Origin of the sequence: Parapedobacter composti, from assembly GCF_900112315.1 — a bacterium.
GTDB lineage: Bacteria > Bacteroidota > Bacteroidia > Sphingobacteriales > Sphingobacteriaceae > Parapedobacter > Parapedobacter composti.
In genome coordinates this window covers 1-55,669 of record NZ_FOLL01000020.1, presented here as the reverse complement: position 1 = coordinate 55,669, position 55,669 = coordinate 1, and the positions used below count along the sequence as shown (strand labels likewise).

The window sequence follows — 55,669 nt, the reverse complement described above, 5'->3', positions numbered from 1 at the left end:
ATTGAATGGAACAACGCTGGATGAACTCAGTGAGGATGAGCGGGCCTATGTGCGCAACCAATCTGTTGGCTTTGTATTCCAGAATTTCCAGTTGCTGCCCACATTGACGGCGCTGGAGAACGTGATGGTGCCTTTGGAGCTCCGCGGCGACCGCAACAGCCGAACCATCGCGATGACGCTCTTGGATAAAGTTGGGCTGGCTGATCGCGGCCATCATTATCCGGTTCAGCTGTCTGGCGGTGAACAACAACGGGTGTCGATTGCCCGTGCGTTTTCCAATTCGCCTAAGATATTGTTTGCGGATGAGCCGACGGGTAACCTGGACGCCGAAACGGGTGAAACCATTGAGAATCTTTTGTTTGAACTTAATAGAGATGCGGGGACTACGCTGGTGTTGGTGACCCATGACTTGGAACTGGCATCGAAAACCCAGCGCATCATTCGGATGAAGGGCGGACGAATTATAGCACCATGAGATCTGCGAACCTGCAAAAAGTCGATTTCCGGTGGATTTTCCGGATGGCCTGGCGCGACAGCCGGCAAAACCGGTCGCGGCTACTGCTGTTTATTTCGTCGGTCATTATCGGGATAGCCGCTTTGGTGGCCATTTATGCCTTCGGGGACAACTTAGCGCGCGACATCGATCAGCAAGCGGCCACATTGGTGGGGGCCGACCTGGAATTGCATGCCAACCGGGAGCTGCCTGATGAAGGTCAACATGTGGTGGATTCGATACGGCGGTTAAGTGTGGCATCTTCGGCGGAGCAGCGCTTTGCGTCTATGGTTGTATTTCCGGACGGGGGTACCCGCTTGGTACAGGTGCGGGCACTGGAAGGCGATTATCCGTATTATGGCAAGCTGGAGACGGTTCCGGAGGCAGCAGCGCGCACGTTCAGGGCGCATCGTGGTGCATTGGTGGATAAGACCTTGATGCTGCAGTTTGGCGCCAAGGTGGGTGATTCGCTTAAAGTAGGGGAGCTCATGTTCGAAATTGCCGGGCGCCTGGAACAAGCACCGGGGCAGAGCGGTATATCCGCTACGGTGGCGCCCGCGGTTTTTATTCCGCTGGAATACCTGTCAGCAACAGGACTTAACCAGAAGGGCAGCCGGATCAATTATCATTATTATTTCCGCTTGGAAGAGCGAGTGGACGCCGACGCGCTTGTAAGCCAACTGGATTCGCTCCTGGAAGTGCACCGAATCGGCTACGATACCGTTGCCTCAAGGAAGCAGGAAACGGGAAGGGTGTTTTCAGACCTGAGCAAGTTCTTGTCGCTCGTTGGATTCGTTGCATTGTTGCTGGGATGCATCGGTGTGTCCAGTGCCATACACATACATATCAAAGAAAAGCTGAACAGCATTGCCATATTGCGCTGTCTTGGGGTCAGCTCGCATCAGGCGTTTCTGATTTATTTAGTGCAGGTATTGGGGCTCGGGATGATCGGCTCCGTCATCGGGGCTGCGGCGGGCACGGTGATTCAGCAGGTGCTGCCGGCAGTGTTCAGTGACTTTGTGCCCGTGACCATCAGCCGCGGGGTATCCTGGGCGGCAATTGCACAGGGAATCGGCCTGGGGGTGTGGATATCCCTGTTGTTTGCACTGTTGCCGTTACTTGGCATCCGCAGGATCGCACCGTTGAACACCTTGCGGCTGTCATTTGATGCGCATCACCCTGCCCGCGACAAGTGGAGCTGGGTGGTATATGGGTTAATCGCACTGTTTGTGGTGGGCTATGCTTCGTTGCAGCTGGACGGGTGGACGCAAACGGTTGTGTTTTCCGTGGGAATTGCCTTGGCATTTGCGGTATTGTATGCCGTGGCCAGTCTCTTGGTGTGGCTGGTACGGCGCTTTTTTCCCGCTTCATGGAACTACTTATGGCGGCAGGGGCTTTCCAACTTATTCCGGCCCAATAACCAGACCATTATCCTTGTCATTGCTATCGGTTTGGGTACATCTTTTATCGCTACCTTACTGTTGGTGCAACATATGCTTATTGAACGCGTGTCGTTATCCGCGAGTGAGCACCAGCCAAACATGGTGCTTTTTGACATCCAATCATCTCAGAAAGACGCGGTGGCGGGGCTGGTAAAGCAGCAGGGGCTGCCCGTGCTGGACGAGGTGCCGATTGTGACGGTACAGCTGGAAGCGATTAACGGCATTACCGCTGATGATGCCCGCAAGGACAGCACCATTGTAGTGGCACGCCGGGCGTTGGGACGTGAATTCCGGGTGACCTACCGATCGGAGTTGAGTGATTCCGAGAAGATTGTTGCCGGAACATGGACAGGGACGACCGCTCCGGGTGACACTGCGCGGATTTCGCTGGAAGAGGATTACGCGCGGCGTATCCGTGTGAAACTGGGGGATAAACTGCTTTTCAATGTGCAGGGGGTGCGTATTCCGGCGGTGGTGGGCAGTTTCCGGGAGGTCGACTGGAACCGGGTGCAGACCAATTTCCGGTTGGTGTTTCCGGCCGGTGTGATTGACGAGGCTCCGCAGTTTCATGTGCTGATGACCCGTGTGCCGGACGAAACGGTGTCGGCGGGGTTACAGCAGGCCGTGGTGAATCGGTTTCCCAATATATCGATTATCGATTTGGGGCTGATTCTGTCGGTTTTGGACGACATATTGAATAAAATCGGTTTTGTTATCCGGTTTATGGGGAGTTTCAGCATCCTTACTGGGTTTGTCGTGCTTGTGTCGTCTGTGATGATCAGCAAATACCAGCGCATCCGCGAGAGCGTATTGCTGCGTACGTTGGGGGCGTCGCGGAAGCAGATTTTGGCCATCACGGCATTGGAATACATGTTTCTGGGGGCAATCGCTGCATTCACGGGGGTAATCTTGGCCTTGGGAAGCAGTTGGGCCTTGGCCGTGTTTAGCTTTGAGGTGCCCTTTGTTCCGGACATGGTTTTAATGCTTATCTTGATATTGGGCGTTACGGCACTTACCGTATTGATAGGGCTGGCAAACAGCCGTGGTATCACTCGCCGTCCGCCACTTGAAGTCTTGAGAAAAGACGCGTAGCGATGTCAGCCGAAACAGGTCATGGCAGATGGGAAAGGATGCGCCCGAGGATTGCCTTACCCACCGTGTCGACAGGTTCAGCAGTATTGGAGAGCACGACTATGGCGATCTTCCGGTCAGGTGTAAACGCGATGTAGCTGCTGCTGCCAAAGGTTCCGCCGTTATGCCAATATACCAGTTCATCGCCAATAAGGTTCATGTGCCAGGCTAAGCCGATGTCGGTATCGGGTGGGTTGAAATAGGTGAACTGACGGGTAAGCGCCAGGGCATGCTCCAAGTCCGTTTCAGGCATTTTGAAATGGGCTTTGGCATAGGCGACGAGGTCCGAAACGGTCGATTTGAGCGAGCCATGTGCAGCGAAGGCGTCAAACGTCCACATCGGCGTTTCGTTGCCTTTATCATTGTATACCTTGGCTACGTATTGCGTTTTTGCGTCAGGCTGTTCGGTAGTATTGCGGAGCCCCAAGGGTTTGCAAATGATCTCTTGAACCATTTCGTTATAGGGTTTGCCGTATAAGGTTGACAGGATATCGCCCAACAGGCCAAAGCCCAGGTTGCTGTATTGATAGATGGAATCTGGGGGTACGGTGGCCTGATAGGACTTCAGGAACGCGTAAAGATGCGAGCGGGTGTATCCCTTATAGGGGTTATCAGGATGCCCGGCAGCGATGGCGTCGATATTATCTGGCAGACGCGGTAAGCCCGAGGTGTGGTTGGCTAATTGCTGTAAGGTAATGCCTTGCAGGTCTGGATTTGCCGCCACGGAATCGGGCAAGTATTTCGTGATGGAATCGTCAAGGTTCAGCCGCTGCGTCTGGGCAAGATACGCTAATAAAGTGGCTGTAAATGTTTTGGTGATGGAGCCGATTTCAAACAGCGTGTTTTCATCGGGCAATTGTTTGTTCCCTTTTTCAGTTTCACCGTAATAGTAACTGTTGGTCTTCCCTTGATGTACAATGCCGATGGCCAGGGCATGGGTGTTTCCTTTGCGGCTATAGGTTAACGCTACGGAGTCTACATAGCGGTCAAGGTTGGCCGCAGCATTGCCCCGGCTTGCGGGGTCGGCCTGCTTCGGGGCCGGATCACCCGCGAAAGGCTGAAAAAGTAACGTTTCTATCCGGTGAAGGCTGTCAAGCCCTAATACCACCTGCAGGGGAGTGCTGAGAAAATTTAATTTATAAATACCCATCCCCTGCTCATAGCGTGTCATTTCTGCCGATTGTATCTGCCCCAATGGATACAGTTGCTGGGACATCACTTCTCCGAATGCTTGCTGTGAGAGCGATTGCTTGAATTTCGGACCGGCAAGGGCATAGATAGAATCAGTTTCCTGAAGGTTAAAATGATATTCGATTTTATTGAATACCGCTTGGTTAATCCGTTGTTGGCTATCCGTTTCCTGGGCTAAGGCTGAAGAGGTGGGTAGCAGCAGTACTAACAAGATACAGCGTATTCTGTTCATGGTTGCAAACATTTCACAAAATTACAGGAAACCTATCTACATTCCTAATAATTGTTTCAGGCGCGTATAGCCGTTCTTGCTTACGCTGGCTGTTTGTCCGTTGGACAAGACCGCGGTATAGCTGTCTTTTTCATGAGGTTCCAGGCGGGCGATGTGGTCAAGCTTAACGATGAATGATCGGTGTATCCGGACGAAGTGACGGGGATCCAGCAGTTGCTCGAAAGACGCCATGGTCTTGTTCTTAAGGAACGTGCCCTCATCGGTGTGTATTTTCACGTAATCATCGTCTGCTTCGATGTAGATAACGCTGGTAACCGGAATGATTTTAATCTTGGTGCCGGTCTTTACTACAATTCGCTCCAGCTTTCCCGGCGCGTCGTTGATATGGTCGATAAGCCGGCGGGTGTTTTCTTTGCCGGCATCGGCCTGACGCATATCAAGGAATTTGCCCATAGCGCGGTCAAACCGGGCCCTTGTGATGGGTTTTAATAAGTAATCTACGGCATGCTGCTCAAATGCACGGATGGCATATTCATCAAAAGCTGTCGTAAAAATGACCGAGGGTGGGTGATCGATAATTTCAAGCATCTCAAACCCGTTGATTTTTGGCATCTGTATATCCAGGAACACAATGTCCGGCTGGTGCTGCATGATCGCTTTGACGCCTTCGAATCCATCGTTACATTCGGCCACGATAGTCACCTGTGGGTAGTTTTCAAGGTATTCGGCCACTATGCTGCGTGCCAGAGGTTCATCATCTATCAATACCGCCTTAATCATAGCTGGGGAATCCGGATTATGCTGGTAAAGATATGGGTTGTTACTTTGGTTTCCAATAGATCTGTACGGCCAAACAGTAAAAACAAGCGGCGTTGCACGCCCCGAAGACCGAAACCCGTACCCCGGCGGGGCTTGTTACTTTGGCTGTCGTATGGGTTTTGAATCTGGATATTAAGCAGGTGGTCTTCGGATGAACAGGCAATGCTGATGGTGACGTCGCCGGTGGTGTCATACAGCCCGTATTTGATGGCATTTTCTACCAAGGGTTGCATAATCATGGCGGGCAGCGTCATGCGGAGGCAGGCATCATCATAATCTATCCGGGTCTGAAGCCGGTGGCCGAAGCGGACTTTCTCTATCTCCAGGTAGAGCTGAAGGTGCTCCAGTTCGTCTTTCAGGGCGATGAGCTGCTGATCGTCTTTCCGTAGCGTACCGCGGAGGAAATCCGATAGCTGGAACGTCATATTCCGGGCTTCGTCCGGTTTACGGCCGATGAGGGCAATAATGGAATTGAGGCTGTTGAACAAAAAATGGGGTTGCAGTTGCTGGCGTAGATTGTACAGTTCGGCCTCTCGCGCCAGACGCTCGGCATCAGCCTTGCGCTGTTCATTTTCCTTGTATTCTTGCTGGATGTTCCAAAGGATATTGATGATGGCCATCCACGCTATCAAGAGTGCATTGATAAAAAAACGCAAGGGGAGCGATAAATCGACACGATCAAGATAACTTTTATCTGCGATGACATACTGCAGGAACCACCTGCTCGCGGAGATGCTGATGGCTGCCAGAACCACCCCCCAGATAACAATATAGAAATATTTTTCCCTTCGGGGCAGGTAGTGGTTCAACGCGTTGGCAATGACATAGCAGCATAGCGTAATGATGGTAGCGCTCACCAGGCTGTCGTTCAGCGCCAGGGCGAAATTGACGTCGAACCACCAAAGCAACGCCGTCTGGATGAGTGCATAGGCTATCCAGATAATAAAACAACTGATGTTGACTAATCGTTGCCTTGAAGATATGTAGCGTGCATCGTTCACAGGTTATCGGTATTTGCCGGGCGCCGTTTGGTGCTTGCGGTTAACTATAGGTTTTTGATGGTAACCCCCCCGAATATCGACGTGCCTTTGATGTGGACGATTTTCTGGTCGTCTTGCGGTATCCCGTGCGTAAAACGCCTGTCGTCCACTTCTCCGAAAACAGACACCATATCTGATTGTATTTTCCAATGAGGTGGAACGATGATTTTCATGCCGGCAAACAGCTGAAACACAGTGATAACCACCGGGTGCTGGATGTCAGCCTGAATAAGGTTGATGTTGGTGCCTCCGAAAATATTGACGATCTCGCCTCCCTGGAACCGCTTGGAAATGACCGTCTTTTTTACTTCACTGAACAGGGCTGTGGTCTTCACGTAGTCTTCACTGTTTACGTTATTCTCGTAGGCACTTTGACCCGCTGTTCCTTCAAAAGCCGTATCCCCGTCCGGCGCAGGGTTACCGGTTTCATCAGCCACGCGCTTATCCCATTCGAAATGATGCGGTTGTTGCTGTCCGTGGAGCCCACTCGATGCGCGGGAACCGGATGGTCTTGGCGGGCAGGACGTATCTCTCCCTTTACCAAGCAGAAGCCATAGCCCGATGCCGATGATGATGGCCGGCCCGATAAAAGGACCGATGTTAAAACCGAAGATATGTTTGAGCAGGAAAAAGCCACCGAAACATATCAGGAACACCGCAACGGGGTTCCTGAAGTTGGAATTGCCGCCGACGATCAGTCCGACAACAATCAATATCGTGGGCCAAAAATTATTCCAGTTGAATATCCAGCGGGGGAAAAGCCAATCAACGCCCAATTTTCCGGCAAGTAATATGACGCCAATACCCAAAATCATGATTCCTGCCCACATCCTGCCATTATTGGCATTGTTGCTTGTTGGGGGATGCTGTTTATTCATAGCTGCTCAATTAAACACTTTTGACATCCAAAGGTAGCTGGAATGTACGCTTTCTGCAACAGTGATTAGGTAACAGCTGTTCTTTTCTCGGTGAACGGCCTTTTTTTTCCGGTGAATAGTTGCGCCATATGGGGTGTTAGATGCAATAGAGCCCGATTAAAAATATTTTGTACAAAAAATGGCAAACATTTGTATTAATCAACTAAATTCTTTTATATTTATCCCGATTCTGAGAGTAAAAAATTAAAAGCTTAACCATGGGAGATTTTGACAACAAAGAGCGTGAAGAGGTTTTTTCAAAAAAGGTAAGGGCTGGTAAACGCACTTATTTTTTCGATGTAAAGGCGACGCGATCCAACGACTACTACATCACCATCACTGAAAGTAAGAAACGATTCGAAGACGGAGCATTCATCAAGCATAAGATATTCTTATATAAAGAGGATTTCGAGAAATTTGCGGAGGGGTTGAATGAGGTTGTTGATTATATCAAAGCGCATCAGGAAGTTGTGGAAAAACGTTATGAGCCCGGTTTTGAAAGCAACGGGGTAGGCGTAGCGGAGGATTTGGATGCGAAGGACGGATTCGCATACTAACCGTGTCTCCGAAAGATAGATGCTGAGCCTTACTTGTTGTGAGGCTTTTTTTATTGCACCAATAAGTTACACCCACGGATATCGCTCTGGTCAAAGCGGCCGAGCACCTCAAAGCGGCCATCGGCGTGGATTTTTCCGAGGTCTTGCGTAGCGATGAAGGCGCAGGAATGGACATTGGCCAAATCGATGATGTTTATCGCTCCTGTGCGGCCCGTGGGCAACAGTGTAAACGGGTCATTGGTGTCGCGGATGTGGATGCGCATCCACGGCGGGCAGCGGAACAGTCCGCCCCCGTGTGAATAGGCTTGAGATAGCAGCTCCGTCATCCCATATTCCGAGTGGATGGCCGACACGTTAAATCCCGTACATAACCGCTCATGCACCTCTTCGCGGATCATTTCTTTCCGGCGGCCTTTCATGCCGCCGGTTTCCATCACCGTCAACGCCGGAAAATCAACCGGATGATTTTCTACGAAATCCAGTAACGCAAAGGTAACGCCGATGAGCAGGGTCGTTGTTGCGCTTGTTCGGGTTGATTCGAGCGCCTGTTTCAGTTCGCCGTGGTTGTACAGGAAATATCCACTGAGCGGATGTCTGCTGCGCTTGATGAGGTCGTCTACCATGTAGATGAGCGACGATCCTTCCCGTTCGGCATAGGCGGGGAGAAGGGCCAAGATCGCCATATCGTCCGGGCGGCCATAAAACCGTTCGAAAGCGGTACGGAAACTCCGTTGGTAGACGGTTAAATCGGTCACGTAGTGCCGGCTTTGTAAGCTGCCCGTGGTGCCGGAGCTGCTGAAAACAACCTGGGGCAACTCATTGCCGGATATCACTTGGTGACTTTTGAAAAATTCGATGGGCAGAAACGGGATGTCTTCACTTCGGTGGATTGTTTCAGGAACGATGCCAAGCAGCGACAGGTATTCGCGGTAGATGGCGCAATGACGCGCCTGATAATGGAACACCGCCATGCACACCGCTTCAAACGCTTGAGGGCTTTGTACGTCAAACAACCGGTGAAGTGGGGGGATGTGCTTGCTCATCTTGCTGTCTGCTATGGCCGCGGTGCGGCTTCATCCGCCACCGTTTAAAGCATTCCGCCGCAGACGGAAATGACCTGCCCGGTGATGTACGAGGAAAGGTCTGACGCGAGAAACAGGCAAGCATTGGCCACGTCTTCCGTCTCTCCGGCACGTTTTAAGGGAATGTCCTGTTCCCACCCTTCCACCACTTTGGGGTCCAGCACGTCAGTCATTTCCGTGCGGATGAAGCCGGGGGCGATGACGTTGGTTCGGATATTACGTGAGCCGAGCTCTTTGGCTACCGACTTTGAAAAACCGACGATACCTGCTTTGGAAGCCGCGTAGTTGGCTTGCCCCGCATTGCCCTGCACACCTACCACCGAACTCATGTTGATGAATACGCCTTTGCGGTTTTTCATCATGATTTTGGAGGCGGCTTTAGTGACATTGAACACGGACTTTAGATTGATAGCCAGCACATCATCCCATTGTTCCTCGGTCATGCGGAGCAGCAGGCCATCTTTAGTAATCCCCGCGTTATTGACCACGATGTCTATCGTGCCGAATTCGGTGACGATATCACCGATAAGCTTCTCCGCTTCATCAAACTTGGAAGCATCCGAACGGTAGCCCTTTACTTTTGTTCCATGCATTTGTAGTTCACTTTCGAGCGCCTGCCCTTTTTCTACAGATGAAAGGTAAGTAAACGCCACGTTGGCCCCATGCTGGGCAAATGTTTCGGCTATTTTCCGGCCAATCCCTTTCGACGCACCGGTGACCAGCGCGGTTTTTCCTTCAAGTAACTTCATGTTTCTATGTTTAAATGCACTACGTTTAAATGCACTATGGTTCCGGCCGCAAACTTAATTAAATTGCATGGTATCTGGAACGGGTGTCGTTCAAATTTCTAAGCCCGCTGGCCGCAAGCTGGGGTCCGCCGCACTTTTGGGCGTGTCTCAGCAACGTTCTGCTTCGCTGCAGGCGAAGCTCCGGCGGGCATCATCGCCGAGGGAAAACGAGCCGTTGGTATCAGTTGCAGTTATCCAGCACGGCTTGAACCTCTTCTTGCGGAAAGATGCCCATCTTGTTGCCGAAAGAATTGCCTATATACGTGAGTACGTAAGCGATTTCCACCGGGGCTAGCTGGGGATTGGGGGGCATTTCCGTGTTGAATACCCGCCCGTCTACCTCCATGGGCCCGGAGATGCCGTTTTTTACCATGCAGGCCAACTGTTGCCGGTGGCTGAGCAGGAACGCGGTGTCTGTAAGCGGGGGGTAGAGATTGCCCAACCCTTCGCCTCTGGCCCCATGGCAATTCTGGCAATGCATGGAATAGATTTTCTGCCCGTTCGTAATGTATTGGGCCGTGCGGATGGCTTCGCCGCTTTGGCAGGATTGGCCGGTAACGTATAATCCCAGAAGCGCAGCACCAATGGCAATGCAGGTGTTTCTCATGGGGTGTATTCATTCAGGAGAATTTCCAAATCATCGAACAGCAGTTGCAACTGGTCGTCGTTTGTTCCGTCATACGCTCCGCGGATGCGCCGCTCGGGGTCTACCAGCAGGAAGTATCCTGAATGATCGTATCCTCCCGGCACGGCACTGTCTTCTTTGGTGTATACCATGTAGTGGTCCGCAAGGCCGTAAATGTCGGCTTTACTGCCTGTTACAAACTGCCAATGCTGATTGGTAACCCCTAATTTTTCGGCGTACGCTTTAAGTACGGAGGGCGAATCGTGGCGGAAATCGATGCTGTGCGAAAGAAAGCGTAGCCGGTCGTCATGCTTATATTTTTCGTATACTTTCAGCAGATTGCGCTGCATGGTGGGACAGATACTGGGGCAGTGCGTAAAAAAGAAGTTGGCGATATATACGCGGCCGTCAAACAGGCTGTTTGTAATCAGTACGCTATCCTGGTTGAGTAATTCGAAATCCGGGATACGTTTGTAGACGGTGTCTATTACCGTCTTGCCATCCACCAAGGTCGATACCGTATCTCGTTCGCCCAGTATGGGAAGCGTTTTGGTAGTGCCCCCGTGGTTGCATCCTGTGGCAAGCAGTACTGTGCCAATCAACAAAAGGGAAATACGCATGATGGTTAAAATGGGGCTAATTTTTCTGCACTTTCTTTGGATACTTCCTCGAATAACTGCTTCATCCGCTTAACTTTCTCTACTTCACCTTCGTAATAAGCTTTGGTTTCATCTGCCGATTTTTCCTGCGGATCCACTTCAAATGCCATCATCCATTCCATCATGGCGTCGGTAGCCTCTTCCAGGCGCCCCTTCAGGGCCGTTAATTCAATGCGCGTCTGCGCGGTGTCCAGGTCGGGATTGGCCGCTTTTAATTCCGGCAGGTTGGCCAATAGCGAATCAATTTTAACGGTATTCCGGTCAAAGCTACTGACCTGCGGCATGATTTCGTCGTGTATGGCGATGGCTTCTTCGCGCAGTTGGTCAGCACTGGCGCCACTTCCGCCATTGCATGCGGAAAGAATCGCGGGAAATGCAGCGATTGCAAAAAGCAATTTTCTCATGGTATGTACTGTATTGGTGTCGTGCAAAGATAGGGAACAATTAGGTATCTATGGTGCTTTCTCGGTATAATATTCTTCGCCGTCGCCGCTGTGCACATCGATGATACCGGCTACGATGAGGTTAACGAGCATGCGTTGGGTCTTCCGTTTTGAAAGGCGAAGGTGTTTGCAGAGATCGGCCAGTTCAGATTTCGGATGGCTGTGGATATAGGCGAGCAGTTCCTTTTCCTTGTCCGTATAGTTGATGAGTACGCCCGTGGACTGGTTGCCGCGGTGCAATACATCCACCACCACCTTTCCGGCCAGGATGCTTTTGTCTTGAACCCGCACATAGACCCACCATTTGTGATCTTCGCCGAGGGCGTAATGTGGCTTGGTGTCGCTTTCGGCAATTTCGGCCAGCAGCACAAGTTTTTCGTCGATATAGACTTCATCAAATCGTAATTCGATTGCGGGCCGGCAGTATAGGTGGCCGGCGCGTTGCAACATATATCGCTCTTCATCCTCATTTTTCACGCCTTTGATGCGGCCATCGTCGGCAACACCTACCAGCAGCTTGCCCCCTTTGCTATTGGCAAAAGCAACGAGCGTCTTGGCGATTTTTTCGCAGCTGCTGATCCGATTCTTAAAATCAAGCTGCTGGCCTTCTCCTTGCGATATCAGTGTTTTGAGGGTCACGTCTCTATGATTACCTATCGGTGGGTGCCGGGATGTGACTAAGATAGGCAGAAATTTTTATATACGGCGCCGCTGGAATGTGAAATTTCCAAATCGGTGGTCTGCGATTCAATTAAAGTTTTAATTTAGCGCCATAATTTCTGGAATATAATGACCAAAGACATAAGCCTGACTGCATCCCAGAAGAAAAATGCGTGGATGTTGGTAACCGTTGCCGCACTGGGCTATTTTGTTGACATTTATGATCTGGTTATCTTCTCGATTGTGCGTGTGCAGAGTTTCCGGGATATCGGGATACCGGAGGCTGCTATGCGCGTGGATGGGGAATATGTATTGAACATGCAGATGGGCGGCCTGTTGCTCGGTGGTTTGCTGTGGGGAATACTGGGCGACAAGTATGGGCGCATTAAAGTGTTGTTTGGCTCGATTTTGCTGTATTCATTGGCCAATATCGCCAATGGGTTTGTTCACGATATCCATACGTATGCCATTATCCGCTTTATCGCCGGAATTGGTTTGGCAGGCGAGTTGGGCGCAGGTATCACGTTGGTGAGCGAGAGTATGCACAAGAACAAGCGGGGATACGGCACCATGATTGTAGCCTCGGTAGGCGTGCTGGGAGCGGTGGCCGCTTATTATGTATCGGAACTGTTTGATTGGCGCAACGCTTATTTTGTTGGCGGAGGCATGGGATTGCTCTTGTTGGTACTTCGGGTAGGCACGTTTGAATCGGGCATGTTCAAGGGAGTTGCCGCTAAACCAATAGAGAAAGGGAAACTGAGCATGCTGTTTACGAATGGTGACCGGCTGAGACGTTATTGTTATTGCCTGTTGATAGGGTTGCCCATATGGTTTGTCGTGGGTATTTTGGTAACCCAGGCCCCCGAGTTCGGCAAAGCGCTGCACGCCCCGGTTACCTTGAGTGCAGGCAAGGGTATTTTATTTACTTACCTTGGGTTGTCGATTGGAGACATCGTTGCCGGTCTTTTTGCCCAGGTCACGAAATCCCGTCGGCTGGCGGTGTTTTTATTCCAAATATTGATTATCGTATCGTCGGTTTGGTACCTCAGCAGCGAAGGGTTAACCGAACGGCAGTTTCATTGGATAGCCTTCTTTATGGGAATTTCCATTGGCTACTGGGCGACGTTTGTGACCATCGCTTCGGAACAGTTCGGCACGAACCTCCGGGCCACGGTTACCACCACGGCACCGAACTTTGTACGGGGTGCGCTGATTCCGTCTACGTTGTTGTTTGAATTTTTTGTAAAGCATACGGGGATCATCACTGCCGCGTATATCATGGTATTCTTACTCACTGGTATTGCAGCATTGGCCCTCAGTCAGCTAAAGGAAAGTTTTAACCGGGACTTGGACTTCGTAGAAGATTAAATCAACGCTTAGGGCATTTTTTGCAGCGTTTACCACGCTTGTACTTTTTACAGCATTTTTTGAAATCACAGCAGCCGCCTTCACTATAGGGGTTCAAGCCTTTGTAATGTTGCGGGTCTGTGGCCCAGCATCGGATTGAATCCGCTAATTCCGTAAACGCCAAAAAGTTTTCCTGTTCTTCACGCATCACCATGCAAAGGTACAGTTTTTATTTAGAAAAATTCTAATTTGACGGCTTCGATTTTTTGAGTTTTTTGGCGGTTTATTTTGCTGATTTTTTTAACTTGTCAGCAGCCGGGATCCAATGGATGTGACCAATGATAATGCGCCATGATAACTAAAGTAGTCAAGAACGCCAGCGAAGCAATTTCTGGCATTACCGATGGCATGACCCTGATGCTTGGTGGTTTCGGGTTATGTGGGATACCTGAAAATTGTATCAAAGAACTGGTAAATCAGGGAATAAGCGGGCTTACCTGTATTTCGAACAACGCGGGGGTTGACGATTTTGGCATCGGGTTGATGTTGAAAAAAAGACAGGTAAAAAAAATGATTGCCTCTTATGTGGGGGAGAATGCGGAATTTGAACGCCAACTGCTAAGTGGTGAGCTGGAAGTGGAACTGATACCCCAGGGGACTTTGGCCACGCGTTGCTTAGCGGCGGGTTATGGCATGCCAGCCATATTCACGCCGGCGGGTGTCGGTACGGAAATAGCGGAGGGTAAGGAGATCCGTAATTTCGGAGGGAAAGATTATCTGATGGAAATGGCTTTTGAGGCTGATTTTGCCCTCGTAAAGGCCTGGAAGGGCGACACGGCGGGCAACCTGATTTACCGGCGGACGGCACGCAATTTCAATCCGATTATGGCCATGGCGGGGAAGATTACCGTTGCTGAAGTGGAGGTATTGGTAGCGGCCGGCGAACTGGATCCGGACCATATCCACACCCCGGGCATTTATGTACACCGTATTTTTCAGGGCACTGATTATGAAAAGCGGATTGAACAACGGACCGTGCGCAATGCGGTTTAACAACATCCAAAAATCAGAAAGCGATGCTTGACAAGAATGGAATAGCAAAACGGATTGCTCAGGAAATCAGGGACGGATATTACGTGAACCTCGGAATAGGTATACCCACGCTTGTAGCCAATTATATTCCTGAATATATTGAGGTAGTGCTTCAATCGGAAAACGGGTTGCTTGGCATGGGGCCGTTCCCCTTGGAGGGTATGGAAGATCCGGACCTCATCAATGCCGGCAAGCAGACCATCACCATGCTGCCCGGTTCGGCTGTGTTTGACTCGGCGATGAGCTTTGGAATGATACGGGCACAAAAAGTTGACCTGACCATACTGGGCGCGATGGAGATTTCGGAATATGGCGATATCGCCAATTGGAAGATTCCGGGCAAGTTGGTCAAAGGGATGGGCGGGGCGATGGATTTGGTTGCGTCTGCCAAGAATATCATCGTGGCGATGCAGCAGGTCAACAAGGCGGGGGAGAGTAAACTGCTTCCACGTTGTACGTTACCACTTACCGGTGTGCGGTGTATCAGGAAGGTGGTTACCGAACTGGCTGTTTTTGAAATTGACATCGATCATGGCGGGTTCCATCTTTTGGAGCGTGCGCCAGGCGTTAGCATAACGCAGATACGAAATGCCACCGCGGGCCGGCTTTTCGTTCCGGACCATGTGCCGGAAATGCAGCTATAGCGTTTTAAGAGCTTTGCTCCGCAGATCGGCTGATATTTCGTCTACGATTGCCTGAATCGGTACGGGGTCGTCCGTGTTGTTGATAATGATTCGGTCACATTGCTCCCTGAAAGGGAGCAGGTATTTGCGGTAGGCAGGCATGACGTGATGCTCCCATTTATACCGCACATCGTCTTCATCGTATCCGCGTTCTATCAAGTCTCTTTTAAGACGTCGCTGCAGGGCAATGTCCTCCTCGGCATGGAGGAAAATCCGGTGGTTGAGCAGGGTGTTGACTTCAGCATAGTAGAAAATGAACAACCCTTCTACAATCAGGATAGGAGCCGGTTTTGTTTCCAATGTTTTTGGAGTCAACGCCGGATTGTTGAACGTGTATTCTTGGCGATAAATGGTGCGGCCGTTGAAAAGCGATTGGATGTCGTGATAAAATGCAGCCCTGTCAATGGCCGTTGGCAGGTCAAAGTTGTATAATTTGTTCTCTTCGCGCGTTTTTGTATGGGCGGGAATGTAGTAATCGTCTTGCGAAATGAGCGCAATCTCTGCGGGGGCAAAGTGGTCCAGGAAGCAGTTCAGGAAAAACGTCTTTCCGGAACCGCTGCTCCCGGCGATACCGATTACATAAGGAGGGTTAGTTCGCTTCATTCGGTGCACCGTATGCAATTTCGACCTGGAAACGCCGGTCCAGTACGCCGATGAGTGCTGCGGCCGACTTGGATATGACGATGATGGCGTTCTTTGTTTCGGCCGTATCAGCGAATTTGCCGACCACTTTGGCAAAGGTAGTAAGCTGCGTCATCGGATTGGTGATTTTGACAACTGTGCCTATCGGTGCTGTTTTATGTAATGCCAGCATGCTTCCCCCTTCCTGGGCCAGGTCATCGATCCATACACCTACGCCTCTTTCGGTCAGTTCCCGGATGCCGTAACGGTTGGCCGGTATTTCCGGAATGTCTTCTGTCTCGGTCTCATCGGTTACCAGGATTTCATTTACCGGCGTTGGTGGGGGAGGGAGTTCCTTATTGGGAACCTTCAGTATAGCGTCAACCTGTATCGAATCGCTTGTCAGTCCGTTCGCCCGCTTGATACTTTCCACGGAAATGCCGAATCGCTTGGAAACTGTATACAATGTTTCGCGCTTGCCCACTTTGTATTGCGTAAACTCGCCGGGTTGAAGCTCGGGAAGGGTTGGCTGTTGTTGCGGGGTAGCGGTCGGGGTAGCGGAACTGGTCGCGGCCTGGGGAGATCCAATGGGAATCCGGACCGTATCGCCTACTTTCAGTGCTTTGTTTTTATTGGCGGCGATAATCAGGTTCACAGGCACGTGGTATTGCCGGCTTAGACCGAAATACGTTTCCTTGGGGGCCAATTGATGGATAATGATTTTTTGGCCGTTTTCATACGTTACGCCTATGGAGTCAACAGGCATGGCGGCGGCGCCCAAAGAGAGGGAGCAGGATGCCGTCAGCAAGGCTGCAAAAAAGGCTGTGCGGTAATATCGGTTCAACAGGTGTGTAATGCTCATCTTGAAATTCCGTTGCAATTATACTAAATACGATATAATTTCCCGTTTATTATTGCCAATTATGAATAGCTGGTTGGCAATCATAAAGAATAACTCGGGCAGCATTTTGGGGAGTCCTTCAAGTATAACCTTATCGGCCAGTATTGTTAAGTCGTTGGATACGACCAGTCTGATACGGTATTGCTGGCCCGTTTGTTCATGAAAAGCCCAAACATTTGCTTGTCCGACGACGCAGTGATATAAATCGCCGAAAATCTTATATTCCGTTAATAACAAGGGGGTCCCATTCTTATATCGTTCAGGTAAGACGATAGGATGGCCTGTTGGTTTATTTGGTATAATTTTTTTTTGTGTTGGCTGGCCATGTAGCGCGTCTATCCGTTGTTCGCCGCCACTGGCAAAGTTACGGTGCCGTACTATTAAATCTCCATCGTCCAACGCAAGCAATTGGTAGTTGAATTGTTCCCATCGTACCTGGCCGTTTACCGCGTCGATGCAGGCGATGCCCGGGGCTGCGGGACTATCGTGGCCGAAGGCTTTTAAAATCAGCATTCCGTTGACGGCGCCGGCCAATGTCCAATGCCGATCACGGTAATGGATTTCATGGATAATGGATTCACCGGTTGCATATCGGATCACGGAAAACGCGGGAACACCGGTATCCTGCCTACGGGTTTCGATGGCCAGCCATCCACGGGAGGTGTCCGCTTCCATGCGCCATACAACCCCCAAAAAACTTTTTTGGAATACGTTTTTTAGTGTATATTTATCCATTCTCAAAATTATGACGATTGGCGCAATATGCATAAAAAAATAACATCGGCGAGAACATTCGCTTACTGGCCGCTAACGGTGTGGATGCTATTGGTTGCTTTTGGAAGCCAGGCACAGCACGTTTACCGATTCGATTTAAAAGAAGATATCGGCCCTAATGCCTGGCGTTTAGTGAAAAATGCATACGAGGCGGCGGAAGCTAAACAGGTTGATTTGGTATTGATTGAGCTGAATACATTTGGCGGCATGGTTAATTTTGCCGATTCCATCCGTACCCGTATACTGGACTCGCCACTGGAAACGGCGGTATTCATCAACCATAATGCTGCTTCCGCAGGTGCGTTGATTTCATTGGCCACTGATCGCATCTACATGAGCAAGGGATCAAGCATTGGTGCGGCAAGCGTGGTTGACCGGTCAGGGCAGGTGCTGCCGGAGAAACACCAGTCGTATATGCGGGGGCTGATGCGTGCAACGGCGGAGGCTAAGGGGCGTGATCCGAAAGTTGCGGAAGCTTTTGTGGATCCTGATGTAGAACTGCCCAATATTAAACCGGCGGGTAAGATCCTGACGTTAACCTCTTCTGAAGCAGTCAATATCAAGCTTGCCGAGGCAGAACTGTCATCTGCAACCGAAGTGCTTGCGGCGGAGGGAATGGCAGGCGCGCAGGTGACGGTGCACCGAATAACTGCTATTGACAAGATTATTGCATTCTTGATTAATCCGGCGGTAAGCGGGGTATTGATGCTGCTTATTATCGGCGGTATTTATTTCGAGCTGCAAACGCCCGGAGTAGGTTTTGCATTGGTAGTGGCTATTATTGCGGCGGTATTGTTTTTTGCTCCGCTGTACATCCAAGGGCTGGCAGATAACTGGGAAATAGCGCTGTTTGTGGTAGGGATTGTTTTGGTATTGATGGAGTTGTTTGTAATTCCTGGATTCGGCGTGGCCGGTATACTGGGAATTTTGTGCTTGGTGTGTGGTTTGGCATTCAGCTTGGTTGCGAACGATTATTTTGATTTTTCCATCGGGAAGCCGGGCATGCTGCTCAATGCGTTTCTGTTGGTCATCGCTTCCATGGTAGCGGCAACGGTGTTGATGGTGATTTTCGGGAAAAGTCTGCTCAATACGCGCGCGTTCAGGCGGCTGGTATTGCAGGGAGAGCAGCGTTCCGCTGAAGGGTACACATCGGCCGTGAAGAACCTGGAACTGGTCGGTAAGGAAGGCATAGCCAAAACGGTTCTCCGTCCCTCAGGCAAAGTGGAAATCGATGAGCGGTGGTATGATGCCGTAGCCCTTGACGGCTTCATCGATGCCGGAGAAGCTGTTTATGTGGAGAAGCATGAAAACTATAACCTCTTTGTCAGGAAGAAGCGCGGGTGATACCGTGAAATAAACTTTTTGTAGCTTTCACTGTTTTATTTACAAAATACTTTTAAATCAAAACATCATGAACCCAAAAGCAATCAGTTTAGAGGAGAAAAAATTGAAACCCGTGGTTGATCATTTGAACGACCTCTTGGCGAACTACCATATCCATTACCAGAAGCTGCGGGGATGCCATTGGAATGTGCGCGGCAACCATTTTTTTACCTTGCATGCGAAGTTCGAGGAACTGTATACCAACGCGCTGACCACTATAGACGAATTGGCCGAACGCATACTGACACTGGGCAAGGCCCCTTACAGCACGTTTCAGGATTATGTGGCCAATGCAGAAATCAAAGAGGTGAATACCATAGGGATGAAGGATGTGGACATGGTAAGGACCATCATTGACGATTTGGAAGCGCTGATTGCCATGCAGCGAGACCTGCTGGAAATCACGTCCGAAGCAGAAGATGAAGGCACTAACGATATGATCAATGCCTTTATGCAATTCAACGAAAAACAGAATTGGATGCTGCGGGCGTTTGTGAATAAGGCTTAGTGGGGATAGGCGATATGCATACGGTTATATAAAACAGGCTGCTCAGCAACTGAGCAGCCTGTTTTATTTTGTATATGTTATGCCCGTCTGTACGGCTTAAAATTTAAAGCCTAACGTCAGGAATACGCTGCTTCGGCTGTTCTTTACGGAAGCAGCCGGTGTGGGTACATCAGCCCCCCACCAGTCGCTGACGGTATAAGGATTGTTTTCGTACGACTGGGAAAAATGTTGATAGGTTGCATCGATGTACATGTTATTGTGCCGGTAACCTAAACCTCCCGATACGGTTTGGCTGGTAAGCTTCTGGTCTTTATAGGGCGATCCGTTATGGCCATAACCCGCCCTGGCCAGCAGATTATCCGCCAACAGGTATTCTCCGCCTATCCGGAAATTAACGGCACCCGTATAAGTGTTTGCAATCCCATCGGCCATATCGTTGTCAACCCGTGTTTTTTCGCTTAACGGCAAGGCGTCGCTGGCAGAAAAATGCATGCTGCTATAGTCTACGTATTCGATGTCTGCACTGATAAGCCCCTGGCTGAGTACCGCAGAAAGGCCGCCGGTAAGGCGGTATGGGGTCCGTAGCCGGTACTCGAGGTAATACAGGCCGTCATCTTCGCTGGAATAGTACTCATGGAAGGGTTCCGTTGCCTGGGCATTATCGTAATAAAGCACATCCAAAAGCTCCTGTGTGTCATCCGTTACGTTATACCACGTGGGCGAAGCCGCGGTGAAGCCGATGTTCAAATAGGGGAGTGGTTTGTAAATGAAGCCGATTTTGGCATTGATGCCGCGCCCCCGGGCAATCTGATCGAAATCGTATGCCAAATCGTATTCTGCGTCGAGAATCATATTCGCATCTGACGCCGGGTCGAGGAATTCGGAATTAGGGTTATCCGGATGGATGTCGCTCACGGTTTTGGTATATCCCAGCTCCTTGAACAGCTGCCTTGATGTGTAGTTGAATGCTGCAAAGCCGACGGAGGCGCCGATGTAAAAGCGGTTGCTGTAATTTGCGCCGAACGAAAAGTTGGTTTCAGACTGTGTGCCGGTCTGTGTATAGATGTTTTCCTGGAAGTTGTTGCCTTCCAGTGCAATGGGGTAATGGTAGGTGTCATTCGGGTTCATGCCGTTGAAATCGACAAGGTAGCTGGCATAGCCGAATTCGCCCAGCATGGAGCCATTGTAGTCAATTTCGTCGGCCAGGAAATGAGCGAATGTGGAAGAAGGATTTTCCCCGCTGTAACCGATTTTGGTATTGAAGTTATTGGTCTTCGCATAGCCGATACCCAGATTGAAATTCAGCCATCCGGAAGTGAGACTATTGCCCCTCGGCCTGCGTGTTGGGATATGGAAGACGGCGCCGACTTGGCTGATCCCCAGTCTATCCACCGCGTTTTGGGACGAAGTACCGAAATAACCAGCCTTATTTACATCGTTGAGGTAATCAAACGAGATACTGATGTCTGATTGGCCAAAGAATCCGAGTCCGGCGGGATTGCCTGAAATGGAGCTTAAATCGCCGCCGAGTGCCGTTTGGGCGTTCCCCAGGCCCCTGAACCTTGCGGTAGCGCCTTGTTCGGGTTGGGAGTAACGTAATACGTCCTGCAAATACTGCGCCTCGGCAACGATAGCTGAAGCAGATAATAATAGTGTTATCGGAATTATTCGCTTGATATGCATATAGCTATTGGTTTTCCTAAGTTTTACAAAAACGGCCAACTAAATTCAGTTTCCGATTTAGTTGGCCGGTTTGCGATTGTTGAACGATTATCCTCTTCCCCTGCCGCTGCTACCCCGTGTTCCGCCCGAAGATGAAGATCCCGAAGAACGGGACGGTGGAGACACCGACGAGCCGCGTGAACTGCTTCCTCCGGAGCGCGGTGTTACGCTGCTCGGACGGGAGGCGGGGCGTGCAGGTGCCGCGCTGGGCCGTGAAGGCTGACGTGCGGGCCTTGCACTGCCGCCCGATGGCCTGCTTGTGGTTGGAGCTGGCCGTGCGCTTTGGCCTGACGGCCGGCGCGTCGTCGTGCCACTCCTTACGGCCCCTCCACGTGTATTTGGCGTATTGCCCGGACGGACGGCTTCCCTGGACGTATTAGCTCCGCGTGTTACGGATGTCCGTGTTGAACCGGCCGTTCCCCTGGTGGCTACCGGGCGGGTCGAAATCCGCCCATTGGCATCCCGGCTGATGGCGGTACGCGTAGCCGAAGTACGGGTATTCGAGGCAGCGGTACGGGTATTCATCCTGTCGCGCGAGGAAGAGCGTACAGCCATTCTCCGGTTATCAATGATAACGGCTCCGGGGTAATAGCCGCCCCAGCCCCATCGGCTGTAGGCATAGGGTCCCCAGAAACCGCGTCCGTAATAGGGGGAACCCCATCCCCAGAAACCGCCATAGTAGGGATTATGCCAGCCGCTGCCCCAACCAAGGTTCCAGCCGCCGCCCCAACCCCAGCCGAATCCGAGGCCCCAGCCACCGTACCATCCGGGAGTATGCCAGGAGTTGAATCCGAACCAAGGGTCAAACCAGGGGTCGTAATAGGTCATTCCTGGTGTATTATAGTAAAAGCGGTTTATCCGGTTGGCATATTCGCTGTCGCTGTATTCATCAGCGTAATAGTCGCTGTACGACTCGTCCGCATACTCATCAGCATAATACCCATCCTCCGCATACCTGCTGTCTTCCAGCGGTTCTTCCCCGTCATAGTAGTAATCGGGGCTTTGGTAGCTTTTCTCCACAGCTGTAGTGTTGCTGTTATAAACATCATCACGGAAAGCCACTTGCCGGGAGGCACTGCACCCGCCCAGAAACAAGAGGCCCGCCAGAGCTGCTACGCCGACTATAAATCTGTTATCTTTCATGTTTTGACTATCCTTTCGTTTGGTTAACGCCCGTGCTTTTATCATTATAGACGAAATATAGCTCCATTGGTTTAACCGCCCGGTTATTTTTTTGTTCGGTAATTTGCCAAAAGCACTACCTTTGTTGGCATGGTTCTGAATAAACTGCCAAGCTACAAATGTTATAATTATTTTATAGAAAGTCAACTATGAGCAAAGGAATTACAAGCCGAGGAACGGATTATTCCCAATGGTACAATGAACTTGTCGTAAAGGCCGATCTTGCAGAGCACTCCGCCGTGCGGGGCTGTATGGTTATCAAGCCTTATGGCTACGCCATCTGGGAAAAGATGCAGGCCGCATTAGATAAAATGTTCAAAGACACAGGCCATAGCAACGCGTACTTTCCCTTGTTCATTCCGAAGTCTTTTTTTTCGAAGGAAGCGTCGCACGTGGAAGGGTTCGCCACGGAATGCGCCGTGGTGACGCACTACCGACTGAAAAATGACGGAAGCGGGCAAATAGTGGTGGACGAAGAGGCCAAACTGGAGGAAGAGCTGATTGTAAGGCCGACATCGGAAACAATCATCTGGAATACGTATAAAGGATGGATAGAATCTTACCGGGATCTGCCAATTCTGGTAAACCAGTGGGCCAATGTAGTCCGGTGGGAAATGCGCACGCGGTTATTCCTCCGTACGGCCGAATTTCTGTGGCAGGAGGGGCACACTGCTCACGCCACCCGGGAGGAAGCCATTGAGGAAACCGAACGGATGCTGGGCGTGTATGCCGATTTTGCGGAAAACTGGATGGCACTGCCCGTGATCCGCGGGCGTAAAACGGAGAATGAACGGTTTGCCGGTGCGTTGGACACGTTGTGCATTGAAGCATTGATGCAAGATGGTAAGGCACTGCAGGCGGGAACGTCGCATTTTCTCGGCCAGAATTTCGCCAAGGCGTTCGATGTGAAATTCACCGCCAGGGATGGAAAGCTGGATTATGTATGGGCGACATCGTGGGGTGTCTCTACCCGCTTGATGGGCGCGCTGATTATGGCGCATTCTGATGACCAGGGACTGGTACTGCCGCCGAAACTGGCACCCATCCAGGTGGTTATTGTGCCTATCTATAAAACTGATGAAGAACGCCAGCGCATCGGGGAATTGGCCGACAACCTGTTGGCCGATCTGAAGGCCATGGGGATCACCGTAAAATATGACGACCGGGATACACACCGGCCGGGTTTTAAGTTTGCCGAATGGGAGCTCAAAGGTGTGCCCGTGCGCATAGCGGTAGGCACGCGCGATATGCAGCAGGGAACCGTGGAGATTGCCCGGCGCGATACGCAGGCTAAAGAAACCGTGCCCCAACAGGGATTGGCACTCCGCGTAGCGGAATTGCTGGAAGATATCCAGCGGAGTATTTATGATAAGGCGCGGGACTTTCGCGAAGCTCACACCACAACCGTTGATTCTTATGAGGAATTTAAACGCGTGCTCGAAGAAAAAGGCGGCTTTGTGGCTGCCCATTGGGACGGCACCGTGGAAACTGAGCAGCTTATCAAGGAGGAGACCAAAGCCACCATCCGCTGCATCCCCTTGGATAATAAGGAAGAACACGGGGTGTGCGTACGTACCGGAAAACCCTCGAAACAGCGGGTGTTGTTCGCGAAGGCCTATTGAGGCTGCCGACGGGCAATAGCCGTCGATAAATTTAACACGATTGCTATGAAGTTTGCAACAAAAGCTATTCACGCGGGGCAGCACGCCGACCCCACCACGGGTGCGGTGATGACACCCATCTATCAGACATCTACGTACCGGCAGGCAGCACCGGGCGACCATAAAGGGTACGAGTATTCTCGGGGGACCAATCCGACGAGGAAGGCGTTGGAGGATTGCTTAGCCGCACTGGAAAACGGACAGTATGGATTGGCCTTTTCAAGTGGTATGGCGGCTACTGAGACGGTGCTTAAGCTGCTTAAGCCGGGAGACGAGGTTATTACAGGAGACGACCTTTATGGCGGATCGTATCGGATCTTTACACGTGTATACCAACATTATGGTATTAAGTTCCATTTCGTTGATACCACTGATCCGCAACGGATTGCCGAACAGATCAATGAACGTACCCGCTTGATATGGATTGAAACCCCAACAAATCCAACCTTGAAATTGGCGGATATCGGGGCCATCAGCCAAGCAGCCAAGGCCGCTGGAGTGCTCCTTGCCGTGGACAATACGTTTGCGTCCCCGTATCTACAGAATCCGTTGGATTTGGGCGCTGACCTGGTGATGCATTCGGTCACCAAATATATCGGCGGGCATTCAGACGTAGTCATGGGGGCGTTGGTGGTAAACGACAAGACATTGTATGACGAGCTTTTTTTTTATTACAATGCATGTGGGGGAACACCTGGACCTCAGGATAGTTTCCTGGTACTGCGTGGCATTAAAACGTTGCACCTGCGCATGCAAGCGCACTGTGAAAACGGGCGCAGGATAGCCCGATACCTGAAAGACCATCCCAAGGTGGAAAAAATTTACTGGCCGGGTTTTGCCGATCATCCCGGCCATGCCATCGCCAAGAAACAGATGCGTGATTTCGGGGGAATGATGTCCATCGTTTTGAAAGGCGCTTCGTTGGCTGAGACGTTCAAGGTGGCCTCGTCATTCAGGTTGTTTACGCTGGCGGAATCGCTCGGCGGTGTTGAATCGTTAATTAATCACCCGGCTACGATGACCCATGGTTCCATTCCCAAGGAGGTGCGCGAACGAGTAGGGGTGGTGGATAACCTCATCCGCATCAGTGTAGGAATTGAGGATAGTGATGATTTACTGGCTGATCTGGAGCAGGCGTTGGGATGATACCGTTCAACATCAAGGTTTTTCTTGACGGTAAGGTGGACGAATATAACCGTCCCGAGTTTATCGAGGGCGATCCAATATGCATCCCCCACCGGTTCAAGCAAAAGCAGGATGTCGAGATAATGGGATTTTTCGCCGCTGTACTTGCTTGGGGGCAACGGAAAACGATTATCAATAAATGCACCGAGCTCGCTGCCCGCATGGACAATGCACCTTTTTCTTTTGTAAAGGAGCATGGGACGGACGATCTCAAACGGCTGCTTGGATTCAAGCACCGCACGTTCAATGATACGGATCTGCTGTATTTCATTTCTTTTTTCCGCATGCATTACGAGCGGTTTGATTCGTTGGAAGACGCGTTTTTCCCACGGGTAAACAGCGCGGAGTTCCGTCCCGAATATCAGGTGCTTGAACCCATGCCCCGGAGTGGTGATGAAGCGTCCTATTCGTCGCCGGCCTGTTTTATACAGAAACTGGGCGCGCAGGCACCTAGCGTGGAGGAAGGCCTGAATCATTTCCGCACTTATTTTTTCAGTTTGCCGGATTATTCATGGCGGACGAGGAAGCATATCAGTTCGCCATTGCAGCATTCGGCCTGCAAACGGTTGAACATGTTTTTGCGCTGGATGGTACGGCGCGATGGCCGCGGTGTGGATTTCGGATTATGGAATCGCGTAAGCCCCGCGCAGTTGGTCTGTCCCTGCGATGTGCATGTAGAACGCGTGGCGCGTAAGCTGGGGTTAATCCAACGGAAGCAGTCGGATTGGAAGACAGCCATGGAGTTGACGGAAAACCTGCGGATGCTTGACGAGAGCGATCCGGTGAAATATGATTTCGCGCTATTCGGTCTGGGGGTGGAAGGAGAAATGTAAGTCATGATGAAGAAAAAAATAAATACTTCTGCAATCATCAATTTGTTATTGGTGGTTATCGTAGGCGTCTTGGCATTCGTGCCAGACACCAGGGCCTGGGTTGGACGCGGATTAATGAAAATTGGCTTGTTCAAGCCAGATTTGGAACACGGAGTAGTGAAAGAAGAGGAATCTCGTCCCACCCATACGGATATGCGAGCGCCGGTACTTTTTGCCGATGGTAACGGAAACCGCATTGATGCAGCCAACCAAACGGGCAAGGTCGTGTTTGTTAATTTCTGGGCCACGTGGTGCCCGCCTTGCATCGCGGAAATGCCTTCTATTGATAAATTATACCAACGGTTCAAAGATAACCCGCAGGTGGTGTTCATTATGGCCGATGTAGATGGCGATTACGAGAAATCCAAACGGTTTATGGCCGGCAGGAAACTGGGGCTTCCCGTGCATGTGCCGGCAGGCAAAATACCTGATCACTGGCTGGGCGGAGCGGTACCGACAACGGTAATATTGGATAAGCAGGGGCGCATAGCGGCCCGGCATGAGGGCATGGCCGATTACAGCCGCCCGGAGGTGACGGCGTTCATCCAGCAATTGCTTAGCCAGTGATATCCAAAAGTCATCACGGTTTTTTATTAGCCAACACCAATTTTTTGTTTTAGGTTTGCATCATGAACCGTACAGAACTCATCCGCCAGATAAAGGCTAAACGCTCGTTCCTTTGCGTAGGGCTTGATACCGATATCACAAAAATTCCGGCTCATCTGCATGCTTATGAAGATCCGGTTTTTGAATTTAATCGGCAGATCATCGAAGCTACGGCAGATTTGTGTGTAGCTTATAAACCCAATGTCGCCTTTTATGAAGGCGCTGGGGCGGCCGGGTGGAAAAGCCTGCAGAAAACCTGGGAAGCGCTGCCGAAAGACTGCCTTAGCATTGCGGACGCCAAACGCGGCGATATCGGGAACACCTCCAAGATGTATGCCAGGGCATTTTTCGATCAGCGGCATTCTGGGCTCGGGTTTGATGCGGTCACCGTGGCACCGTATATGGGTAGTGATTCTGTGCGTCCCTTTTTGGAATTTGACGGGAAGTGGGTGATCCTGTTGGCTCTTACGTCCAATGCCGGGGGACTTGATTTCCAGACTATAAAAGACGGTGAAGGTACCATGCTGTTTGAACGTGTTATCCAGACAGCCAATACCTGGGGAAACGCAGACAACCTGATGTATGTGGTAGGGGCTACACGGGGCGAGGCCTTTGCGACCGTGCGTAAACATGCGCCCCATCACTTCTTGCTGGTTCCAGGTGTAGGAGCGCAGGGCGGAAGTCTTAGCGAGGTCTGTGAATACGGGATGAATGCCGACTGTGGATTGCTGGTTAATGCTACCCGTTCGATCATCTATGCTGCTGACGGGCGGGATTTCGCCGAGCGGGCACGTCAGGAGGCATTGGCCTTGCAGCGGGAGATGGAACGGGAGCTGCTGATGCGCGGCATCATCTAAACCTTTCTACCCAGGTCTTGAAAGCTTGAATAAAGTCGCTTAAAAATTGCCGGGTGGAATCTTCCGTGAGGTTTCCTTGATCATCAAACAATCCGGCGGCATCACCGATATATGCTTCGGGTTGTGCCAGGGTAGGCACATTTAAGTAAGCTAATGCTTGCCTTAGGTGGTGGTTTGCGCCAAACCCGCCGATTTTACTCGGCGATACACTTACGACGGCCGCGGGCTTGCCGTCCCATGCATTCGCACCATAAGGACGCGATCCTACGTCCAACGCGTTTTTTAACACACCGGGTATGGAACGGTTGTATTCTGGGGTTACGAATAATAGACCGTCAGCGTCTTTAAGTGCCTTACGGAAGCTTACCCATTCATCAGGCGGGGTTTCATCAAGGTCTTCATTGTACATCGGCAGTTTACCGATATCCAGGATATTCCATTGAAATGTTTCCGGTGCCAATGTCATCAGGGCGCTGGCGGTTTTCCGGTTGAGGGAAGCCCGTCGCAGACTTCCCACACATACAGCTATTTGATACTTCTCCATATCCTGTATAATCAACGATATGGGCGAAATGTTTGGCGTTATCCCAAAAACGTAACCAAGATTTTATCGATGCGGTTGCCATCCATGTCTACCACCTCAAACTCATGGTTTTTCCATTGCATGCGTTCGCCAACGGCGGGCATGTGGCCCAATTTAAGCAAAATGAGTCCGGCGATGGTATTGATGGATCCCAAGCCGTTTTCTTCATCTTCCTCTGAAGGCTCGATGTTGAGCGCCGTGAACAGCTCGTCAAGCTGGTACTGACCATCAATGAGCAGGCTGCCGTCTTCCCGTCGAACAATCTCCGGTCGGTCAGCGGTATCACCATCGGATATGTCGCCCACTAGGCTACTTAATATATCGTTGATGGTTACGATTCCCTGTAACGACCCGTACTCATCAAGTACTACCGCCTGGTGTATTTTGGACGTTTTGAATTTGTTTAATATACTGTAAGCGGAACTGTTTTCATGGACATAATTGAGTGGCTGTGTCAGATCCCGGAGGTGTATGGGCTGTTCAATGAGGTATTGCTTTAGCAACGACTTGATATGTACTACGCCAATGATATTATCCAGGCTGCCTTGGCAGACCGGATACACCGTATGGCCGCTTTCCAGAATGGTTTTTCTGTGTTGTTCATAATCGTCGTCAATATCCAGCCATTCGATGTTGCTGCGATGTGTCATGAGGTTTACGGCCCTTTTATCGCCAAGGCTGAATACCCTGTCGACAATCTCGTGCTCAATATGCGCGATGGCGCCGATGTCTGCCCCTTCATCCACCAAGGCTTTGATTTCCTCTTCGGTAACCGCATTCTGGGAGGTTTTGATATTCAGGAGCCTGACGATGGTTTCCGTGGTAGCGCTGAGGAGCCAAACGAACGGTGCTACCACTTTGCTGAGCAAATCCATGGGGAAAGCGACCACCGTGGCAAATTTTTCGGGCATTGCCAGTCCGATGCGCTTGGGTACCAGTTCGCCCAGCACCAATGTCAGGAACGTGATAATGACAACCACGATGAATACCGAAACTTGTGAGCTATATCCAGCAAGCCACTGAATTTCGGAGAGATATACGTCAAGTCGCTGTGCAATGGTAGCACCGCCGAAGATACCAGTAAGTATACCAATAAGCGTGATACCGATCTGTACCGTGGAAAGGAACTGGTTGGGCGACTCCTTTAGCTTGATCGCTCGTTTAGCGGCCATATTTTTCCTGTCAACCAGTACTTGCAGGCGGGCCTTGCGGCTTGATACAATGGCAATCTCTGACGCCGAAAAAACACCGTTTAACAGCACCAGCGCCAGGATGATCAGCGACTCAGTAAGCATGTAGCTAAGTTAATAAATTAATTCCGACAAATAAAACGGCGGTTGTCCGCCCGGTCGCTATACAATATCCAACAGGTTTTTAGGCTTCTTAACCTGTTGTTTAAGCAAGGCAATGTTTATCACTTCATGCATTTCCGCTACATAGTGGAACGTTAAATCCTTGATGTAATCTTCCTTGATTTCGAGGATATCCTTTTTATTGGCTTTTGAAAGAATAACTTCCCTTATGTTGGCACGTTTGGCCGCCAATATTTTTTCTTTGATGCCTCCAACCGGGAGCACTTTTCCGCGGAGGGTGATTTCACCGGTCATTGCCAATTTTTCCTTTACCTTGCGTTGCGTAAAGCTGGACGCCAGGGCGGTAAGCATGGTGATGCCCGCCGACGGCCCGTCTTTAGGTGTAGCTCCGGCAGGAACGTGGATGTGGACGTCCCATTTGTCAAACACGGAATAATTTATGCCGAATTCTTCCGCGTGAGCCCGGAGGTAGGCCATCGCAATGCTGGCCGATTCTTTCATTACATCGCCCAGGTTACCTGTGAGCGTAAGTTTGCCTTTTCCGGGGCTTAAACTCGACTCAATGTAGAGGATATCTCCGCCAACCTGCGTCCATGCCAGCCCGGTGACCACGCCGGCCACTTCATTGTCTTCGTAATACTCCTTATCGAATATCGGCGCGCCGAGAATTTTCTCAACCGTTTCTGCATCTATGGGTTTGGCTAACGGATCTTCCATCACGATATGAGTGGCCACTCCGCGTACAATGGAACCGATTTTCTTTTCCAAACCGCGTACTCCGGATTCACGGGTATATTCGTCAATGATTTTTTCGATGACCTTTGAACGGATGGCTACATCTTTGGGCTGAAGCCCATGTAGCTCCCGTTGCTTCGGGATGAGGTGCTTTTTGGCAATCTCTATTTTTTCTTCGATAGTATACCCATTGACCTCGATGACTTCCATCCGGTCGAGCAGGGCAGGCTGTATGTTGCTCAGAGAGTTAGCCGTAGCGATGAACATTACGTTGGACAGGTCATAGTCCAGTTCAACGTAATGATCATAAAAAGCGTTATTCTGCTCCGGATCCAATACTTCCAGCAGTGCGGAGGAAGGATCGCCCCGGAAGTCGCTGCCCACCTTGTCGATTTCATCCAGCACAAATACGGGGTTTGAAGCTCCAGCTTTCTTCAGTGATTGAATAATGCGTCCCGGCATGGCACCGATATAAGTTTTACGATGTCCGCGTATCTCCGCTTCGTCGCGTATACCGCCAAGCGCCATACGGGTATATTTACGGCCAAGGGCTTTGGCGATGGATTTTCCCAGTGAAGTCTTTCCCACACCCGGAGGGCCAACCAAACAGAGTATCGGGGCCTTCATGTTATGCTTTAACTTTAATACCGCGAGATACTCTATAATGCGTTGTTTTACCTTTTCCAACCCATAATGGTCGCGATCCAGTACCCGTTTGGCCCGTTTGAGATCAAAATTATCCTTGGTAAACTCATTCCAGGGCAAATCAAGCAATAATTCGAGGTAATTGATCTGCACGGAATAATCGGCCGCGGCAGGATTGATGCGTGCCAGCTTATCGAGCTCTTTATTGAAATGGTCGTCCACTTCTTTTGCCCATTTTTTTGCCTTGGCCCGGTTGCGCAGATCTTCCATTTCGAGATCCGGCGTGTTACCTCCCAGTTCTTCCTGAATAGTCTTTAGCTGCTGGTTGAGAAAGTAATCCCGTTGTTGTTTGTCCAGATCGCCGCGCACTTTGTTCTGGATCTGTGTTTTGAGTTCCAAGAGTTGAAGCTCAACATTCAGTTGTTCCAGCACCTTGGCGGCTCGTTTCTCCAAATCAGCGGTTTCCAACAACTGCTGTTTGAATTGCAGGTCGGCATTGAGATTAGACGAAATGAAATTAATAAGAAAACCGGGGCTTTCAATGTTTTTTATGGCAATGCCGGCTTCGCTGGGAATATGTGGCGAAAGCTGGATGATTTGCAACGCCATCTCTTTGATGGATGAAATCAATGCATTGAATTCCCGGCTGGGTTTGTGCTTTTTTTCTTCGAAGCGCTCAATATTCGCTTTGATATAAGGCTCGCTTTGGATGAGCCCGCGCAGTTTGAAACGCTGTTTTCCTTGGATGATAACGGTGGTATTTCCGTCGGGCATCTGTAAGATCTTGATGATCATGGCCACGGTGCCGACTTTATTGAGCTGGTCAAATGTCGGGTCTTCAATAGCCATATTCTGTTGGGAAACCACGCCGATAATACGGTCGCCGCGATACGCTTCCTTCACCAGTTTGATGGACTTATCACGCCCTACGGTAATCGGGATCACCACACCGGGGAATAGTACGGTGTTGCGTAATGGTAAAATGGAAAGTGAGTCTGGAATTTCAGCGTTGGTCATCTCGTCTTCATCCTGTTGGCTTAGCAACGGGAAAAATTCCGTATCTTCGTTTATGATGGGTATTGCCTGGTTAAAGTCAAATGGATCGAAATTGCTCATGAATAGTTTTAGTTCTTATCGTTTGGGTGGCGCCATAATGGCAGCTGCACCGTTATACTCATTCGATATTGTGTTTAATATACCTTCGCTTGGCTATTGCAAGGCTTATGCCAAGAGCCAATTTTGCGCTATTTTATTACAAAACGGAATGATCAGGGCGCATCTGCTGCAAAAAAGTCAGCTACATGGAAACGCGGTGCCCGGTTGTTTCCGCCGGATATTTCCGCTAAATTAAGCTATTTATCACACGAACGAGCAGGATGAGATAATAAAATGTTTGTTTTGGAGTTTTATGCTTAATACGTAATGACTAAGTTTGTAGCACGGAAATTGCAGTAGGAAGGGATGACGGTTGTTTTTTAAGCTATACAGCAGGCAATCGCTAATGTTTTGATAATTTAAAAGTAATGGAAAGAAACAAATTAAGTATGATTTTCAAGAAGTTGAATCGTGTGATTTTGGGAGGTATGCTGTCTGTTGCGGTATTGGGGGCAACGGCGCAGACCACGGAGACAGCACCCAGCAATCCCAACGTCCGTTTGGGGCAGAAGGCCTTAATAGACGGTGACTTCAAGGCGGCGGCCGCGCATTTGCAAAAAGCCCTTCCGGCAGAGGCCGGCGATCCGGACGTGATGTATATGCTGGCTTATTCGCAATACCAGGTAGGCGACTATAAAAAAGCGCTGGAATCTTTCAGTAAGGTAGTGCAATTGAGGCCCGACCATGAATCGGCATATTACTACCGCGGTAAAGCCAACAATATGCTGGCGGTTCAGACCGATGTGAAAGTGACATCAACCAACCGGGAAAAGATGCTGAACGCGGCTATCGCCGATTATACAAAAGCCATTGAGCTGAACACCGGGGATGTTAAATACTACCAAAACCGTGGTATTGCATACCGTGATCTGGGTATTTTAAGGGGTACGCCCGGCACCGCTAATTATGACAAGGCCATTGCCACCGAAGCGTATGATAAAAGCATAGCGGATTTCGAGCAGGTGCTGGCCATGAACCCTGGCAAGAAAGACATTCAAACCGAGATCAAAAAAGCAAAGATATATCGGGATAACCTGAAGTAGTGAACGCCTGATATCGGCAATAAAGCCTTGGCATCCTGTCAAGGCTTTTTCATTTCAACCGTCCGGTCACCACATAATGGCTATTACCGATAACGCGAACGTGCTGTTGCTTGATTATCCGGTAAAGGGAGTCAGGGTAATAGTCCAGCTGTTCGTCCGTTTGGTAGAGCATATTGCCGACGCTGTTGGTAATGCCGATATGGCTGATAGTGCCATCGGTGTGTTTGGCTATCGTTATCCGTGTGGTGCGCAATGCAGGATCTGAACTGGTGTACTGGACAGTGTTTGCAGTGCTGTCAATGCGATAGCTGTTGCGCCACGCGGGTTTATTGATATCCGCCTCGATGAAGAGAGCGAATTCCCGCTCCCAATTGGCAATGCTTATCTCCTTGCTTTCCGGGGCGCCGTTTTTGGACACTGTTTTGGAAACACGAGGAGCAAGGCGCTGTAACCGACTGGCCTCTTGCCGGAAATAGTTCTCCAGGCTGAAGTAACGTGCGGGTTGCGCGATAGACGACGTATCGCCGACAGGTGTGCACGCAGCGCCCCATATCCACAATATGCAGACAGCTAATATGCGGGCGCTGCATCTCCGAGAAGCGATGCTTACCTTAACCATTTTTCGGTTAAACCAATGCATTTCCAGTCATTTCATCCGGAATGGGCAGCCCCATGATTTTCAGAATGGTCGGCGCCACATCTCCAAGTTTGCCGTCGGCTATTGCTGTATAGGGACTGTTGACCAATATGCAGGGAACCAGATTTGTTGTGTGGGCGGTGTTAACCGAGCCGTCATCATTGGTCATGAATTCAGCATTGCCGTGATCAGCTATAATAAGGAATGTATAGCCTTCTGTAAGGCCACATTCCACCACCTGCCTGGTACAGCGGTCTACAGTCTCAACGGCGCTTACCACGGCTTCAAATACACCTGTATGCCCTACCATGTCCGGGTTTGCGAAATTAAGGCAAATAAAATCGGGACGATTTGTCAAGATATCTTCACATATGGCATCGGCTACGCCCTGCGCACTCATTTCGGGTTGCAAATCGTAAGTAGCCACCTTGGGCGAGGGGATAAGAATGCGGTGTTCCCCATTGAACGCCTGCTCACGGCCGCCCGAAAAGAAGAATGTGACATGCGGATATTTCTCGGTCTCCGCGATACGGGTTTGGGTTTTTCCATTAGCCGCCAGCACTTCGCCCAGCGTATTGCTTAAGTTGTCTTTCAAAAACAGGGCGTGTACACCTTTGAACGTTTCATCATAGGTGGTCATGGTAAGGTAGCGCAGGTCCAGCGGATGCATTCCCTGTTCAGGTATGGCCCGTTGGGTTAATGCGATGGTAATTTCCCGCCCTCTATCCGTACGGAAATTGAAGCATACAACCACATCACCGGTTTTTATGGTAGCAACGGGCGCGCCATAATCGTCTGTTTTAACGATGGGCTTGACAAACTCATCCGTCACGCCATCAGCGTATGATTGTTGCACGGCTGCGGCAATATCCCGGGTAGAAGTGCCCACGCCGTGCACCAACAGGTCATAGGCCTGCCGTACGCGTTCCCAACGATTGTCACGATCCATCGCATAATACCTGCCGATGGCGGACGCCAGTTTTCCAGTGCTTGTAGAAAGAAACTGTTCGATGTCCTTTACGTAGCCAATGCCCGACTGCGGGTCGGTGTCACGGCCATCCAGGAACGCATGGACATAGACGCCATTGGTCAACCCGGCGTGTTTCGCCGCGTCGCATAAGCCTTTTAAATGCCGGGTATGGGCATGTACGCCGCCATCGGATAGCAAGCCAATAAAATGGACCTGTTTCCCTTGCGATTTCGCATAATGGAACGCTTCCTGCAAAGGTTGGTTCCGGTTGAACTCGCCGTCTTTCACGGCCTTGTGAATCCGGCCAAGTTCCTGATAAACCACCCGTCCGGCCCCAAGGTTCATGTGTCCGACTTCGGAATTACCCATCTGTCCTTCGGGAAGGCCCACCGCCTCACCGGAAGCGTTCAGTCTTGAATTGGGATAACGGGTTAATAACTCATCCAGGAAAGGGGTCTTTGCGGCCAGTACCGCGTTTGATCGGTCTTGCTTGCCATAACCTAAACCGTCTAAGATTATGAGCGCTACTTTTTTCTTGTTGTCCACGACGCAAATATACGCTTTTTGAAAAACTCCTAAATGAAAAGCAATCAGGCGGGAAAATAAAATATGGCATGTTTTTGGCTATATGTCTGTAGCGCGGGTGGATTTAGCATTTTAAGTAATGTTTTGTAGAAGAAAATCTACAATTTTCCCTGAAAAGTAAAAAATACTATTGTAGGATACAATAAATTACATTAATTTGAATAACATTTACTGCGGTGGAAGTGAAGGTAAAAAGAGTGATTAAAAAGGCAGGCGTAACAATTACCATGTGTTTCTTGGTAATAGCGACCCTTGCTCACAGCAACGATGTGATAGACGATATTGCATCGTGTATTAGAAGCGCTAATACCAAAGAGCTTTCTAAGTATTTTTCTTCGACGGTCAGCATGACATTGATGAATGACGAAGGTATATATTCCCGCGTGCAGGCCGAAATCATCCTCCGTGACTTTTTTAGCAAAAATACCCCCACAAACGTGAAAGTTGCACACCGGTTGGATTCCAACCCGAATTTCCGGTATGTGGTACTGAATCTCGAGACGTCAAAAGACGCGTATCGGGTCTCCTATAAACTAACCCATAACGACAACAGCTTTCAGGTGACCGAATTCCGCGTGGAGCCGATTTACTAAGCCGTCCTAATTTTATTTTTTTTCGCTTTATTTGTTTTAAATAGGCATCTTAGCAGCGTTTTATAACGTGACTTCCCGTATAGCCCGGCGATGGGCCGGCATATGGTTATAATGGAACAGATGAAGCAAGAAGAACATGATTATTTGCGGAATTTCATTGCCGCAGCGTTGAAGGAAGACATTGGAGATGGCGATCATACTTCGTTATCCACCATTCCGGCGGGAAAAATGGGAGAAGCCACGCTGATTGTCAAAGAACAGGGTGTATTGGCGGGCGTAGCGGAAGCATTAGCCGTGTTTGCGCAGGTAGACAGCTCGTTGCAAGTGGAGGTGTTCATTTCCGATGGTAGCAACGTTAAGCTGGGCGACGTGGCATTTAAGGTCAGCGGAAGTATCCACGGTATTTTGGCTGCGGAGCGCCTGGTGCTCAATATCATGCAGCGGATGAGCGGAATAGCAACAGCAACTCGAAGGATAACACAGGCATTGGAAGGAACGGCAACGCGGGTGCTGGATACACGTAAAACCACGCCGTTAATGCGGTTTCTGGAGAAGAAGGCGGTCGCTTTAGGAGGGGGGACCAATCATCGTTTCGGCTTATACGACATGATATTGATAAAAGATAACCATGTGGATTATGCTGGTGGGATAAAGCAGGCAGTTGAGCGGGCAAACCAATATCGGACCGAACAGGGAAAAGTTATACCGATTGAAGTGGAGGTTAGGAACCTCGACGAGGTCAGGCAGGTGTTGGAAGTAGGGGGGGTGGAACGTATCATGCTTGATAATTTCAGTGTAGAGCTGTTGCGGGAGGCGGTGGCAATCATCGACGGCCGGTACGTAACGGAAGCATCAGGTGGAATTACCGAAGAGAATGCAGCAGCATATGCCGCTGCTGGTGTGGATTATATATCCATGGGGGCGCTTACCCATTCTGTGAAAAGCCTGGACATGAGTTTAAAGGCAAAATTATCCGATTAAACCGATAGTATTGTTTTTCCCTTCTTTTTCGTTAATTTGCGATTCATGATATCGGTTTATTTAGTCGGAGCGGTTATACTTGCCTATCTGTTTGGTTCTATCCCTACTGCGGTATGGCTTGGGCAATCTTTTTACGGGGTGGATGTGCGAGAGTACGGGAGCGGCAATGCCGGAGCGACCAATACATTCAGGGTGCTTGGAACGAAAGCCGGTTTGGCGGTAATGTTTATCGATATACTCAAAGGGTGGACGGCAACCAATCTGGCATATTTTATCGGGCCGTCCGTTACCGGTCCGCAAGCGGCCGCACAGTTTGTGAATTACCAGTTGGCATTAGGGGTGATTGCCGTTGTCGGGCATTTGTTCCCTGTGTTTGCCGGATTCAGGGGAGGGAAAGGTGTAGCTACATTGTTCGGTATGATATTGGCCGTACACTTTCAGGCAGCATTGGTATGCGTTTCTGTTTTTTTGGTCGTATTGCTGCTCACCCACTACGTGTCACTAAGTTCCATCAGTGCCGGCTTTGCTTTTCCCTTCAGCATCGTGTTTCTCTTCCATACCTCTGTGAAATCGGTGTTGCTGTACGGGATGTGCATATGCGTGCTGATACTGATTACCCATCAGAAAAATATTGAACGGCTCCTGAAGGGCGGTGAATCCAAAGTTTATCTGTTTAAGAAGAAGGCTAAGTACAACCGTTAAATTCGGCATGTATATTGCTTTATGAGCGGAGGCTGCTATCAACCGATAAACAGTATAATTGATAATGTCATGAAACCATTCAATAAAAAAATCACAAGTCTGCTGCTGATTGCGACAATCGCAGCATCCTGCGCGACGGTGCCGCTCACCGGCCGACGGCAATTGAGTCTGGTCAATGAGGCAGAAATACAACAACAAGCGGCATTGGCCTATCGGGATTTCCTGGGGGACTCAAAAACTAAAGTGGTCAAGGGTACTGCGCAAGCGGAAATGGTGCAACGGGTGGGCCGGAATGTGGCGTCTGCGGTAACCCGCTTCCTGCAGGAGAATGGGTACGCCAACCAATATGATTTCCAATGGGAATTCAACCTGATTAACGAAGACCAGATCAATGCATGGTGCATGCCCGGTGGAAAAGTAGCCGTTTACACAGGGATTTTGCCCGTGACACAGAATGAGGCTGGACTGGCGGCCGTAATCGGTCATGAGGTTGCCCATGCCATTGCCAAGCATTCGGCAGAACGAATGTCGCAGAGCATACTCGCCCAAGCGGGCGGAGTGGCTGTTGATGTCGCTACCGCGGAGAAATCCGGCACCACGCGCGCAGTGCTCAACACGGCGTATGGACTGGGAGGGCAGTTGGCGCTGTTGAGTTATTCCCGTAATCAGGAGAGTGAAGCCGATCGTATGGGCTTGGTCTTTATGGCAATGGCCGGTTATGACCCCCATGAGGCCGTGAGGTTCTGGGAAAGGATGGCACAGGCAAAGCAGGGACAGGGCGCTCCTCCCGAATTTTTAAGTACCCACCCCAGCGATGCCCGCCGCATTAACAACATCCAGCGGCTGATCCCAGAGGCCATGGCCTATTATAAGAAGTAATGCATTTGCGGTGTTTTTTTGTATGTTTGTAACACTAAATGCATACGAAAACAAAGCAAACGGATATCGCTGCCATCCGAATGGAATACGAGATGGCGCAACTGGGCGAGGAAGACATCGCCGCTGACGCTTTTATACAGTTCCGGAAATGGTTCGACGAAGCGATCGAGAGGCACGTGCTGGAGCCGAATGCCATGGCGCTGTCAACTGTGTCGGCAGATGGTAAGCCTTCTTCGAGAATCGTCCTGCTTAAGGAACTGGATAGCCGGGGCTTCAGCTTTTTCACCAACTATAAGAGCCAGAAGGGAAAGGAGCTGGATAATCGTCCTTACGCCGCCCTTTTGTTTTTTTGGCCAGAGTTGCAACGCCAGGTTCGTATCACGGGATCCGTTGAAAAAGTGACGGCTCAGGAGTCTGACGCCTATTTCAAGTCGCGACCTAAAGGCAGCAGATTGGGCGCTATCGCTTCGCCCCAAAGCGAGGAAATCGAAAATAGAGAATGGTTAGACAGCCAATTGGCCGACTTGGAGAAAAACTATGCCGATACGGACGATGTACCGCGGCCTGCACATTGGGGCGGATACAGACTGGTACCTGACCGATTGGAGTTCTGGCAGGGACGGAAAAGCAGGCTCCACGATCGGTTGGTGTATGAAAGAGACAGGAGCGGTTGGAACGTGTCACGATTAGCCCCTTAACCGAATGGATATTACAGCACGGGTAAAAGCATTATTGATTGGCCGGTTCGGTGAACAGGTCATAAAGGCAGAGGAGCGCGTAGGCTTGCAGCCAGCCTTGGTGGTGGCCGCCGACCATTTGTCTCAGCTATGTTTATTCTTGCGCGACCATGAAGAAACCTATTTTGATTTCCTGTCGAGTATCAGCGCAGTCGACGATGGTATGGAGTCAGGTACATTTACCATCGTTTACCATTTGGCATCCATCCCGCATCAGCAGCAGTTGACGCTCAAAGTTATTATACCAAATGATAGGCGGCTGGACAATCTGCCGGTGGTCCCCACGGTGAGTGGGGTATGGCGGACCGCCGACTGGCACGAGCGAGAAGCCTTTGATCTGATGGGAATATATTTCGATGGCCATCCGGATCTGCGGCGGATACTGCTGCCGGACGACTGGGAGGGGTACCCCTTGCGCAAGGACTATGAGGAGGCGGAAGCCTACCACGGGATTTCAATTAAATAACTTTAAAGCCGATATAGCATGAGCATGCCGTCAGTTACGGAAAAACCATATCAGGAAGCGTTACGGGCTTATGAAGCGCGGTTGGCAGCGATTGGAGCAGCTGAAATGGTGATCAATATGGGCCCGCAGCATCCTTCAACGCACGGGGTTTTGCGGCTGCAATTGGTTACCGATGGTGAATTGGTGAAAGAGGTTATCCCACATTTGGGGTACCTGCACCGCTGTTTTGAAAAACACGCTGAATCCATGAACTACGGCAAAACCATCCCCTTCACCGATCGCATGGATTACCTGGCGTCCATGAACAACAGTCATGCGTTTGTGATGGGGGTGGAGCGTATGCTGGGTATTGAGGGCCGTATCCCGAAGCGGGTTGAGTACATCAGGGTACTTGTATGCGAACTTAACCGGATAGCCTCACATTTGATTGCTATTGGTACTTACGGTATAGACATCGGAGCGTTCACGCCATTTATGTGGTGTTTCCGTGATCGGGAACATATCATGAACCTGTTGGAATGGGCTTCCGGATCCAGGATGTTATACAATTATATTTGGGTAGGCGGTTTATTTTATGATCTTCCAGTGGGCTTCGAAGAGCGTTGCACAGAGTTTATACGGTATTTTAAGCCCAAACTGGTGGAACTGGATGAATTGCTGACCACTAATCAGATTTTCATTTCAAGAACTGCTAATATCGGTATCTTACCGGCAGATGTAGCTATCAATTATGGCTGTTCGGGCCCCATGCTACGCGCTTCAGGAATCAAGTGGGATTTGCGTCGGGTGGACGGTTATTCGGTTTATCCGGAACTGGAGTTCGGCGTTCCCGTGGGAAAGGGCGCGATGGGCAGCCTTGGGGATTGCTGGGATCGCTTCAAGGTGAGGGTTGATGAAATTGGTGAGTCGGTAAGCATCATCGAACAGTGCCTCGAACGGCTTACCAAGGAATTGCGTCGCACGCCGGATTTTGATCCGAGGGCGCTTGTACCCAAAAAAATAAACTTGAAAGCCCAGGATTATTACGTACGGGCGGAAAACCCGAAAGGCGAGCTGGGTTTTTATTTTGTAACCCAAGAAAAGACCGACGTTCCCAAACGGATAAAGGCCAGGGGCCCGAGTTTCAACAACCTCTCCGTACTGCCAGAACTGGGCAGGGGAGTGCTAATTGCGGATTTGATTGCCATATTGGGTTCAATAGACATTGTGCTGGGGGAAGTGGACCGGTAAAAAAATAAATATTTTTTGTATATGTGTAAAACAAACACTATCTTTGCAGTATCATAATTTAGGTTTATAATTGGTTAGTAAAGGTTTCCATTCTCCCCGTTTGGAAACCTTTCTTTTTTTATACCCGTTTTGGGATGGCGGAGCGATACGGAAAAAAGAAATGCCCGGGTATCACCCGGGCATATTCATTTGTCTATTGTTTCTGAACTATTAAAAGTAGAATTGTACGCCGATGCGCGGAGCTAATGAGTTAGCGTTTAGTCCAAAGGAATTGGTGGTTAAGCTTCCGCCTTCTTCCGCTTTCAGTGTATTTGTTTGGTAGTACAGGCCTCTTACAGAAAGTTCGATGCCGATTTTGCTGGTTGGGAAATAAGCGAAACCAGGAGCGAGCTCGACACCATATTGCTCCGTGTTGCCTAATTTAGTGTCTCCTTCTTTGGCTGTACCCCAACCCATGGGAACGGAAAGCTGCCCGAAGAATTTGAAGTCGCCTTCACCCTTGTACAGACGAGCGAACGGTGCTACGCTAAATACGCTCAGCTTATTGCCCTCGAATGCCAGTGCATCGGTATTTTCGCTATAGGAATAGCCAAGGCCGGTTCCTACAGCGATGTTGTCGCTAACAAAAAAGCCGACAGACGGCAGGATGCCTAACGCATGCCCTTCAACATCTGCATCTTTTACTTTCGTATAATCGTAGGATACGTTTCCGCCAAGGATTACTTTTCCTTTTTCGGTTTGGGCGTTAGCTGCCAAGGTAACAGCAACGGCTGCAGATAAGGTTAAAAACAGTTTTTTCATTTTGTGAAAATTTTAAGTTAAACATTTTGTCGATAGTCCCCCTCCTTTGGACTATTTGACTTTATTAGTCAGTAATCAAGATAGGTGCCAAACTTCACTGCTTGGTAGCCTGCAATGTCATGGATTTGTCGCTTTTATAAAAAAGTCCTTTAAACAGCCACTAAACGGTCAATTTGTAATATTAGTTGGGGTATTTTGGTGAAATATTGGCAGTGAACATGTCAGGAATTTTTAATTATTGACTTTTTGACAATAAATGTCAGTCATAAAAACGTCACCAAAAAAGCCAAGTGTTTTGGGCACTTGGCTTTTCGCTGGATATCCCCGGTGGATTACTCGAAATATTCCTTTATCCGTTCAAAGAATGTTTTTTCATTTCGTCCGGGTTGCGGTTTGAAGTTCGGTGAGTTACGTAACCGTTCAAGAAGTTCCCGTTCTTCGGCCGATACCGCTTTGGGTGTCCATACATTTACATAGACCAATTGATCCCCTTTATGGTAAGAATTCACCTCAGGCACACCCTTTCCTTTTAGCCGTAAGATTTTTCCTGCCTGGGTGCCGGGCTCTATCTTGATTTTGGCCTTGCCATCGATAGTCGGAATTTCCACGCTGGTACCTAGCGTGGCATCCACAAAATTGATATAAAGATCATATATGACGTTGGTTCCGTCCCGTTTTAACGTCTCGTGCGGTATCTCTTCCACAAGGATGATCAAATCGCCCGGTACACCGCCGCGGGGCGCGGCGTTGCCTTTGCCGCTCATAGAAAGCTGCATGCCCTCGCTTACCCCGGCCGGGATATTGATGCTGATGGTTTCCTCCCCACGTACCAGTCCGTCGCCATGACATACGGGGCACTTCGCGGAAATTTCTACGCCTTCGCCGTTACAGGTAGGGCAAGTGCTTGTGGTCTGCATCTGCCCCAGAATGGTATTGGTCACCCGGCGCACGGCACCGGTACCGCCGCAAGTGCGGCAGGTATGAAACGACGATTTATCTTTTGCACCGCTGCCATCACAGGTAGTGCAGGGAACCTGTTTGTTTACTTTGATCTTCTTTTCTGTTCCTTTGGCGATTTCCTGCAGGGTCAGCTTCACTTTGATGCGCAGGTTGGTTCCCTTCGCCACGCGGCGGCCACCACGTTGGCCACCACCGCCTCCAAAAAAGCTTTCGAATGGACTGCCCCCACCGAAAATATCGCCGAATTGGCTGAATATGTCTTCCATATTCATGCCCCCGCCACCGTACCCGCCGGCTGCGCCGCCCGTATGTCCGAATTGATCGTATCGCTGCCGTTTCTCGGGGTTGCTGAGCACTTCATAGGCTTCGGCAGCTTCCTTAAATTTTTCCTCTGCCTCTTTGTTGTTCGGGTTCTTGTCTGGATGGTATTTAATTGCCAGTTTGCGGTAGGCCGACTTTATCTCCGCTTGGTCTGCATTGCGCGAAACCCCCAGTACGTCGTAATAATCTCGTTTTGCCATGCTTTACCTATACAATTAACTACCTACCACGACCTTCGCGTGCCGCAATACCTTGCCGTGCAAGAAGTATCCTTTTTCCACCTCGTCAATGACTTTGCCTTTGAGCTCGTCATTCGGAGCAGGTATGTTGGTGATTGCTTCCTGCAATTCGGCATCGAACGGTTTGCCGATAGACTCCATTTCCTTCAGGCCTTGATTGGCCAATATACTTTTCAGTTTATGCCCAACCAGGGAAACCCCTTCTTTCAGTGGGCCGAGCTCTTTAGCCGTTTCAAACGCTTTCAGTGCCCGTTCAAAATCATCGATTACGGGCAACAAACTTGCAATGATTTCTTTGCCGGCGGTTTGCATCAGTTCCAGGCGTTCCTTAGATATGCGGCGCTTATAATTTTCAAATTCGGCATAAAGGCGCACATATTTGTCATTGGCCACCGCCAATTCAGCTGCCAGCAGTTGTTCCGGTGTTTGTTCGTGTGCGTTTTGCTCCTCGTTCACCTTGTTTCCGGTGTCTGCAGTTTCGGTTGGCTGCACATCGTGTGCAGCAGCATGTTCGTCCATTATTTCCTTCTCGTTATCTTGTTTTCTTTTATTTTTCGCCATAGTTAACGTCAATGTAGTCCAATGGTTGAAAATATGTCTTCAATTTCGTTGCCAATGGGTAAAAAACCGCCACCCTGTCAGGTTCTTATATTATGGGGCCACAAAATGGCGCATCATACTAAATAGAGACATTGTCGTGCAACGCGCCATCGGCTGTTTTAATGATGCGTGAAGGCATGTTCCGGATAATCTGGTAATCGTGGGTGGCCATGAGTACCGCGGTTCCCCCCCGGCTGATTTCTTTGAGCAACAGTACGATTTCTTCCGATGTTTCGGGATCGAGGTTTCCTGTAGGCTCGTCAGCCAAAATGATCTCGGGGTTGTTCAGCAAGGCTCGTGCAATCACCACCCGTTGCTGCTCTCCGCCAGACAGTTCATGCGGCATTTTTTTGAGTTTGGAGCGCAAGCCCACTTTCTCCAACACGTCCAGCATACGGTTGCTGATGAGTGCCCTGTCTTTCCATCCCGTTGCCCGCAGGGCAAATTCCAGATTTTTTTCCACTGTCCGATCAGTGAGGAGGTGGAAGTCCTGGAAAACAATGCCGAGCTTTCTGCGCAGGTAGGGCACTTCCCGTTCCGTGAGTTTTTTGAGATCAAAGCCGGCAACCATCCCTTCGCCGCTGGCAATGTGGAGGTCGCCGTAAATAATTTTCAGTAAGCTGCTCTTGCCGCTGCCCGTTTGCCCGATGAGGAATACAAATTCACCCTTGTCAATTCTCAGGCTCACGTTGGCGAGCACGAGGTGTTTAGGTTGGTAGATATCTACGTTTTTGAGTGTGATTACCGTATCGCCTATCATAAGCTACAATTCTAATTTTTTAATCTGTCCGAAGGGCATTTCCTTGACAATCGCCATAATGTCGGCAGCCTTATCGCCTAACCCCAGTTTCTCCAACGATTTATCCGGACGGTCTACCCTGAAATAGGCAAGTAATGTGAAGGCGTCGTCACGAAGCTGGACATAGTCCGGTATTTTGGCCACACCTTTGACTTTTATGACATACATGGTGCGGCAAAGTTAGCATTAATTGGGTGAAAGATAAAGGCTTTATCGATGTTGGGCCAAAAAATCCAAGGTGTTCACGCCATCGGCGTAATCGTTCAGCGCCGGCTGCTGGCTATCGCCGAAGCCAACCACTGGCGTGGGGATAGGAAGCTCTTCGGCAGCCACCACGCACTGCAGTTGAGGAGCCAACGCGGTGAGACGGTTCGTTAAGCCATCCCGATCGCCATATACTTCAAGATATAAAGTGGCTAGCGGCGACGCAATCCGTTCATCGGGTTTTACCAACAAGAAGCCGTTGTCGTAATGCGTGTCGCCGTTAATTAGGTAAATGGATTTGTTGTAATCGTAATTGTTGGCGTACTTATAATGGTTAATGATGTCTGAAAACGCCGTTATACCCTCAAAAAAAGCGGATATTTCATATCCCTCCGGCACAAATAGTTTAGACACATTGCGGCAGCCAAGACCGAAATAATCGAATACATCAGCGCCCAAATTGTGGCATTCTTCTTTGCTTTCGTTTCCAGTGAGCACGGCGATGCTGTTGCGGTTTTTCCGGATGATGTGGGGTTTGTTGCCAAAATAATAGGTAAAGTAGCGGGCGCTATTGTCGCTTCCCGTGGCGATAACCAGGTCAAAGCCTTTTAGTTGCTCCACCAGCGCGATTTTTTTTGTAAAGCGCGGTTCAATCAATTGCAGGCTATCCAATAGATACTTAGTGAGCAGCGCATCGTTTGCGGAAGGTTTTACTTGAATGCTGAAGCCAGCACAGAGCGCGCAAAGTATATCATGAAATCCGACCAACGGGACATTGCCCGCCAGGACTAGACCGACGGTCCGGTCAATTTCCATATCAAACGGATATGGGGCAAGCCATTCATTGAGTTTGCTTTCGGATAAGTTCAAGGCTATGGAATTCAATGCCTTACGGACATTGGGAGCCGTGAACCAGGGATTGTGGTGAGCGGCCGATAGGACAAGTCCGTGCAGGGAGCCATCCTCGGCTCGCAAATAATCGCCTAAAGCGACGAAGGCATTTATACGTTGTTTCTTTGTCAAAATGTTATGCTTAAACTCAGAATTGCACAATATTTGTTTATATTTGCAGGAAATTTAGTATTACCAAAAAAGACTACTTGTTTTGTAGTTAACTTTCTTGTGTAAGAAACAGGTGCAAAAATAGCTTTTTTATTGATATAATACTTGTAAGGATTTAAATGGCGATCAAGATAACAGATGAATGCATCAATTGCGGGGCCTGTGAACCGGAATGCCCGAACAATGCAATATACGATGCGGGGGTTAGTTGGAGGTTTTCCGAAGGAACGGCACTTAACGGTGTTATCGATTTTGGCGACGGTACTACGTTGGATGCCAATGAAGAGCAACCGGCGTTATCTGATGAGGTGTATTATATTGTGTCAGATAAATGTACGGAGTGTGTGGGGTTTCATGATGAACCGCAATGCGCTGCGGTATGCCCGGTTGATTGTTGCGTGGACGACGAGGATGTCCGTGAAACAGAAGAGGAACTGCTGGCCAAAAAAGCTTGGCTGCACGGGGAATAGCGAGTCTGCTTGGAGCCGCTTTTTTGTGCATATCAATAACGGAAAGTCCTTCGCTGTTGCGGCGTGGGACTTTCCTGTTTTATGAAATTCAGCATTTGCTTGGAACGACCAGTACGGGACAGCTCGCGCGCCTGACTACGCTTTCAGACACACTGCCAGATATAAAGTGATCAAACCCTGTGCGGCCGTGGGTTCCCGTAATGATGAGGTCTGCCGCCCATTCCTCCGCAACGGCGAGGATTTCTTGCTTCGGGTTACCCACGCGGCTGAATGTAAACACTTCTTTTACATCCAGAAAATCCTTGCTGATTTCCTCCAGCATTGCTTTTGAATTTTCTTCTTGTATTTCAGTGGTTTCCGGGATGATTATGGGCTGTTGGCCCATTAATGGGTCGGCGCCATAGCTGGTCGGTGCTGCCGGCTCTATGACATGGATCAATGCCACGGACGATTCCATGATTCTGGCCATGTTATGGCCATGCTCCAACGCCTTTTTTGAGCACTCGCTGTCATCTGTTGCGATGAGGATGCGGCTGTACTTTGCTGGTTTTGTTTCCATACCGTTAGGATTGGTGGTTATAAATGTCTATAGAGTTAACAACTATCCGGTGGATTTGGTTTTCTAATAAGGGCAAGGTGTTATAGTTATGATAGCTGTTGCATCAGTTGATCAAATTCGGCGCGCAATAGAGCCAATTCCTGTTCCACCTTGGCTAAGCGCAGCACAACCTCATTAGCGTTTCCCGTGTCTCCGGATAAACCGTTTTCATCGTCAAGGATCTCCTGTGTTCCCAATAGGTGGATGTACCGGGCTTCTTTCTGGCCGGGACGCTTAGGCAGTTGTTTTACGTAGGGCTGTTCCGCTTGGGCCAGGTTATCCAGTAATGACTGAACTTCATCGAGCGATTCGAATTCAAACATCCGCCCGGCGTTTGTATTCAGTTCGCCCGGTGTTTGTGCACCGCGTAGCAGTAAAAGGCAGATGATGGTGATTTCCGCGGGTATTAAAGGATATATTACCGCAAAGTTATGCTTGTACTTGGTTACCCGGCTGGATCCCCCAGTTACTGTAGATACCAGTCCTTTTTTTCGGAGTGTATCCAATGTGGTAATGACGGTGCTTTCATCGTAATTGACCACAGGTTTTCGGGATGTTTTCTGGTTACAGGCGGAAACCAAAGCGTTAAGTGTCAGCGGATAATATTCCGGTGTCGTTCGGGCTTTCTCCATTAAGGCGCCCAGAACGCGTTGCTCCTCGGCGGAAAGAATAGGCAATGCAGGTGTCGTATCCATGGTTCAGCTATATGCGTCAGTCTCCAAAAATGTGATTTTTATTACACATAAGCAACTATCAGGGAATCTATCGGAACATACACGTGGTATCCACTCTAAAAACTGCTATCTTCGCGCGGTAAACAAGTTACAACGTTGCTTAAGATTGCCTATCATCCCAGCTATGTGCATCCGCTGCCTGAAGGGCATCGGTTTCCGATGATTAAGTATGAACTTATCCGCGGCCAATTGCTTCATGAGGGTATTGTTCAGGAGGTTAATTTCTTTGAACCGGCACCGGCTGATTTTGATCTCATAACCAGTGCTCATGAGCCCGAGTACTGCCGGCAGTTGCTGCATATGCAACTGACACCGGCAATGGTGAGGCGAATAGGCTTCCCCCTGTCTGCCGGATTGGTAGATCGGGAGCTGCGTATCGTACGCGGCACGATAGAGGGTTGTCATTTTGCTATGGCGCATGGCGTGGCTTTTAATGTAGCGGGAGGTACGCATCACGCAGGAAGCAATTGGGGGGAAGGTTTCTGCCTGCTGAACGATCAAGCTGTAGCAGCCGCTTACCTGCTTGGGCGTGGCATCTGCCGCCGGATATTGATCGTCGATCTTGACGTACATCAGGGAAACGGGACGGCGGAGATTTTCCGGGATGAAAATCGGGTATATACTTTTTCCATGCATGGAGAACGGAATTTCCCGTTTCGCAAGGAACGTTCCGACCGGGATGTGGGCTTACCGGACGGGGTAGGAGACGATGTATATCTGGATTTGCTGACACACCACTTAACAATGGTGTTTAGCCATATACAGCCGGATTTTGTTTTTTATCAGGCGGGGGTAGATGTGCTGGAAACCGATAGACTCGGAAAACTGGCATTGACGAAGGCGGGATGCCTAAGGAGGGACGAGCTGGTGTTCCACCTTTGCCGGGCTGCCAATGCACCGGTGCAGGTAAGCATGGGTGGAGGATATTCCGTCCATGTCCGTGATATTGTGGACGCCCATTGTCATACATTTAAAGCTGCCATACGTATTTTTGAATGATAATATACTGAGCCTATGTTTTACCATGCTGATGCCGCGATTGAGCAGCTGTCCATTCACCGTGTAGGTAACAAGATGCAGGATGAATTTTACGTCATCACGGACGGACCTGTTGCCCTGCAGGACGACACATTGTCCGAACTGCTGAAACATTACTTTTTAAGTCCATTTGCGAAAGTGAACGAAGTGTATCATTTTTCTCATCCCAGCGGCACTTTGGAACTTAATGAGATGTATCATTTTGCCGATGCCTTCTTTACCGGCGGCTTGGGCTTCCATGAGTTCAGCCAGCAGGTATGTAAGCACCTTTATGCCGCGTCCAACCACCCCAATATCAAAGGAGGGGAGTTGTATGCGGTACACCTGCGGGGCGTACAGATGGAAGGTGAGCTGCATGAAGCAGTGGGCATATTCAAATCTGAAACTAAAGAGACCTACCTAAAAGTGTATCCTTCACAAGGCGCATTCAATGTCGGCTACGAGCAGGAAGCCATTAACATCAATAAGTTAGATAAAGGATGCATTATTCTTAACACCGCGCGCGGCGAAGGCTATCAGATATTGGTCATTGACCAGACGAATCGCCAGCAAGAGGCACTGTATTGGAAAGATGATTTTCTTGGCCTGACCATCCGCAACGATGCCTTTAACCAAACCGGTAATTTTCTTAAGATATATAAGAAGTTCGTGAACGAGGCGTTGGATGACGTGTTTGAATTAGAGCGTACCGATAAAATTGATTTGCTTAACCGTTCAATGAACTACTTTAAAGAGAAAGAAGCGTTTAAGCAAGAAGAGTTTGAAGAAGAAGTGCTAGGCAACCCTAAGGCCGTTCATTTGTTTAACGATTATAAACAGCAGTTCGGGGAAGCTCAGGATGCCTCCTTCGGTCAATATTTTGACATTTCCAACCAGGCGGTAAAAAAGGCTCAGGCCACTTATAAAAGTGTACTGAAATTGGATAAGAATTTCCATATCTATATCCATGGCAAACGGGAGTATATAGAAAAAGGCTATGACGAAGAAAAAGGGATGAATTATTACAAAGTTTACTTCAAGGAAGAACGTTAATTGTTAAATGGTGAATTAAGCCGGAATATGCTGTCGTGTGCCCGTTGCACAGGCGCGGTAAATGGCGTCGATGATCTTCAGGTCTTTTAATCCCTCTTGGCCGTCCACCGAAACCGTTGGGACATCGTTGTCCAGGATGATGCCGGCCATTGCATCCATCTGGAGGGTCTGGTGCATTACATGAGGCAAGCTGAGTTCGCCTTTGTTGGTCCGGCCTTTGGTGGGGCCGTAACCGGTGGCGGGTTGGAGTTCCGCAAATCCCTTTGTGCCATTCAGAAAGAAGCGATCGAGGTAGTTCATATTGTAGGTGGATAGGCAGGAAGCTACCGCGCCGCTTGGAAACCCAAGTTGAAACTGGATGGTTTCATCTACGCCTTCTTTAAATTTAGTGGTATCTGTTTTGGTTTCCTGTGCCGTTACCCACACAGGTTCTTCACCTACCATATAGCGGGCTCCGTTTATGGAGTAAATGCCAATGTCCATGAGCGCCCCGCCTCCTGCTAAAGCCTTGTCGAGCCGCCACTGGTTGGGGTCGCCGATTCGGAAGCCCGACAGCCCTTGAAAAAACATAATCTGTCCGAGTTCACCTGCCTGCCGCATCCTTACCACTTCCAACGTATTAGGTTCGAAGTGCATGCGATAACCCACGAGCAGTTTTACACCGGCTTTGGCACAAGCATCCACCATTTCTTGTCCTTCGGCGGCATTGATGGCCATTGGTTTCTCACAAATCACATGCTTCCCCGCCCTGGCCGAGCGGATGGCGTGTTCGTGATGTAGAGCGTTCGGCGTGATTACATAGACGGCATCGATATCGGGATTGTCTTTAATGGTGTCGAAATTTTCGTAGTTATAGCGGTTTCTTTCCGGTATATTGTATGTTGCGCCCCATTCCTTAAGCTTCGCAGGAGTACCGCTGATGAGACCGGTTATTTTAGCCCGTTTGCATGATTGCATTGCTTTGGCTACCCTGGAGGCATACCCCCCAAGTCCCATCAGTGCAACGCGCAGTACTTGATTTTGTTGCTTCGGCAGAAGGAGTCCTGGCTGGGCAAATCCAGTGTATGAAGAGAAAAAGGGCATCGCTATGGCTGATGCGGCTAACTTATGCAGGAAATCGCGGCGGGAATTGGTTTTCATCACAGATTTTGCGTTTGTACTGTTACATTAACAAAAATTCGGCGGGTTGGTTTTCCCGATAATGGTTTAGCAAAGATAAACGATCCTGGCATATTTCAGGAACAGATGAACCATTTTATCCAAACATTGTAATTCAGTATACATGCGTTGTTGGTATCATGGATACAGTGCTCAAAACCATTTTAGATTACGCGACTAAAGTCCACGCCGGGCAGACACGTAAATATACACCAGATCCATACATTTCTCATCCCATAAGAGTAATGGAAACCTGCAGGCAATATACCCATAATACGGCCGTATGTGCAGCTGCCCTACTTCACGATGTGTTGGAAGATACGCCGGTTACGGAACGCGATCTATTAGGTTTCCTGCATGCTGTTATGCCCCGGGATATCGCAGAGGAAACGCTTGGATATGTAGTGGAACTGACGGACGTATATACCAAAAGAGGATATCCGCAATATAACCGAAGAACGAGGAAAGGGATGGAACTTAAACGGTTGACGCGGATCTCACCGAACGCGCAGACCATCAAATATGCCGATATTATTGATAACGCCTCGGAGATAGTTATGCATGACCCTGACTTCAGCGAGGTATTGCTTGGTGAATACCGCCAATTGCTTGAGCATTTAGTGAGGGGAAATAGTAAATTGCACGCGCGGGCAATAAAAGCGGTAGGTGGAGGATGACGTTTTTTCAGTACAGTGTTTATTTTTTGCGTTGAGGGAATAAACCACCTTATGATCTTGTGGCCAAAGCGATTAGCGGAATAATGAAAAATTATCTGAAATTAATTTTGGAGCATATGGGCGATAATCCTATCTTTGCACCACTTTCCAAAACAGGAAAGCGTTCATAAAAACGGCGATTCCGTAGCTCAGCTGGTAGAGCAATACACTTTTAATGTATGGGTCCTGGGTTCGAATCCCAGCGGGATCACGTCTTGGGACAAGTCTAAAAAAGATAGACTTGTCCCATTTTTTTTACCCTGTAACTTACTGTTATTCTGATAGATAAGAGCGACCGTAGAATTTAGTCTTGCGGTTCGATGTCTTGTCCCGTCAAAAGACAAAAAATCGGGGAACATCGAACCAATTATTTCCCGTTTTTCCTCAATATCGCCGTTTTCATAGCGTCTATCAATGTTTGCGACCTTTTTTAATGCAGAAGCTACTAAGTCTTTTATCTCACTGCCTACCACAGCCAAATCATTTAATTGCCTCTCCAATTTTTCAATCTTTCCTTTGGTCAATTTCTTTACCTCTTGGAAATCATCGTCTGCCATTTCTCCATCAGCATTCTTTAAAAGTGCATTTTGATAGCGTTTGTTCAACGCATCAATCTCACCTATGATATTTGCCCGTTCAGCATTTGGATTTTGTTTTGGTCGTTGAAGTCTTTTATAAATGCTTCAATAAAAACGTCAACCATGCCTGCCTTTGGTGATAGATACCGTAACTGTTTTATAAAAGCCTCATTAACGGGTTCGGCTTTGAAACGTGTTCCGCAGGAGGAAGTACAATGGTAGTAGTTATAATATGAGTTTCTTCCTTTTGAAGCACTACCCGAAAGCCTCCTGTCGCAATTAGGGCATTTTAGGAAGCCCCTAAGAGGGAAATCCTCGGTTGCCATTATCTTGGGGTTAACGGCTCGCTTTCTTCCGTCCAGTACATCCTGTACATCTGCAAACAGCTTTTCGCTGATTAATGGCTCGTGCAGTCCTTTAACGAAATGCCCCTTTTCCTCTTTATAAGGAGGAATGAATATCTTGCCACAGTACAATGGGTTGCGGACGGCTACCCAAAAATTATTTTTGCTGAACCGCCCTTTTCCATCGGCTTTCTCCCGTAGTTTCCTCCATATCTGTTCTGTATTGAAATTATTGGAAGCGATTTGTTCAAATGCCCATTTTAATAAGGGGGCTTCAACTTCATGTGGGGCAATATATTTCTTTTTATCCTCACTAATCTTGTTGACATATCCCAATGGGGCAGTACCCATATACCGCCCCTCTTTTTTCGCCCTGCGCATTCCGTGAAAAACATTTAATGCACGCCTATCGTTTTCAACTTCCGGCGCCGCAAGATAGAACGCAAGCATGATTTTATTTTCGGGAATAGTTAGGTCTAAAGGCTGTTCTATTGCCACAGGCTCAACACCATGTGTCCGTAACTGGTTAATCATCTGATAGGCATCCCCTGCATTTCTACTGAACCTATCCCATTTGGTAAACAGCAGGATTGACCCCGTTCTGTTGTTCTTTGATTTACGTAGGTTAGATAAATATTCCTGCCACTCTGGACGTTTAAAAGATTTTGCCGAATGGTCTTCTCTATAAACATCCCTTATTGTAATACCTTTTATCTCACAGTATTTTCTTAAACGGTCTTCTTGGTCACGTTGTGAATACCCCTTGTCCGCTTGCTCGTCTGTCGATACACGTATGTATAAATCTGCCTTTCTCATCACAACAGTTTTCCTTGTTCATTAGATTAAAGTTTTCCTCTTAGATACTGGTTAACTGCAATGTGAGCTATCTTTTTGACAAACTCCAAAATAGCTTGCGCTTCCTCTAAATCAACCTCCGTTCCTTTCTTTTTCAAGATTTGCATAACTCTTTCGGGGGTTAAATCGTTCGTTTTTTCTTTCGCCATCTTCACTCATTTTGCTTGTTAAACAGAGCGGTTTTAATCCGCTACAAGCAAACTTATTGAGTACATGGAGTGGTATTAGATTATGTCGTTTGGCTGAATTATTTGGCACAGTCTGCCTGTTTAGAACTATTTTCCAAATGCTATCCTCATTACTTCCACGTTTGGCTATGCCTAAAGAGCGAGTATGCCTGTTGTTCACGTTTCATGGAGCAAAGGTATGTCCGTGTTCTTAACGTAGTCAAAAGGTCAAGACAAGTTTGGGAAAAAAATCTCCAGCCCGTTGGGTGTATTTTTTTTCCAAAACCTTTTGCCTACTAAACACTAACCTTTTATGCTCCCGAAACGAAACACAGCATACTCCGGCTCTTTACACGAATAAAAAAAATGTCAGGCATGAGGATTAAAAGCATTGGAAATAGTATTGAAACAAAACAACAGCACCACCTCTCATTGCCGAATAAATCAAAAAAATTAATTCAAAACAGTAAAGAAATGACACATCAAATAAACACATCGGAAGCAAGCGTATATGTCGGCACATACGGAAAATATAATGACGGTTCAATCTTCGGGGAATGGTTAACGCTATCCGACTATGCGGACAAAGACGAATTTTACGATGCTTGCAGAGAGCTACACGATGACGAGGAAGACCCCGAATTTATGTTCCAAGATTACGAGAACATCCCGAACGGCTTAATCGGCGAATGTTGGATAAGCGACAGCATATTTGAGGTTTTGGAGGCTTTGGAAGATATGGACGAAACCCGAAAAGAAGCATTTTTAATATGGTGCGACAACGGACATCATAGCTTATCCGAGGGGGATATAAACGACCTAATAAGCGATTTTGACGGTGACTATATAGGCGAATACAAGGACGAGGAAGATTTTGCCTATGAACAGGTGGAGCAAATGGATTTGCCCGAATTTGCAAAGCAATATTTCGATTATGAGGCTTATGCTCATGACCTGTTTTGCGGTGATTATTGGAGCAATGGCGGTCATGTATTTTATAATTCCTAATCCACAGGCGACCGCCTGCAAAGGTGGTCGCCTATCAAAAATCAAAGCTATGATAATAGAAACTTATAGAGCGACCCTAAAGCATGATACGGGCATGATACGGATAAAAGATAAAAGTAGTATCGCTAAGCGGTGAAAAGGGAGCAATACAACAGATAACCACTGCCGAGCATTGCCCCGAAAGTGCCATTATAAAATTAAAAAAGATTAACACTAAAAAAGTATAACGACATGAAAGCATTAAACGAAATGAACAACGTTGAAAAAAGGGTATTTGCTTGCCAAGCTATTCCCCGAAAACCTAAAAGATTTGACCCTTTTTGTACAGCAGGAAACCGAACGGTTTAGAGTGCAGGAGGAATATATACGCAGTATCTGGGCTGAGAGAACACTTGTAACGGCTGATTTTTGGTTTGGCTTGGTCAGTAATACCGAAAAGGTTTTAGAGTGGTTTAACGTCACGTTGCACCGTAGCCCACGGGTATTTTCCGACCATTTATTTAATGGCTACAACGCTATATTTTTAACAAACTGCCTTGTCGAGTATGCGGACAGGGAAGAATGTAGCCCAAAGCTGAAAGAAGCGATACACTTGCTTTTCGGACATGATAAAATGATTGTAGCAGACTTAAACCAATAGAACAATGCACATAATAGATTTAAACGGTCGAAAAAAAGAAGTTACCGACCTTGATAAAGCCATTCAGCAGGCAGAGAATTTTAAAGATATGCACCACATCCCACCAGTAGAAAGCGACAAGGAAAGGCAAGCATATTGGCGTGATATATACAAAAAATTAGTACAACTAAAATCAAAGTAAAATGAGCAATCTTGCAGATAAAACGGAATACAGGGCATTACGAATTATTGCCCAAATGGTAAAGCAATTTGAAAAACTGCACTACATGGATATGACCAAAATTGACGATTGGGATGCCATACAGGCGAGGAATTTATTAGAGGGTGTCATCCAGTCCAACGGCTACAAAATCAACTATGACAGGGGCAGTAATAAGCCGATTTTAAAGTTATAGCTATGTACAGGATTAAATTTTACGGGAGCGGTACGCCGTTCCCGTTATTTTAACTCAAAAGTCGGACGGGCAAAAAAGACAGATCCTCCCCAGGTCGGAACAGTCTTTTTTTTGGTAAGCGGAACAACTGTCGACTTCCCCGAATTAAGACTGCGTAATTTTACAAAATTCTCTTCAAATTAACCTAAACCTAAATACCCTAACACGCCTGTCTATCGCCTTC

Annotated in this window: 60 protein-coding genes and 1 tRNA gene (1 of these 61 cut by a window edge); 30 read left to right on the top strand and 31 right to left on the bottom strand. The window is 49.0% G+C overall.

Annotated features, from left to right (window positions below; translation table 11 throughout):
* Together BM030_RS17035 and BM030_RS17030 are read left to right on the top strand one after the other, a co-directional pair.
* Positions 1-475, top strand: the 3' portion of a protein-coding gene (locus BM030_RS17035; protein ID WP_090974833.1) for an ABC transporter ATP-binding protein. The gene continues 197 nt to the left of window position 1, outside the view; the window shows 475 of its 672 coding nt (coding positions 198-672); its start codon lies off the left edge, out of view; it ends in the stop codon at positions 473-475.
* Positions 472-3,027, top strand: a complete 2,556-nt coding sequence (locus BM030_RS17030; protein ID WP_211657646.1) for an ABC transporter permease — start codon at positions 472-474, stop codon at positions 3,025-3,027. Before BM030_RS17035 ends, BM030_RS17030 begins: the two co-directional genes overlap by 4 nt.
* Positions 3,028-3,046: 19 nt before the next feature.
* Here the strand turns inward: BM030_RS17030 and BM030_RS17025 are convergent, their stop codons facing one another.
* From BM030_RS17025 to BM030_RS17010, 4 genes are read right to left on the bottom strand one after another with little or no spacing between them, the layout of a single operon-like run.
* Positions 3,047-4,489 (bottom strand): serine hydrolase domain-containing protein, encoded by a 1,443-nt coding sequence (locus tag BM030_RS17025; protein ID WP_170845797.1) that lies wholly within the window; start codon positions 4,487-4,489, stop codon positions 3,047-3,049.
* A gap of 36 nt (positions 4,490-4,525) precedes the next feature.
* Complete coding sequence (locus BM030_RS17020) at positions 4,526-5,269, bottom strand: LytR/AlgR family response regulator transcription factor (protein WP_090974811.1); 744 nt, start codon at positions 5,267-5,269, stop codon at positions 4,526-4,528.
* On the bottom strand, positions 5,266-6,309 hold the full coding sequence (locus BM030_RS17015) for a sensor histidine kinase (protein ID WP_090974810.1): 1,044 nt from the start codon (positions 6,307-6,309) through the stop codon (positions 5,266-5,268). The genes BM030_RS17020 and BM030_RS17015 overlap by 4 nt, the downstream gene beginning before the upstream one ends.
* 44 nt (positions 6,310-6,353) lie before the next feature.
* On the bottom strand, positions 6,354-7,226 hold the full coding sequence (locus tag BM030_RS17010) for a LiaF transmembrane domain-containing protein (protein WP_090974809.1): 873 nt from the start codon (positions 7,224-7,226) through the stop codon (positions 6,354-6,356).
* Between the two features lie 257 nt (positions 7,227-7,483).
* Between BM030_RS17010 and BM030_RS17005 the strand changes: the two genes are divergently transcribed.
* Positions 7,484-7,822 (top strand): DUF3276 family protein, encoded by a 339-nt coding sequence (locus BM030_RS17005; RefSeq protein WP_090974808.1) that lies wholly within the window; start codon positions 7,484-7,486, stop codon positions 7,820-7,822.
* 50 nt (positions 7,823-7,872) lie between these two features.
* Here the strand turns inward: BM030_RS17005 and BM030_RS17000 are convergent, their stop codons facing one another.
* The 6 genes from BM030_RS17000 to BM030_RS16975 all read right to left on the bottom strand — a co-directional run bounded on the left by BM030_RS17000 (position 7,873) and on the right by BM030_RS16975 (position 12,058).
* Entirely contained in the window at positions 7,873-8,865 is a 993-nt protein-coding gene (locus tag BM030_RS17000; RefSeq protein WP_090974807.1) for a long-chain-fatty-acid--protein ligase, read from the bottom strand.
* 44 nt (positions 8,866-8,909) lie between these two features.
* Positions 8,910-9,653 carry a 3-oxoacyl-[acyl-carrier-protein] reductase gene (gene fabG / locus BM030_RS16995; RefSeq protein ID WP_090974806.1) on the bottom strand — a complete coding sequence of 248 codons (744 nt, stop codon included), beginning with the start codon at positions 9,651-9,653 and terminating at the stop codon, positions 8,910-8,912.
* 220 nt (positions 9,654-9,873) lie between these two features.
* Positions 9,874-10,299 carry a c-type cytochrome gene (locus tag BM030_RS16990; protein WP_090974805.1) on the bottom strand — a complete coding sequence of 142 codons (426 nt, stop codon included), beginning with the start codon at positions 10,297-10,299 and terminating at the stop codon, positions 9,874-9,876.
* Complete coding sequence (locus BM030_RS16985) at positions 10,296-10,937, bottom strand: SCO family protein (protein ID WP_090974804.1); 642 nt, start codon at positions 10,935-10,937, stop codon at positions 10,296-10,298. The genes BM030_RS16990 and BM030_RS16985 overlap by 4 nt, the downstream gene beginning before the upstream one ends.
* A gap of 5 nt (positions 10,938-10,942) precedes the next feature.
* Positions 10,943-11,380, bottom strand: coding sequence for a hypothetical protein (locus BM030_RS16980; protein ID WP_090974803.1), 438 nt, complete (start codon positions 11,378-11,380; stop codon positions 10,943-10,945).
* Positions 11,381-11,428: 48 nt separating this feature from the next.
* The gene (locus BM030_RS16975; RefSeq protein WP_090974802.1) at positions 11,429-12,058 is read right to left on the bottom strand and encodes an AlbA family DNA-binding domain-containing protein; all 630 of its coding nucleotides are present in this window, start codon (positions 12,056-12,058) and stop codon (positions 11,429-11,431) included.
* Between the two features lie 150 nt (positions 12,059-12,208).
* Between BM030_RS16975 and BM030_RS16970 the strand changes: the two genes are divergently transcribed.
* From BM030_RS16970 to BM030_RS16955, 3 genes are all read left to right on the top strand, one after another.
* A complete protein-coding gene (locus BM030_RS16970; protein WP_090974801.1) occupies positions 12,209-13,447 on the top strand; it encodes an MFS transporter in 1,239 nt (412 codons plus the stop codon).
* Between the two features lie 330 nt (positions 13,448-13,777).
* Positions 13,778-14,479: a CoA transferase subunit A gene (locus BM030_RS16960; RefSeq protein ID WP_090974799.1), complete on the top strand. Its 702-nt coding sequence runs from the start codon at positions 13,778-13,780 to the stop codon at positions 14,477-14,479.
* Positions 14,480-14,502: 23 nt separating this feature from the next.
* A complete protein-coding gene (locus BM030_RS16955; protein WP_090974798.1) occupies positions 14,503-15,162 on the top strand; it encodes a 3-oxoacid CoA-transferase subunit B in 660 nt (219 codons plus the stop codon).
* Here the strand turns inward: BM030_RS16955 and BM030_RS16950 are convergent.
* The 3 genes from BM030_RS16950 to BM030_RS16940 are packed head-to-tail and all read right to left on the bottom strand — an operon-like array spanning position 15,157 to position 17,458.
* Positions 15,157-15,804, bottom strand: a complete 648-nt coding sequence (locus BM030_RS16950) for a uridine kinase family protein (protein WP_090974797.1) — start codon at positions 15,802-15,804, stop codon at positions 15,157-15,159. The two genes, BM030_RS16955 and BM030_RS16950, sit on opposite strands and share 6 nt — an antisense overlap.
* Positions 15,791-16,684 (bottom strand): DPBB and LysM peptidoglycan-binding domain-containing protein, encoded by an 894-nt coding sequence (locus tag BM030_RS16945; protein WP_244519032.1) that lies wholly within the window; start codon positions 16,682-16,684, stop codon positions 15,791-15,793. The genes BM030_RS16950 and BM030_RS16945 overlap by 14 nt, the downstream gene beginning before the upstream one ends.
* A gap of 18 nt (positions 16,685-16,702) precedes the next feature.
* On the bottom strand, positions 16,703-17,458 hold the full coding sequence (locus BM030_RS16940) for a DUF4905 domain-containing protein (protein WP_170845796.1): 756 nt from the start codon (positions 17,456-17,458) through the stop codon (positions 16,703-16,705).
* A gap of 27 nt (positions 17,459-17,485) precedes the next feature.
* Here BM030_RS16940 and BM030_RS16935 point away from each other — a divergent pair, with 27 nt between their 5' ends.
* Positions 17,486-18,841: an NfeD family protein gene (locus BM030_RS16935; RefSeq protein ID WP_090974795.1), complete on the top strand. Its 1,356-nt coding sequence runs from the start codon at positions 17,486-17,488 to the stop codon at positions 18,839-18,841.
* Between the two features lie 67 nt (positions 18,842-18,908).
* The gene (locus BM030_RS16930; RefSeq protein WP_090974794.1) at positions 18,909-19,388 is read left to right on the top strand and encodes a Dps family protein; all 480 of its coding nucleotides are present in this window, start codon (positions 18,909-18,911) and stop codon (positions 19,386-19,388) included.
* Between the two features lie 96 nt (positions 19,389-19,484).
* Here the strand turns inward: BM030_RS16930 and BM030_RS16925 are convergent, their stop codons facing one another.
* Both BM030_RS16925 and BM030_RS16920 read right to left on the bottom strand, forming a co-directional pair.
* On the bottom strand, positions 19,485-21,071 hold the full coding sequence (locus tag BM030_RS16925; RefSeq protein ID WP_090974793.1) for an OmpP1/FadL family transporter: 1,587 nt from the start codon (positions 21,069-21,071) through the stop codon (positions 19,485-19,487).
* A gap of 87 nt (positions 21,072-21,158) precedes the next feature.
* Positions 21,159-22,253 (bottom strand): outer membrane protein assembly factor BamD, encoded by a 1,095-nt coding sequence (locus tag BM030_RS16920; RefSeq protein WP_139215935.1) that lies wholly within the window; start codon positions 22,251-22,253, stop codon positions 21,159-21,161.
* Between the two features lie 188 nt (positions 22,254-22,441).
* On the opposite strand from BM030_RS16920, the gene proS reads away from it, so the two are divergent.
* From proS to pyrF, 5 genes are all read left to right on the top strand, one after another.
* Positions 22,442-23,914 carry a proline--tRNA ligase gene (gene proS, locus BM030_RS16915; RefSeq protein WP_090974791.1) on the top strand — a complete coding sequence of 491 codons (1,473 nt, stop codon included), beginning with the start codon at positions 22,442-22,444 and terminating at the stop codon, positions 23,912-23,914.
* 45 nt (positions 23,915-23,959) lie between these two features.
* Positions 23,960-25,099, top strand: a complete 1,140-nt coding sequence (locus BM030_RS16910) for a cystathionine gamma-synthase (RefSeq protein WP_090974790.1) — start codon at positions 23,960-23,962, stop codon at positions 25,097-25,099.
* Positions 25,096-25,971: a TIGR02757 family protein gene (locus tag BM030_RS16905; RefSeq protein ID WP_090974789.1), complete on the top strand. Its 876-nt coding sequence runs from the start codon at positions 25,096-25,098 to the stop codon at positions 25,969-25,971. Before BM030_RS16910 ends, BM030_RS16905 begins: the two co-directional genes overlap by 4 nt.
* A 3-nt stretch (positions 25,972-25,974) precedes the next feature.
* The gene (locus tag BM030_RS16900) at positions 25,975-26,577 is read left to right on the top strand and encodes a TlpA family protein disulfide reductase (protein ID WP_244519031.1); all 603 of its coding nucleotides are present in this window, start codon (positions 25,975-25,977) and stop codon (positions 26,575-26,577) included.
* 62 nt (positions 26,578-26,639) lie between these two features.
* Entirely contained in the window at positions 26,640-27,473 is an 834-nt protein-coding gene (gene pyrF, locus BM030_RS16895; RefSeq protein WP_090974788.1) for an orotidine-5'-phosphate decarboxylase, read from the top strand.
* Here the strand turns inward: pyrF and BM030_RS16890 are convergent.
* The 3 genes from BM030_RS16890 to lon are packed head-to-tail and all read right to left on the bottom strand — an operon-like array spanning position 27,466 to position 31,865.
* Positions 27,466-28,017 carry an NADPH-dependent FMN reductase gene (locus BM030_RS16890; protein ID WP_090974787.1) on the bottom strand — a complete coding sequence of 184 codons (552 nt, stop codon included), beginning with the start codon at positions 28,015-28,017 and terminating at the stop codon, positions 27,466-27,468. The genes pyrF and BM030_RS16890 overlap by 8 nt on opposite strands.
* 38 nt (positions 28,018-28,055) lie before the next feature.
* Positions 28,056-29,351: a hemolysin family protein gene (locus tag BM030_RS16885; protein ID WP_090974786.1), complete on the bottom strand. Its 1,296-nt coding sequence runs from the start codon at positions 29,349-29,351 to the stop codon at positions 28,056-28,058.
* Positions 29,352-29,408: 57 nt separating this feature from the next.
* Positions 29,409-31,865: an endopeptidase La gene (gene lon / locus BM030_RS16880; RefSeq protein WP_090974785.1), complete on the bottom strand. Its 2,457-nt coding sequence runs from the start codon at positions 31,863-31,865 to the stop codon at positions 29,409-29,411.
* A 407-nt stretch (positions 31,866-32,272) separates the two neighbouring features.
* Here lon and BM030_RS16870 point away from each other — a divergent pair, with 407 nt between their 5' ends.
* Complete coding sequence (locus tag BM030_RS16870) at positions 32,273-32,947, top strand: tetratricopeptide repeat protein (RefSeq protein ID WP_090974783.1); 675 nt, start codon at positions 32,273-32,275, stop codon at positions 32,945-32,947.
* Between the two features lie 49 nt (positions 32,948-32,996).
* On the opposite strand, the gene BM030_RS16865 is transcribed toward BM030_RS16870, so the two are convergent.
* Complete coding sequence (locus tag BM030_RS16865) at positions 32,997-33,566, bottom strand: hypothetical protein (RefSeq protein WP_139215934.1); 570 nt, start codon at positions 33,564-33,566, stop codon at positions 32,997-32,999.
* Positions 33,567-33,573: 7 nt separating this feature from the next.
* Positions 33,574-35,100, bottom strand: a complete 1,527-nt coding sequence (gene gpmI / locus BM030_RS16860) for a 2,3-bisphosphoglycerate-independent phosphoglycerate mutase (RefSeq protein WP_090974781.1) — start codon at positions 35,098-35,100, stop codon at positions 33,574-33,576.
* A gap of 215 nt (positions 35,101-35,315) precedes the next feature.
* Here gpmI and BM030_RS16855 point away from each other — a divergent pair, with 215 nt between their 5' ends.
* The 7 genes from BM030_RS16855 (at position 35,316) to BM030_RS16825 (ending at position 40,727) form a co-directional block, all read left to right on the top strand.
* Complete coding sequence (locus BM030_RS16855; RefSeq protein WP_090974780.1) at positions 35,316-35,732, top strand: DUF4783 domain-containing protein; 417 nt, start codon at positions 35,316-35,318, stop codon at positions 35,730-35,732.
* 120 nt (positions 35,733-35,852) lie between these two features.
* Positions 35,853-36,713 carry a carboxylating nicotinate-nucleotide diphosphorylase gene (nadC, locus tag BM030_RS16850; RefSeq protein WP_090974829.1) on the top strand — a complete coding sequence of 287 codons (861 nt, stop codon included), beginning with the start codon at positions 35,853-35,855 and terminating at the stop codon, positions 36,711-36,713.
* A 45-nt stretch (positions 36,714-36,758) separates the two neighbouring features.
* Positions 36,759-37,415, top strand: coding sequence for a glycerol-3-phosphate 1-O-acyltransferase PlsY (plsY, locus tag BM030_RS16845; RefSeq protein WP_090974779.1), 657 nt, complete (start codon positions 36,759-36,761; stop codon positions 37,413-37,415).
* Positions 37,416-37,484: 69 nt separating this feature from the next.
* Entirely contained in the window at positions 37,485-38,294 is an 810-nt protein-coding gene (locus BM030_RS16840) for a M48 family metallopeptidase (RefSeq protein WP_090974828.1), read from the top strand.
* A 38-nt stretch (positions 38,295-38,332) separates the two neighbouring features.
* The gene (gene pdxH, locus BM030_RS16835; protein WP_090974778.1) at positions 38,333-38,992 is read left to right on the top strand and encodes a pyridoxamine 5'-phosphate oxidase; all 660 of its coding nucleotides are present in this window, start codon (positions 38,333-38,335) and stop codon (positions 38,990-38,992) included.
* A gap of 4 nt (positions 38,993-38,996) precedes the next feature.
* Complete coding sequence (locus tag BM030_RS16830) at positions 38,997-39,497, top strand: NADH-quinone oxidoreductase subunit C (protein WP_090974777.1); 501 nt, start codon at positions 38,997-38,999, stop codon at positions 39,495-39,497.
* 18 nt (positions 39,498-39,515) lie between these two features.
* A complete protein-coding gene (locus BM030_RS16825) occupies positions 39,516-40,727 on the top strand; it encodes an NADH-quinone oxidoreductase subunit D (RefSeq protein ID WP_397236238.1) in 1,212 nt (403 codons plus the stop codon).
* A gap of 210 nt (positions 40,728-40,937) precedes the next feature.
* Here the strand turns inward: BM030_RS16825 and BM030_RS16820 are convergent, their stop codons facing one another.
* The 6 genes from BM030_RS16820 to BM030_RS16795 all read right to left on the bottom strand — a co-directional run bounded on the left by BM030_RS16820 (position 40,938) and on the right by BM030_RS16795 (position 45,674).
* Positions 40,938-41,528 carry an outer membrane beta-barrel protein gene (locus BM030_RS16820; protein ID WP_090974776.1) on the bottom strand — a complete coding sequence of 197 codons (591 nt, stop codon included), beginning with the start codon at positions 41,526-41,528 and terminating at the stop codon, positions 40,938-40,940.
* 332 nt (positions 41,529-41,860) lie between these two features.
* Positions 41,861-43,009: a molecular chaperone DnaJ gene (gene dnaJ / locus BM030_RS16815; protein ID WP_090974775.1), complete on the bottom strand. Its 1,149-nt coding sequence runs from the start codon at positions 43,007-43,009 to the stop codon at positions 41,861-41,863.
* Positions 43,010-43,024: 15 nt separating this feature from the next.
* A complete protein-coding gene (locus BM030_RS16810; protein WP_090974774.1) occupies positions 43,025-43,609 on the bottom strand; it encodes a nucleotide exchange factor GrpE in 585 nt (194 codons plus the stop codon).
* A gap of 118 nt (positions 43,610-43,727) precedes the next feature.
* Positions 43,728-44,408 (bottom strand): cell division ATP-binding protein FtsE, encoded by a 681-nt coding sequence (locus BM030_RS16805; RefSeq protein WP_090974773.1) that lies wholly within the window; start codon positions 44,406-44,408, stop codon positions 43,728-43,730.
* Between the two features lie 3 nt (positions 44,409-44,411).
* On the bottom strand, positions 44,412-44,615 hold the full coding sequence (locus BM030_RS16800; protein WP_090974772.1) for a fructose-6-phosphate aldolase: 204 nt from the start codon (positions 44,613-44,615) through the stop codon (positions 44,412-44,414).
* A gap of 42 nt (positions 44,616-44,657) precedes the next feature.
* A complete protein-coding gene (locus tag BM030_RS16795) occupies positions 44,658-45,674 on the bottom strand; it encodes an aldehyde dehydrogenase family protein (RefSeq protein ID WP_090974826.1) in 1,017 nt (338 codons plus the stop codon).
* A gap of 158 nt (positions 45,675-45,832) precedes the next feature.
* Between BM030_RS16795 and BM030_RS16790 the strand changes: the two genes are divergently transcribed.
* Positions 45,833-46,183, top strand: coding sequence for a 4Fe-4S dicluster domain-containing protein (locus BM030_RS16790; RefSeq protein WP_090974771.1), 351 nt, complete (start codon positions 45,833-45,835; stop codon positions 46,181-46,183).
* Between the two features lie 88 nt (positions 46,184-46,271).
* Here the strand turns inward: BM030_RS16790 and BM030_RS16785 are convergent, their stop codons facing one another.
* Both BM030_RS16785 and BM030_RS16780 read right to left on the bottom strand, forming a co-directional pair.
* Positions 46,272-46,742, bottom strand: a complete 471-nt coding sequence (locus BM030_RS16785; protein ID WP_090974770.1) for a universal stress protein — start codon at positions 46,740-46,742, stop codon at positions 46,272-46,274.
* A gap of 86 nt (positions 46,743-46,828) precedes the next feature.
* Positions 46,829-47,476, bottom strand: coding sequence for a YceH family protein (locus BM030_RS16780; RefSeq protein WP_090974769.1), 648 nt, complete (start codon positions 47,474-47,476; stop codon positions 46,829-46,831).
* A gap of 135 nt (positions 47,477-47,611) precedes the next feature.
* Between BM030_RS16780 and BM030_RS16775 the strand changes: the two genes are divergently transcribed.
* Both BM030_RS16775 and BM030_RS16770 read left to right on the top strand, forming a co-directional pair.
* On the top strand, positions 47,612-48,514 hold the full coding sequence (locus BM030_RS16775; protein WP_090974768.1) for a histone deacetylase family protein: 903 nt from the start codon (positions 47,612-47,614) through the stop codon (positions 48,512-48,514).
* 15 nt (positions 48,515-48,529) lie between these two features.
* Positions 48,530-49,585, top strand: a complete 1,056-nt coding sequence (locus BM030_RS16770) for a nucleoid-associated protein (RefSeq protein ID WP_090974767.1) — start codon at positions 48,530-48,532, stop codon at positions 49,583-49,585.
* Positions 49,586-49,600: 15 nt separating this feature from the next.
* Here the strand turns inward: BM030_RS16770 and BM030_RS16765 are convergent, their stop codons facing one another.
* Entirely contained in the window at positions 49,601-50,725 is a 1,125-nt protein-coding gene (locus BM030_RS16765; RefSeq protein WP_090974766.1) for a Gfo/Idh/MocA family protein, read from the bottom strand.
* 158 nt (positions 50,726-50,883) lie between these two features.
* On the opposite strand from BM030_RS16765, the gene BM030_RS16760 reads away from it, so the two are divergent.
* Both BM030_RS16760 and BM030_RS16755 read left to right on the top strand, forming a co-directional pair.
* Positions 50,884-51,420 (top strand): HD domain-containing protein, encoded by a 537-nt coding sequence (locus BM030_RS16760; protein ID WP_090974765.1) that lies wholly within the window; start codon positions 50,884-50,886, stop codon positions 51,418-51,420.
* A 177-nt stretch (positions 51,421-51,597) separates the two neighbouring features.
* A tRNA-Lys gene (locus tag BM030_RS16755) sits at positions 51,598-51,670 on the top strand.
* A gap of 408 nt (positions 51,671-52,078) precedes the next feature.
* On the opposite strand, the gene BM030_RS16750 is transcribed toward BM030_RS16755, so the two are convergent.
* Positions 52,079-53,197, bottom strand: coding sequence for a recombinase family protein (locus tag BM030_RS16750; RefSeq protein WP_244519028.1), 1,119 nt, complete (start codon positions 53,195-53,197; stop codon positions 52,079-52,081).
* Positions 53,198-53,223: 26 nt separating this feature from the next.
* The gene (locus BM030_RS19905) at positions 53,224-53,385 is read right to left on the bottom strand and encodes a hypothetical protein (RefSeq protein WP_170845795.1); all 162 of its coding nucleotides are present in this window, start codon (positions 53,383-53,385) and stop codon (positions 53,224-53,226) included.
* 492 nt (positions 53,386-53,877) lie between these two features.
* Here BM030_RS19905 and BM030_RS16745 point away from each other — a divergent pair, with 492 nt between their 5' ends.
* From BM030_RS16745 to BM030_RS16730, 4 genes are all read left to right on the top strand, one after another.
* The gene (locus tag BM030_RS16745; RefSeq protein WP_170845794.1) at positions 53,878-54,411 is read left to right on the top strand and encodes an antirestriction protein ArdA; all 534 of its coding nucleotides are present in this window, start codon (positions 53,878-53,880) and stop codon (positions 54,409-54,411) included.
* Positions 54,412-54,670: 259 nt separating this feature from the next.
* Positions 54,671-55,051, top strand: coding sequence for a hypothetical protein (locus BM030_RS16740; protein WP_090974763.1), 381 nt, complete (start codon positions 54,671-54,673; stop codon positions 55,049-55,051).
* A gap of 4 nt (positions 55,052-55,055) precedes the next feature.
* Positions 55,056-55,232: a 3-isopropylmalate dehydratase gene (locus BM030_RS16735; RefSeq protein WP_090974762.1), complete on the top strand. Its 177-nt coding sequence runs from the start codon at positions 55,056-55,058 to the stop codon at positions 55,230-55,232.
* A gap of 1 nt (position 55,233) precedes the next feature.
* Entirely contained in the window at positions 55,234-55,446 is a 213-nt protein-coding gene (locus tag BM030_RS16730; RefSeq protein WP_090974761.1) for a hypothetical protein, read from the top strand.
* Positions 55,447-55,669: the final 223 nt, after the last annotated feature.

What these genes read in the sequence shown, in the direction of transcription:
- BM030_RS16865 (WP_139215934.1), bottom strand. Translation starts at nt 33,566, where the DNA reads ATGGTTAAGGTAAGCATCGCTTCTCGGAGATGCAGCGCCCGCATATTA.
- BM030_RS16930 (WP_090974794.1), top strand. Translation starts at nt 18,909, where the DNA reads ATGAACCCAAAAGCAATCAGTTTAGAGGAGAAAAAATTGAAACCCGTG.
- BM030_RS16970 (WP_090974801.1), top strand. Translation starts at nt 12,209, where the DNA reads ATGACCAAAGACATAAGCCTGACTGCATCCCAGAAGAAAAATGCGTGG.
- BM030_RS16955 (WP_090974798.1), top strand. Translation starts at nt 14,503, where the DNA reads ATGCTTGACAAGAATGGAATAGCAAAACGGATTGCTCAGGAAATCAGG.
- BM030_RS17010 (WP_090974809.1), bottom strand. Translation starts at nt 7,226, where the DNA reads ATGAATAAACAGCATCCCCCAACAAGCAACAATGCCAATAATGGCAGG.
- BM030_RS16910 (WP_090974790.1), top strand. Translation starts at nt 23,960, where the DNA reads ATGAAGTTTGCAACAAAAGCTATTCACGCGGGGCAGCACGCCGACCCC.
- pdxH (WP_090974778.1), top strand. Translation starts at nt 38,333, where the DNA reads ATGCATACGAAAACAAAGCAAACGGATATCGCTGCCATCCGAATGGAA.
- BM030_RS16935 (WP_090974795.1), top strand. Translation starts at nt 17,486, where the DNA reads ATGCATAAAAAAATAACATCGGCGAGAACATTCGCTTACTGGCCGCTA.
- BM030_RS16905 (WP_090974789.1), top strand. Translation starts at nt 25,096, where the DNA reads ATGATACCGTTCAACATCAAGGTTTTTCTTGACGGTAAGGTGGACGAA.
- plsY (WP_090974779.1), top strand. Translation starts at nt 36,759, where the DNA reads ATGATATCGGTTTATTTAGTCGGAGCGGTTATACTTGCCTATCTGTTT.
- BM030_RS16770 (WP_090974767.1), top strand. Translation starts at nt 48,530, where the DNA reads ATGTTTTACCATGCTGATGCCGCGATTGAGCAGCTGTCCATTCACCGT.
- lon (WP_090974785.1), bottom strand. Translation starts at nt 31,865, where the DNA reads ATGAGCAATTTCGATCCATTTGACTTTAACCAGGCAATACCCATCATA.
- BM030_RS17000 (WP_090974807.1), bottom strand. Translation starts at nt 8,865, where the DNA reads ATGAGCAAGCACATCCCCCCACTTCACCGGTTGTTTGACGTACAAAGC.
- BM030_RS16980 (WP_090974803.1), bottom strand. Translation starts at nt 11,380, where the DNA reads ATGAGAAAATTGCTTTTTGCAATCGCTGCATTTCCCGCGATTCTTTCC.
- BM030_RS16765 (WP_090974766.1), bottom strand. Translation starts at nt 50,725, where the DNA reads ATGAAAACCAATTCCCGCCGCGATTTCCTGCATAAGTTAGCCGCATCA.
- BM030_RS16890 (WP_090974787.1), bottom strand. Translation starts at nt 28,017, where the DNA reads ATGGAGAAGTATCAAATAGCTGTATGTGTGGGAAGTCTGCGACGGGCT.
- BM030_RS16735 (WP_090974762.1), top strand. Translation starts at nt 55,056, where the DNA reads ATGCACATAATAGATTTAAACGGTCGAAAAAAAGAAGTTACCGACCTT.
- BM030_RS16885 (WP_090974786.1), bottom strand. Translation starts at nt 29,351, where the DNA reads ATGCTTACTGAGTCGCTGATCATCCTGGCGCTGGTGCTGTTAAACGGT.
- nadC (WP_090974829.1), top strand. Translation starts at nt 35,853, where the DNA reads ATGAAGCAAGAAGAACATGATTATTTGCGGAATTTCATTGCCGCAGCG.
- BM030_RS16990 (WP_090974805.1), bottom strand. Translation starts at nt 10,299, where the DNA reads ATGAGAAACACCTGCATTGCCATTGGTGCTGCGCTTCTGGGATTATAC.
- dnaJ (WP_090974775.1), bottom strand. Translation starts at nt 43,009, where the DNA reads ATGGCAAAACGAGATTATTACGACGTACTGGGGGTTTCGCGCAATGCA.
- BM030_RS16900 (WP_244519031.1), top strand. Translation starts at nt 25,975, where the DNA reads ATGATGAAGAAAAAAATAAATACTTCTGCAATCATCAATTTGTTATTG.
- BM030_RS19905 (WP_170845795.1), bottom strand. Translation starts at nt 53,385, where the DNA reads ATGGCGAAAGAAAAAACGAACGATTTAACCCCCGAAAGAGTTATGCAA.
- BM030_RS16785 (WP_090974770.1), bottom strand. Translation starts at nt 46,742, where the DNA reads ATGGAAACAAAACCAGCAAAGTACAGCCGCATCCTCATCGCAACAGAT.
- BM030_RS16810 (WP_090974774.1), bottom strand. Translation starts at nt 43,609, where the DNA reads ATGGCGAAAAATAAAAGAAAACAAGATAACGAGAAGGAAATAATGGAC.
- BM030_RS16960 (WP_090974799.1), top strand. Translation starts at nt 13,778, where the DNA reads ATGATAACTAAAGTAGTCAAGAACGCCAGCGAAGCAATTTCTGGCATT.
- BM030_RS16780 (WP_090974769.1), bottom strand. Translation starts at nt 47,476, where the DNA reads ATGGATACGACACCTGCATTGCCTATTCTTTCCGCCGAGGAGCAACGC.
- BM030_RS16870 (WP_090974783.1), top strand. Translation starts at nt 32,273, where the DNA reads ATGGAAAGAAACAAATTAAGTATGATTTTCAAGAAGTTGAATCGTGTG.
- BM030_RS16940 (WP_170845796.1), bottom strand. Translation starts at nt 17,458, where the DNA reads ATGGATAAATATACACTAAAAAACGTATTCCAAAAAAGTTTTTTGGGG.
- BM030_RS16825 (WP_397236238.1), top strand. Translation starts at nt 39,516, where the DNA reads ATGAGCATGCCGTCAGTTACGGAAAAACCATATCAGGAAGCGTTACGG.
- BM030_RS16745 (WP_170845794.1), top strand. Translation starts at nt 53,878, where the DNA reads ATGACACATCAAATAAACACATCGGAAGCAAGCGTATATGTCGGCACA.
- BM030_RS17025 (WP_170845797.1), bottom strand. Translation starts at nt 4,489, where the DNA reads ATGAACAGAATACGCTGTATCTTGTTAGTACTGCTGCTACCCACCTCT.
- BM030_RS16800 (WP_090974772.1), bottom strand. Translation starts at nt 44,615, where the DNA reads ATGTATGTCATAAAAGTCAAAGGTGTGGCCAAAATACCGGACTATGTC.
- proS (WP_090974791.1), top strand. Translation starts at nt 22,442, where the DNA reads ATGAGCAAAGGAATTACAAGCCGAGGAACGGATTATTCCCAATGGTAC.
- BM030_RS16945 (WP_244519032.1), bottom strand. Translation starts at nt 16,684, where the DNA reads ATGAGCATTACACACCTGTTGAACCGATATTACCGCACAGCCTTTTTT.
- BM030_RS16985 (WP_090974804.1), bottom strand. Translation starts at nt 10,937, where the DNA reads ATGCGTATTTCCCTTTTGTTGATTGGCACAGTACTGCTTGCCACAGGA.
- pyrF (WP_090974788.1), top strand. Translation starts at nt 26,640, where the DNA reads ATGAACCGTACAGAACTCATCCGCCAGATAAAGGCTAAACGCTCGTTC.
- BM030_RS16950 (WP_090974797.1), bottom strand. Translation starts at nt 15,804, where the DNA reads ATGAAGCGAACTAACCCTCCTTATGTAATCGGTATCGCCGGGAGCAGC.
- BM030_RS16820 (WP_090974776.1), bottom strand. Translation starts at nt 41,528, where the DNA reads ATGAAAAAACTGTTTTTAACCTTATCTGCAGCCGTTGCTGTTACCTTG.
- BM030_RS16805 (WP_090974773.1), bottom strand. Translation starts at nt 44,408, where the DNA reads ATGATAGGCGATACGGTAATCACACTCAAAAACGTAGATATCTACCAA.
- BM030_RS16830 (WP_090974777.1), top strand. Translation starts at nt 38,997, where the DNA reads ATGGATATTACAGCACGGGTAAAAGCATTATTGATTGGCCGGTTCGGT.
- BM030_RS16920 (WP_139215935.1), bottom strand. Translation starts at nt 22,253, where the DNA reads ATGAAAGATAACAGATTTATAGTCGGCGTAGCAGCTCTGGCGGGCCTC.
- BM030_RS16730 (WP_090974761.1), top strand. Translation starts at nt 55,234, where the DNA reads ATGAGCAATCTTGCAGATAAAACGGAATACAGGGCATTACGAATTATT.
- BM030_RS17020 (WP_090974811.1), bottom strand. Translation starts at nt 5,269, where the DNA reads ATGATTAAGGCGGTATTGATAGATGATGAACCTCTGGCACGCAGCATA.
- BM030_RS16750 (WP_244519028.1), bottom strand. Translation starts at nt 53,197, where the DNA reads ATGAGAAAGGCAGATTTATACATACGTGTATCGACAGACGAGCAAGCG.
- BM030_RS16790 (WP_090974771.1), top strand. Translation starts at nt 45,833, where the DNA reads ATGGCGATCAAGATAACAGATGAATGCATCAATTGCGGGGCCTGTGAA.
- BM030_RS17030 (WP_211657646.1), top strand. Translation starts at nt 472, where the DNA reads ATGAGATCTGCGAACCTGCAAAAAGTCGATTTCCGGTGGATTTTCCGG.
- BM030_RS16840 (WP_090974828.1), top strand. Translation starts at nt 37,485, where the DNA reads ATGAAACCATTCAATAAAAAAATCACAAGTCTGCTGCTGATTGCGACA.
- BM030_RS17005 (WP_090974808.1), top strand. Translation starts at nt 7,484, where the DNA reads ATGGGAGATTTTGACAACAAAGAGCGTGAAGAGGTTTTTTCAAAAAAG.
- fabG (WP_090974806.1), bottom strand. Translation starts at nt 9,653, where the DNA reads ATGAAGTTACTTGAAGGAAAAACCGCGCTGGTCACCGGTGCGTCGAAA.
- BM030_RS16760 (WP_090974765.1), top strand. Translation starts at nt 50,884, where the DNA reads ATGGATACAGTGCTCAAAACCATTTTAGATTACGCGACTAAAGTCCAC.
- BM030_RS16925 (WP_090974793.1), bottom strand. Translation starts at nt 21,071, where the DNA reads ATGCATATCAAGCGAATAATTCCGATAACACTATTATTATCTGCTTCA.